This is a genomic window from Streptomyces chryseus, from assembly GCF_014650755.1.
Classification (GTDB): domain Bacteria; phylum Actinomycetota; class Actinomycetes; order Streptomycetales; family Streptomycetaceae; genus Streptomyces; species Streptomyces chryseus.
The window spans coordinates 570,416-625,263 of sequence record NZ_BMVO01000001.1 but is presented as its reverse complement, the minus strand read 5'-3'; the positions used below and the strand labels follow the sequence as shown (position 1 = coordinate 625,263).

At 73.3% G+C, this 54,848-nt stretch carries 53 protein-coding genes, 1 other RNA gene and 2 pseudogenes (2 of these 56 running past the window's edge); 29 read left to right on the top strand and 27 right to left on the bottom strand.

The window, feature by feature from the left end:
• A protein-coding gene (locus IE185_RS02895) for a DUF397 domain-containing protein (RefSeq protein WP_138897944.1) crosses the window boundary here: on the top strand, window positions 1-118 show its end. It extends 161 nt beyond the left edge of the window; only the last 118 of its 279 coding nucleotides appear in the window; the start codon falls outside the window, past its left edge; it ends in the stop codon at window positions 116-118.
• On the opposite strand, the gene IE185_RS02890 is transcribed toward IE185_RS02895, so the two are convergent.
• From IE185_RS02890 to IE185_RS02880, 3 genes are all read right to left on the bottom strand, one after another.
• Complete coding sequence (locus IE185_RS02890; RefSeq protein ID WP_308432709.1) at window positions 115-552, bottom strand: PIN domain-containing protein; 438 nt, start codon at window positions 550-552, stop codon at window positions 115-117. The two genes, IE185_RS02895 and IE185_RS02890, sit on opposite strands and share 4 nt — an antisense overlap.
• 13 nt (window positions 553-565) lie before the next feature.
• Entirely contained in the window at window positions 566-835 is a 270-nt protein-coding gene (locus tag IE185_RS02885) for a type II toxin-antitoxin system Phd/YefM family antitoxin (RefSeq protein WP_138897945.1), read from the bottom strand.
• 125 nt (window positions 836-960) lie between these two features.
• Window positions 961-1,290 carry a hypothetical protein gene (locus tag IE185_RS02880; protein ID WP_138897946.1) on the bottom strand — a complete coding sequence of 110 codons (330 nt, stop codon included), beginning with the start codon at window positions 1,288-1,290 and terminating at the stop codon, window positions 961-963.
• Window positions 1,291-1,461: 171 nt separating this feature from the next.
• Between IE185_RS02880 and IE185_RS02875 the strand changes: the two genes are divergently transcribed.
• The 3 genes from IE185_RS02875 to IE185_RS02865 all read left to right on the top strand — a co-directional run bounded on the left by IE185_RS02875 (window position 1,462) and on the right by IE185_RS02865 (window position 5,056).
• Window positions 1,462-3,621 carry an acyl-CoA dehydrogenase family protein gene (locus IE185_RS02875; RefSeq protein WP_138897947.1) on the top strand — a complete coding sequence of 720 codons (2,160 nt, stop codon included), beginning with the start codon at window positions 1,462-1,464 and terminating at the stop codon, window positions 3,619-3,621.
• 13 nt (window positions 3,622-3,634) lie between these two features.
• Window positions 3,635-4,828, top strand: coding sequence for a lipid-transfer protein (locus IE185_RS02870; RefSeq protein ID WP_229843317.1), 1,194 nt, complete (start codon window positions 3,635-3,637; stop codon window positions 4,826-4,828).
• 66 nt (window positions 4,829-4,894) lie between these two features.
• On the top strand, window positions 4,895-5,056 hold the full coding sequence (locus IE185_RS02865) for a carbohydrate-binding protein (protein ID WP_138897563.1): 162 nt from the start codon (window positions 4,895-4,897) through the stop codon (window positions 5,054-5,056).
• Here the strand turns inward: IE185_RS02865 and IE185_RS02860 are convergent.
• A complete protein-coding gene (locus tag IE185_RS02860; protein ID WP_138897562.1) occupies window positions 5,053-6,006 on the bottom strand; it encodes an IS481 family transposase in 954 nt (317 codons plus the stop codon). The genes IE185_RS02865 and IE185_RS02860 overlap by 4 nt on opposite strands.
• Before the next feature lie 236 nt (window positions 6,007-6,242).
• On the opposite strand from IE185_RS02860, the gene IE185_RS02855 reads away from it, so the two are divergent.
• The gene (locus IE185_RS02855) at window positions 6,243-7,694 is read left to right on the top strand and encodes a DHA2 family efflux MFS transporter permease subunit (protein ID WP_138909392.1); all 1,452 of its coding nucleotides are present in this window, start codon (window positions 6,243-6,245) and stop codon (window positions 7,692-7,694) included.
• Window positions 7,695-7,709: 15 nt separating this feature from the next.
• Here IE185_RS02855 and IE185_RS02850 read toward each other — a convergent pair.
• Window positions 7,710-8,144 (bottom strand): annotated as a pseudogene (locus IE185_RS02850) (response regulator); the annotation flags it as partial.
• 355 nt (window positions 8,145-8,499) lie between these two features.
• Between IE185_RS02850 and chsH3 the strand changes: the two are divergent.
• From chsH3 to IE185_RS02835, 3 genes are read left to right on the top strand one after another with little or no spacing between them, the layout of a single operon-like run.
• Window positions 8,500-9,354 (top strand): enoyl-CoA hydratase ChsH3, encoded by an 855-nt coding sequence (chsH3, locus tag IE185_RS02845; protein ID WP_138897559.1) that lies wholly within the window; start codon window positions 8,500-8,502, stop codon window positions 9,352-9,354.
• A gap of 27 nt (window positions 9,355-9,381) precedes the next feature.
• The gene (locus IE185_RS02840; RefSeq protein ID WP_138897558.1) at window positions 9,382-10,458 is read left to right on the top strand and encodes a Zn-dependent alcohol dehydrogenase; all 1,077 of its coding nucleotides are present in this window, start codon (window positions 9,382-9,384) and stop codon (window positions 10,456-10,458) included.
• Window positions 10,459-10,469: 11 nt separating this feature from the next.
• Entirely contained in the window at window positions 10,470-11,426 is a 957-nt protein-coding gene (locus IE185_RS02835; RefSeq protein WP_138897557.1) for a 3-oxoacyl-ACP reductase, read from the top strand.
• Between the two features lie 376 nt (window positions 11,427-11,802).
• Here the strand turns inward: IE185_RS02835 and IE185_RS02830 are convergent, their stop codons facing one another.
• Window positions 11,803-12,966 (bottom strand): hypothetical protein, encoded by a 1,164-nt coding sequence (locus IE185_RS02830; RefSeq protein ID WP_189714523.1) that lies wholly within the window; start codon window positions 12,964-12,966, stop codon window positions 11,803-11,805.
• Between the two features lie 237 nt (window positions 12,967-13,203).
• On the opposite strand from IE185_RS02830, the gene IE185_RS02825 reads away from it, so the two are divergent.
• The 3 genes from IE185_RS02825 to IE185_RS02815 are packed head-to-tail and all read left to right on the top strand — an operon-like array spanning window position 13,204 to window position 16,081.
• Complete coding sequence (locus IE185_RS02825; protein WP_189714521.1) at window positions 13,204-14,088, top strand: Nif3-like dinuclear metal center hexameric protein; 885 nt, start codon at window positions 13,204-13,206, stop codon at window positions 14,086-14,088.
• Window positions 14,085-14,828 (top strand): zinc ribbon domain-containing protein, encoded by a 744-nt coding sequence (locus tag IE185_RS33800; protein ID WP_138899236.1) that lies wholly within the window; start codon window positions 14,085-14,087, stop codon window positions 14,826-14,828. Before IE185_RS02825 ends, IE185_RS33800 begins: the two co-directional genes overlap by 4 nt.
• A 2-nt stretch (window positions 14,829-14,830) precedes the next feature.
• Entirely contained in the window at window positions 14,831-16,081 is a 1,251-nt protein-coding gene (locus IE185_RS02815; protein WP_138899235.1) for a bifunctional RNase H/acid phosphatase, read from the top strand.
• Between the two features lie 393 nt (window positions 16,082-16,474).
• Here IE185_RS02815 and eda read toward each other — a convergent pair whose 3' ends face one another.
• Window positions 16,475-17,092: a bifunctional 4-hydroxy-2-oxoglutarate aldolase/2-dehydro-3-deoxy-phosphogluconate aldolase gene (gene eda, locus IE185_RS02810; protein ID WP_138899512.1), complete on the bottom strand. Its 618-nt coding sequence runs from the start codon at window positions 17,090-17,092 to the stop codon at window positions 16,475-16,477.
• Between the two features lie 59 nt (window positions 17,093-17,151).
• Complete coding sequence (gene yaaA / locus IE185_RS02805) at window positions 17,152-17,955, bottom strand: peroxide stress protein YaaA (protein WP_138899513.1); 804 nt, start codon at window positions 17,953-17,955, stop codon at window positions 17,152-17,154.
• Window positions 17,956-18,047: 92 nt separating this feature from the next.
• Between yaaA and IE185_RS02800 the strand changes: the two genes are divergently transcribed.
• The 3 genes from IE185_RS02800 (at window position 18,048) to rnpB (ending at window position 20,658) form a co-directional block, all read left to right on the top strand.
• On the top strand, window positions 18,048-19,490 hold the full coding sequence (locus IE185_RS02800) for an RNB domain-containing ribonuclease (RefSeq protein ID WP_189714518.1): 1,443 nt from the start codon (window positions 18,048-18,050) through the stop codon (window positions 19,488-19,490).
• 157 nt (window positions 19,491-19,647) lie between these two features.
• Window positions 19,648-20,217: a Uma2 family endonuclease gene (locus IE185_RS02795; protein ID WP_138906576.1), complete on the top strand. Its 570-nt coding sequence runs from the start codon at window positions 19,648-19,650 to the stop codon at window positions 20,215-20,217.
• Between the two features lie 40 nt (window positions 20,218-20,257).
• Window positions 20,258-20,658: RNase P RNA component class A (gene rnpB, locus IE185_RS02790), an RNA gene on the top strand.
• A gap of 83 nt (window positions 20,659-20,741) precedes the next feature.
• On the opposite strand, the gene IE185_RS02785 is transcribed toward rnpB, so the two are convergent.
• The 3 genes from IE185_RS02785 to IE185_RS02775 form a co-directional block, all read right to left on the bottom strand.
• Complete coding sequence (locus tag IE185_RS02785; RefSeq protein WP_138896440.1) at window positions 20,742-21,194, bottom strand: lamin tail domain-containing protein; 453 nt, start codon at window positions 21,192-21,194, stop codon at window positions 20,742-20,744.
• 82 nt (window positions 21,195-21,276) lie between these two features.
• Window positions 21,277-22,167, bottom strand: a complete 891-nt coding sequence (locus tag IE185_RS02780) for a PhzF family phenazine biosynthesis protein (RefSeq protein ID WP_138896441.1) — start codon at window positions 22,165-22,167, stop codon at window positions 21,277-21,279.
• A 36-nt stretch (window positions 22,168-22,203) separates the two neighbouring features.
• The gene (locus IE185_RS02775) at window positions 22,204-22,956 is read right to left on the bottom strand and encodes an SDR family oxidoreductase (protein ID WP_138896442.1); all 753 of its coding nucleotides are present in this window, start codon (window positions 22,954-22,956) and stop codon (window positions 22,204-22,206) included.
• A 92-nt stretch (window positions 22,957-23,048) separates the two neighbouring features.
• Between IE185_RS02775 and IE185_RS02770 the strand changes: the two genes are divergently transcribed.
• Window positions 23,049-24,698, top strand: coding sequence for an alkaline phosphatase D family protein (locus IE185_RS02770; RefSeq protein WP_138896443.1), 1,650 nt, complete (start codon window positions 23,049-23,051; stop codon window positions 24,696-24,698).
• A gap of 14 nt (window positions 24,699-24,712) precedes the next feature.
• On the opposite strand, the gene IE185_RS02765 is transcribed toward IE185_RS02770, so the two are convergent.
• Complete coding sequence (locus tag IE185_RS02765; RefSeq protein WP_138896444.1) at window positions 24,713-25,720, bottom strand: Gfo/Idh/MocA family protein; 1,008 nt, start codon at window positions 25,718-25,720, stop codon at window positions 24,713-24,715.
• A gap of 80 nt (window positions 25,721-25,800) precedes the next feature.
• Between IE185_RS02765 and IE185_RS02760 the strand changes: the two genes are divergently transcribed.
• Window positions 25,801-27,081 carry a Bcr/CflA family multidrug efflux MFS transporter gene (locus IE185_RS02760; protein WP_138896445.1) on the top strand — a complete coding sequence of 427 codons (1,281 nt, stop codon included), beginning with the start codon at window positions 25,801-25,803 and terminating at the stop codon, window positions 27,079-27,081.
• A 46-nt stretch (window positions 27,082-27,127) separates the two neighbouring features.
• On the opposite strand, the gene IE185_RS02755 is transcribed toward IE185_RS02760, so the two are convergent.
• A complete protein-coding gene (locus tag IE185_RS02755) occupies window positions 27,128-28,441 on the bottom strand; it encodes a hypothetical protein (protein ID WP_138906567.1) in 1,314 nt (437 codons plus the stop codon).
• Window positions 28,442-28,584: 143 nt separating this feature from the next.
• On the opposite strand from IE185_RS02755, the gene IE185_RS02750 reads away from it, so the two are divergent.
• Window positions 28,585-29,604 (top strand): small ribosomal subunit Rsm22 family protein, encoded by a 1,020-nt coding sequence (locus IE185_RS02750; RefSeq protein WP_138896447.1) that lies wholly within the window; start codon window positions 28,585-28,587, stop codon window positions 29,602-29,604.
• On the opposite strand, the pseudogene ddaH reads toward IE185_RS02750, so the two are convergent.
• Window positions 29,601-30,443 (bottom strand): annotated as a pseudogene (gene ddaH / locus IE185_RS02745) (dimethylargininase); the annotation flags it as partial. The gene IE185_RS02750 and the pseudogene ddaH sit on opposite strands and share 4 nt — an antisense overlap.
• A 134-nt stretch (window positions 30,444-30,577) precedes the next feature.
• On the opposite strand from ddaH, the gene IE185_RS02740 reads away from it, so the two are divergent.
• Together IE185_RS02740 and IE185_RS02735 are read left to right on the top strand one after the other, a co-directional pair.
• Complete coding sequence (locus IE185_RS02740) at window positions 30,578-31,219, top strand: TetR/AcrR family transcriptional regulator (protein WP_189714516.1); 642 nt, start codon at window positions 30,578-30,580, stop codon at window positions 31,217-31,219.
• A 228-nt stretch (window positions 31,220-31,447) separates the two neighbouring features.
• Window positions 31,448-32,221, top strand: coding sequence for a bifunctional DNA primase/polymerase (locus IE185_RS02735; protein ID WP_138906569.1), 774 nt, complete (start codon window positions 31,448-31,450; stop codon window positions 32,219-32,221).
• 22 nt (window positions 32,222-32,243) lie between these two features.
• Here IE185_RS02735 and IE185_RS02730 read toward each other — a convergent pair whose 3' ends face one another.
• A complete protein-coding gene (locus tag IE185_RS02730) occupies window positions 32,244-33,266 on the bottom strand; it encodes an SCO2278 family lipoprotein (RefSeq protein ID WP_138898055.1) in 1,023 nt (340 codons plus the stop codon).
• Window positions 33,267-33,418: 152 nt separating this feature from the next.
• Between IE185_RS02730 and IE185_RS02725 the strand changes: the two genes are divergently transcribed.
• On the top strand, window positions 33,419-34,096 hold the full coding sequence (locus tag IE185_RS02725) for a PhzF family phenazine biosynthesis protein (protein ID WP_138898056.1): 678 nt from the start codon (window positions 33,419-33,421) through the stop codon (window positions 34,094-34,096).
• On the opposite strand, the gene IE185_RS02720 is transcribed toward IE185_RS02725, so the two are convergent.
• Window positions 34,086-34,772 carry a biliverdin-producing heme oxygenase gene (locus tag IE185_RS02720; protein ID WP_138898057.1) on the bottom strand — a complete coding sequence of 229 codons (687 nt, stop codon included), beginning with the start codon at window positions 34,770-34,772 and terminating at the stop codon, window positions 34,086-34,088. The genes IE185_RS02725 and IE185_RS02720 overlap by 11 nt on opposite strands.
• Window positions 34,773-34,920: 148 nt before the next feature.
• A complete protein-coding gene (gene map / locus IE185_RS02715; protein WP_138898058.1) occupies window positions 34,921-35,778 on the bottom strand; it encodes a type I methionyl aminopeptidase in 858 nt (285 codons plus the stop codon).
• Between the two features lie 58 nt (window positions 35,779-35,836).
• Here map and IE185_RS02710 point away from each other — a divergent pair, with 58 nt between their 5' ends.
• Entirely contained in the window at window positions 35,837-36,079 is a 243-nt protein-coding gene (locus IE185_RS02710; protein WP_138898059.1) for a hypothetical protein, read from the top strand.
• A gap of 12 nt (window positions 36,080-36,091) precedes the next feature.
• Here IE185_RS02710 and IE185_RS02705 read toward each other — a convergent pair whose 3' ends face one another.
• Window positions 36,092-37,381, bottom strand: coding sequence for an MFS transporter (locus IE185_RS02705; protein ID WP_138898060.1), 1,290 nt, complete (start codon window positions 37,379-37,381; stop codon window positions 36,092-36,094).
• A gap of 116 nt (window positions 37,382-37,497) precedes the next feature.
• Window positions 37,498-38,100 (bottom strand): hypothetical protein, encoded by a 603-nt coding sequence (locus IE185_RS02700; protein ID WP_138906570.1) that lies wholly within the window; start codon window positions 38,098-38,100, stop codon window positions 37,498-37,500.
• Between the two features lie 93 nt (window positions 38,101-38,193).
• On the opposite strand from IE185_RS02700, the gene npdG reads away from it, so the two are divergent.
• Together npdG and IE185_RS02690 are read left to right on the top strand one after the other, a co-directional pair.
• Window positions 38,194-38,916 carry an NADPH-dependent F420 reductase gene (npdG, locus tag IE185_RS02695; protein WP_138899594.1) on the top strand — a complete coding sequence of 241 codons (723 nt, stop codon included), beginning with the start codon at window positions 38,194-38,196 and terminating at the stop codon, window positions 38,914-38,916.
• 106 nt (window positions 38,917-39,022) lie between these two features.
• The gene (locus tag IE185_RS02690; protein WP_138895756.1) at window positions 39,023-39,211 is read left to right on the top strand and encodes a hypothetical protein; all 189 of its coding nucleotides are present in this window, start codon (window positions 39,023-39,025) and stop codon (window positions 39,209-39,211) included.
• Here the strand turns inward: IE185_RS02690 and IE185_RS02685 are convergent.
• Window positions 39,201-39,992 carry a site-2 protease family protein gene (locus IE185_RS02685; RefSeq protein ID WP_138895747.1) on the bottom strand — a complete coding sequence of 264 codons (792 nt, stop codon included), beginning with the start codon at window positions 39,990-39,992 and terminating at the stop codon, window positions 39,201-39,203. The two genes, IE185_RS02690 and IE185_RS02685, sit on opposite strands and share 11 nt — an antisense overlap.
• Before the next feature lie 107 nt (window positions 39,993-40,099).
• Here IE185_RS02685 and IE185_RS02680 point away from each other — a divergent pair, with 107 nt between their 5' ends.
• Window positions 40,100-40,579 (top strand): DUF6578 domain-containing protein, encoded by a 480-nt coding sequence (locus tag IE185_RS02680; RefSeq protein WP_138895748.1) that lies wholly within the window; start codon window positions 40,100-40,102, stop codon window positions 40,577-40,579.
• A 4-nt stretch (window positions 40,580-40,583) separates the two neighbouring features.
• Window positions 40,584-44,027: an AfsR/SARP family transcriptional regulator gene (locus tag IE185_RS02675; RefSeq protein WP_189714514.1), complete on the top strand. Its 3,444-nt coding sequence runs from the start codon at window positions 40,584-40,586 to the stop codon at window positions 44,025-44,027.
• Window positions 44,028-44,046: 19 nt separating this feature from the next.
• Here the strand turns inward: IE185_RS02675 and IE185_RS02670 are convergent, their stop codons facing one another.
• The 3 genes from IE185_RS02670 to panB form a co-directional block, all read right to left on the bottom strand.
• Window positions 44,047-44,889 (bottom strand): ABC transporter permease, encoded by an 843-nt coding sequence (locus tag IE185_RS02670; RefSeq protein ID WP_138895750.1) that lies wholly within the window; start codon window positions 44,887-44,889, stop codon window positions 44,047-44,049.
• A complete protein-coding gene (locus IE185_RS02665) occupies window positions 44,886-45,962 on the bottom strand; it encodes an ATP-binding cassette domain-containing protein (protein ID WP_138895751.1) in 1,077 nt (358 codons plus the stop codon). Before IE185_RS02665 ends, IE185_RS02670 begins: the two co-directional genes overlap by 4 nt.
• Window positions 45,963-46,119: 157 nt before the next feature.
• Window positions 46,120-46,983, bottom strand: a complete 864-nt coding sequence (panB, locus tag IE185_RS02660; RefSeq protein WP_138895752.1) for a 3-methyl-2-oxobutanoate hydroxymethyltransferase — start codon at window positions 46,981-46,983, stop codon at window positions 46,120-46,122.
• Window positions 46,984-47,289: 306 nt separating this feature from the next.
• On the opposite strand from panB, the gene IE185_RS02655 reads away from it, so the two are divergent.
• Window positions 47,290-48,312 carry an endonuclease/exonuclease/phosphatase family protein gene (locus IE185_RS02655; RefSeq protein ID WP_138895757.1) on the top strand — a complete coding sequence of 341 codons (1,023 nt, stop codon included), beginning with the start codon at window positions 47,290-47,292 and terminating at the stop codon, window positions 48,310-48,312.
• A 112-nt stretch (window positions 48,313-48,424) separates the two neighbouring features.
• Window positions 48,425-49,654 carry an MFS transporter gene (locus IE185_RS02650; protein WP_138895753.1) on the top strand — a complete coding sequence of 410 codons (1,230 nt, stop codon included), beginning with the start codon at window positions 48,425-48,427 and terminating at the stop codon, window positions 49,652-49,654.
• Between the two features lie 103 nt (window positions 49,655-49,757).
• On the opposite strand, the gene IE185_RS02645 is transcribed toward IE185_RS02650, so the two are convergent.
• Entirely contained in the window at window positions 49,758-51,518 is a 1,761-nt protein-coding gene (locus IE185_RS02645) for an NAD+ synthase (protein WP_138895754.1), read from the bottom strand.
• Window positions 51,519-51,718: 200 nt separating this feature from the next.
• Here IE185_RS02645 and IE185_RS02640 point away from each other — a divergent pair, with 200 nt between their 5' ends.
• Entirely contained in the window at window positions 51,719-52,405 is a 687-nt protein-coding gene (locus IE185_RS02640) for a DUF998 domain-containing protein (RefSeq protein ID WP_138895755.1), read from the top strand.
• A complete protein-coding gene (locus IE185_RS02635) occupies window positions 52,402-53,340 on the top strand; it encodes an alpha/beta fold hydrolase (RefSeq protein WP_229843315.1) in 939 nt (312 codons plus the stop codon). Before IE185_RS02640 ends, IE185_RS02635 begins: the two co-directional genes overlap by 4 nt.
• Here the strand turns inward: IE185_RS02635 and IE185_RS02630 are convergent.
• The 3 genes from IE185_RS02630 to IE185_RS02620 all read right to left on the bottom strand — a co-directional run.
• Complete coding sequence (locus IE185_RS02630) at window positions 53,309-54,007, bottom strand: DUF305 domain-containing protein (RefSeq protein WP_138897791.1); 699 nt, start codon at window positions 54,005-54,007, stop codon at window positions 53,309-53,311. The genes IE185_RS02635 and IE185_RS02630 overlap by 32 nt on opposite strands.
• Window positions 54,007-54,654, bottom strand: coding sequence for a thioredoxin-like domain-containing protein (locus IE185_RS02625; RefSeq protein WP_229843314.1), 648 nt, complete (start codon window positions 54,652-54,654; stop codon window positions 54,007-54,009). The genes IE185_RS02630 and IE185_RS02625 overlap by 1 nt, the downstream gene beginning before the upstream one ends.
• 66 nt (window positions 54,655-54,720) lie before the next feature.
• Window positions 54,721-54,848, bottom strand: partial view of a hypothetical protein gene (locus IE185_RS02620; protein WP_189714512.1) — the 3' portion only. It continues 220 nt past the right edge of the window; only the last 128 of its 348 coding nucleotides appear in the window; its start codon lies off the right edge, out of view — the gene reads right to left on this strand; the stop codon is at window positions 54,721-54,723.

Here is a 54,848-nt window from a genome sequence, read left to right as displayed (position 1 = left end):
TCAGCCCTGCCGTGTCGCCGTCCGCGACTCCAAGAACCCCGAAGGCCCCGCCTTCGCCGTCGCTCCCGCCGCCTTCGCGGCATTCGTCACGGCCGCCGCCGAGGGGCACATCGGCTAGAGATCGTCCGGAAGAAGCCGGAACGACTCGTGCGCGTCCAACGGGCGCACGATGCGGAAGTGGATGTCCGAGGTGAAGAGGGCCGCCGTCCGGTAGTGCGCCGCCAGGGCCACGTTCATCGCGTCCGCGAGTCCGATTCCGCTGCCGCCGTCAAGGTCCCGGTACCCGTTCATGATCGCGAGTGCCGTGTGCAGGTGAGGCTGCACGGCAGGCACTTCGAAGCGCTGCGCGTCGGCGCGCTTGGCGATGAACTCGAGCGCGGTCGCAGCCGTGGACGCGTTGATCTTCTGAGTCAGCAGGTAGTCGAGTTCGGCAAGCACCATCGGCGAGACGATGAGGTGGCCGATCCTGCTGAGCGCCTCGCGGTGCTCCTCATGCCGTTTGCTGGACGCGGTGAACAGTCGGAACAGGGCGTTGGTGTCGGCGATGGCCACGGGGATCACGTGATCAGTCAACGCTGCCGCCCATGCCCCTCAAAGAGTCCTCGATCTCGTCATCGCTGAGGTCCGGGCCCCGGAAAACGGGGAGGTCGTCGAGCTCGCCCATGGGGTCGGTGCGAAAGGGGTAGGCCGGACTGTCGGCCTCGGCCCCTTGGGGGGCCAGGGTGGCGATGGGCCGCCCATTGCGGGTGATTGTGATCGTCTCACCCGCTTCGACGCGAGCGATCACGCCGGCCGTGTCCTGATTGAGCTCTCTTATCGGTACGGAACGGGTCATGGTCTCAGTGTAGTACGCGTAGTACACCGGGTCGGGCTCGCTCCCGACTTTCGCTGAGGCTCCAGCTCCGCCCCGGTCCCCGCGCAGGCGCACGACGCGGGGACCGGGGACGGAAGTCGCCGTGCTCAGTGGAAGACGACCGAGCGCACCTTGAGGCGGTCCGAGCCGTGGCCGGTGTGGGCGCGGAGGTCGAACTGCGGGCCCGTGCACTCCGAGCCCGCGTAGACGGTGGCGACCGCGTCCGTGGCGTTGGCCGGCGTGTGGGCCGGCAGGACCTGCTCGTCGGCCACCTCCGGGAGCGTGATGCACTCGCCGCTCGGCGGGTCGGTCAGTACGCCGGACTGGTCGGCGTACCGGTACGTGAAGGTCCCCGTGGCCGCACCGGCCGAGGCGGGCAGCGTCAGTGCGAGGGCGAAGGCGCCGACCGTGGCGGCCAGGGTGCTGCGGAGTCGCATGAAGTTCCATCCGTAGACGTGGGCGTTGATGTTGAAGTTTTGGTGCCTTCTGTCCGTTGCCCACGTGGATGCCCCATGATGTCCCCGCCACTCGAACGGGTGTAGCCGTATCGATTCTTCCGCCTGTTTCTGACCTTCCGTCAGATTGGAACGTGTTCTAGTCTGCCGCGCATGGGTATCGGAATCACGCAAGAGCATCGCGACCTGGCGGACTCCGTGCGCCGCTGGCTCGCGCGGGCGGTGCCGCCCGAGGCCGTGCGGAAGGTGCTCGACGGGACGGTGACCGACGGGGCGGGGGAACGGCGGCCCGCGTACTGGGACGCGGCGGCCGAGCAGGGCCTGCTCGGGCTTCACCTGCCCGAGGAGTGCGGGGGCGGGGGAGGCGCGCTGCTCGACCTCGCCGTCGTACTGGAGGAAGCCGGACGCGCCGCGCTGCCGGGCCCGTACCTGCCGAGCGTGCTCGCCTCCGAGGTGCTGCGGCGCGGCGGCCAGGAGCCGCTCGTCGCCGCACTCGCGTCGGGCGCCCGCATCGGGGCGGTCGCGCTCGGCGCGGGCACGCTCACCGCCACCCCCGTCGACGGCGGCCACCGGCTCGACGGGACCGCCCCGCCCGTCCTCGGCGGCGGGCAGGCAGACGTCCTCGTGCTCGCCGCCGGGGACGCGTGGTTCGCCGTGGACGCCGGGGAACTGGTCGTCCGTACCCACGAGAGCGCCGACCCGACCCGGCCCACGGCCGAGGTCACCGCGCGGGGCGTCACCGTGCCCGCCGACCGCCTGCTCGTCTTCGCGGGCGGCGGCGATCCGGTACCCGGCCTCGCCGCCGTGCTGTACGCCGCCGAGGCGTGCGGCGTCGCGGGGTGGGCGTTGGACACCGCCACCGAACACGCCCGCACCCGCGTGCAGTTCGGGCGGCCCATCGGGCGGTTCCAGGCGGTCAAGCACCTGTGCGCCGACATGCTCGTGCGGCTCGAACAGGCCAGGGCCCTCGCCTGGGACGCGGCCCGCGCCGCCGGGACCGGCGCCGGGGACCTGGTCGCCGCGCTCGCCGCCTCGGCCGCGCTCGACGCCGCGTACACCTGCGCCAAGGACTGCGTGCAGATCCTCGGCGGCATCGGGTTCACCTGGGAACACGACGCCCACCTATACCTGCGCCGGGCGCTGGCCGCCCGGCAGCTGCTCGGTCCGGGCGACACGCACCGGCAGCGCGCCGCCCGGCTCGCGGCGGCCGGCGCGCGGCGCGAGCTGCGGCTTGAGCTGCCACCGGAAGCGGACGCGTACCGGGAGCGGGCACGGGAGGCGATCGCGGCCGCGCGGGGCCTCGACCCGGCCGCCGCCCGCCGCGCCCTCGCGCCGACGGGTTACGCCGCGCCGCACCTGCCGCCGCCGTACGGGCTGGGCGCGGGGCCGGTGCGTCAGCTCGCCGTGCAGCGGGAGCTGCGGGAGGCGGGCGTGCGGTTGAGCGAGCTGGGGATCGCGACCTGGGTGGTGCCCTCGCTGATCGCGTACGGGACGCCGGAGCAGCAGGAGCGCCACCTGGGGCCGACGCTGCGCGGCGAGGTGCTGTGGTGCCAGTTGTTCTCGGAGCCGGAGGCCGGGTCCGATCTGGCGTCGCTGAGGACGCGGGCGGAGAAGACGGCGGAAGGGTGGCGCGTCACCGGCCAGAAGGTGTGGACGAGCGCGGCGCAGTGGGCCGACTACGGGATCCTGCTGGCCCGTACGGACCCGGACGCGCCCAAGCACGAGGGACTGACGTACTTCCTCGTCGACATGAAGGGGGCCGAGGGCATCGACGTACGGCCGCTGAAGGAGATCACCGGCGACTCGCTCTTCAACGAGGTCTACTTCGACGACGTGACTCTCCCGGACGACGCGGTGGTCGGCGAGGTCGGCGGCGGCTGGCGGGTCGCCCGCAACACCCTGGGCAACGAGCGGGTCCACATGGCCGACCAGGTCGCCTTCGATACCGGTCTCGAAGCGCTGATCGCACGGTCCGCCGGACTCGACGACGCGTACCGGGTGCGCGTCGGTGCGCTCGTCGCCGAGGCGCACGCCCTGGCCTGCATCGGGCTGCGCACGACGACGCGGCAGGTGTCGGGCCTCGATCCGGGCGCGGGAGCGAGCGTACGCAAACTCGTCCAGACGGCGCACCAGCAGAAGGTCGCGGAACTGGCCCTCGAACTGCTCGGGCCCGAAGGCGCGGTGCGTGAAGGGGCCGGCGAGCGGGCCGTGCACGGGTTCCTGATGTCGCGCTGCCTGACGATCGCGGGCGGCACGACCCAGGTCCAGCTCAATGTCGTGGCCGAGCGCCTGCTCGGCCTGCCGCGTGACTGAGGGGAGCTCCGCCGTGAGCGCGAAGGCGTACGTCGTCGGTGTCGGGATGACGAAGTTCGAGAAGCCCGAGAGCCGTGACTGGCAGTACTGGGACATGGCGAAGGAGGCCGGTGCCCGCTCGCTGGCCGACGCCGGGACCACGTACGACGAGGTTCAGCAGGTCGTCGCCGGATACTGCTTCCAGGCGTCGACCGCCGGTCAGCGGGCGGCGTACGAACTCGGCCTGTCCGGCGTCCCGGTCTACAACGTCAACAACAACTGCGCCACCGGCTCCACGGCGCTCATGACGGCGCGGCAGTTCGTCGAGGGCGGCCTCAGCGACTGCGTGCTGGCGCTGGGCTTCGAGAAGATGAAGCGCGGGGCGCTGGGCGGCGGTTCGGACGGCGGCGACTTCGCCACGTCACCCGTCGCCCGTCACTACGGCGTCATGGCCGCCGCCCACGGCTTCGAGGCGACCCCGCCCACCGCGCAGATCTTCGGCAACGCGGCGCGCGAGCACATGGAGCGGTACGGCACGACGGAGGCGCAGCTCGCGGCGGTCGCGGCCAAGAACCACCGGCACTCGGCGGACAACCCCAACGCCCAGTTCCGGGACGTGTGGACGGTCGAGGAGATCCTCGCCGCCAGGACCGTCCACCGGCCGCTCACCAAGCTCCAGTGCTCTCCCACCTCCGACGGGGCAGCCGCCGCGCTCGTGGTGTCCGAGCGCTTCCTGGTCCGGCACGGTCTGCACGACCGGGCCGTCGAGATCGTCGCGCAGGCGATGACGACCGACACCGAGGAGTCCTTCGCGTCCGGTTCCTGCGTCGACGTCGTCGGCCGGCCGATGTCGCGGGCCGCCGCGCTCCAGGTGTACCGGGCGTCCGGCCTCGGTATCGAGGACGTCGACGTGGTCGAGCTGCACGACTGCTTCTCCGTCAACGAGCTGCTGACGTACGAGGCGCTGGGCATGTGCCGTGAGGGCGAGTCCGGCAAGCTCGTGGAGAGCGGCGCGACGACGTACGGGGGCCGCTGGGTCGTCAACCCCTCCGGCGGTCTGATCTCCAAGGGGCACCCCCTGGGGGCGACCGGCCTCGCGCAGGCGGCGGAGCTGACCTGGCAGCTGCGGGGCGAGGCGGGGGCGCGGCAGGTCGAGGGCGCGCGGGTGGGGCTGGCGCACAACATCGGACTGGGCGGAGCGGCGGTGGTGACGCTGCTGCGGGCGTGACGCGCGGGCCGTGGGAGGATACGGGCGGACCGGCATCGGGCCGGTCCGGTGAAAGGGCGTCGACTCATGGCAGCGGGATTCTCGGAGTGGAAAGTAAACCGGCGGTACTCGGTGAACGACCGGGTCGCCCACCTGGGTAAGCAGTACCGCTGCCTGGTGTCGCACACGTCGAACTCCGCGTCCAACCCGAAGACGACCGTCAAGACGTGGCAGCGGGACGCCGACTAGGTGTATTGCCCTGTGAGGTTGGGGACGCGGCTGGCGGGTGGTTTGCCTGCGAGCGCGGTGTGTCCGCGGTGGTGATTGTAGGTGTGGAGCCAGTGTGGGAAGGCGTCGCGTCGTTCTTGTTCTGATCGGTAGGGGCGGGCGTAGGCCCATTCGTCGAGCAGGGTGCGGTTGAGGCGTTCGACCTTGCCGTTGGTCTGCGGCCGGTAGGGCCGGGTTCGCTTGTGGGCGATCCCGGCCGCCGCCAGGGCATCGCGCCAGTCGCGTGAGCGGTAGCAGGAGCCGTTGTCGGTCAGGACGCGCTCGACGGTGATCCCGGCGGTGGTGAAGAACGCGTTCGCCCGGGTCCAGAAGGCGGTCGCGGTTTCCTTCTTCTCGTCGTCGTGGATCTCGCTGTAGGCGAGGCGGGAGTGGTCGTCGACGGCGGTGTGGATGTAGCTGTAGCCGGCGCCGGACCGTGTCTTGCGGCCGGCCTGGCGGCCGAGCGCCTTGTGGCCTCCGCCATCGGGGATGTTGCCGAGTTTCTTGATGTCCACGTGTACCAACTCGCCTGGTGTGGAGCGTTCGTAGCGGCGCACTGCCCGGCCGGTGGCCCGGTCCAGGTGGGTCAGGCGGGCCAGTTTGAAGCGGGTCAGGACACGGTGCACGGTCGAGGGGACCAGGCCGAGCAGGTGAGCGATCCGGGCCGGTCCCCAGCGACGCAGGAGGCGCACCTTGATGATCCGGCGTTCGGTGCGGGTCGGGGTTCGCCGGGGGCTGTGATGCGGGCGGGAGGAAAGGTCCGCCATCCCGGCCTCGCCCAGAACTCGGTAGCGGGTGGCCCACCGCTGGGCGGTGGTGGGCGAGACCTGGAAGCGTTCGGCGGCCCGGCGCAGCGGCCAGCCGTCCTCGACCACGCAGCGGGCCAGGCGCAGCCGTCCGGTCTCGGTCAGGGGTGCATTACGGTGGGGCACGAGGGCCTTTCGTCGTTCGGTGGAGATGTCGCAATCCACACCGAACCCGGAAGGCCCTTACCCGTTCAAGATCCCTCAGCCGAGACCTGCATCACCCGTACACAACCTCCCGGGGCAATACAACTAGGGCGACCGTCCGCGCGGGGCTCCCACCGGGCGACGGCGGGGGCCGGGCGTCCCGGCCGACGCCACGCGGCGCGGAACGCGGATGTACGGGGCACGTGGTTGCTGCGAGCATGACACCCATGGTCCACGCCTCCTCGTCGCCTTCCGGCCAGGTCTCCGCAACCCGCCTCCCCGCCGCCCGCAAGCCGTCCCGCACCTGGGCGGTCGTCCTCGCCGCCTGCGCGGGCCAGTTCCTCGTCGTCCTCGACGTGTCGGTGGTCAACGTCGCGCTGCCGTCGATGCGCGCCGATCTGGCGCTCAGCGCGATCGGCCTGCAGTGGGTGGTCAACGCCTACGCGATCGCCTTCGCCGGCTTCATGCTCCTCGGCGGCCGCGCGGCCGACCTCTTCGGCCGCAAGCGGACCTTCCTGACCGGCCTCGGCCTGTTCACCGCCGCCTCCCTCGCCGGCGGGCTCGCCCAGGAGGACTGGCACCTGCTGGCCGCCCGCGCGGCGCAGGGCCTCGGCGCGGCGGTGCTGGCCCCGGCGACGCTCACCATCCTCACCTCCGCCGTCCCCGAAGGCCCCGCCAGGAACCGCGCCATAGGGACGTGGTCGGCGGTCGGCGCGGGCGGCGGGGCCGCGGGCGGGCTTGTCGGCGGCGTACTGACGGACGCGCTGTCCTGGCGCTGGGTCCTGCTGATCAACGTGCCCGTCGGCGCGCTGGTCCTGGCCTGCGCCGCCCTGTGGCTCGTCGAGAGCCACGCCAGGGACGGGCGCCGGCTGGACCTGCCCGGCGCGCTGCTGGTCACCGCCGGGCTCGCGACCCTCGCGTACGGCATCGTGCAGACCGAGGCGCAGGGCTGGGCGGCAGCCGCGACCGTGGTGCCGCTGGTGACGGGACTCGCGCTGCTCGGTGTCTTCGTGGCGGTGGAGGCCCGGACGAAGGCGCCGCTGATGCCGCTGAAGTTCTTCCGCGTACGCGCGGTGTCGGCGGCGAACGCGGCCATGTTCGTGAACGGCTCCGCGCTGTTCTGCATGTGGTTCTTCATGACGCTGTACGCCCAGAACGTCCTGGGTTACACCCCGCTCGGCGCCGGGCTCGCCCTGGTGCCCAGCTCGCTGGCCATCGTGATCGGCTCGAAGCTCGCCCCGCGCCTCATGGCCAGGGCCGGTGCGGGCCGGGTCGCGATCACCGGGACGCTGGTCGCGGCCGGCGGCATGGCGTGGCAGTCCACGATGAGTGCCGGAGGGCCGTACCTCACCGCCGTCCTCGGCCCCGGCGTCGTGATGATGGTCGGCGCGGGTCTCGCGTCGACCCCGCTGGCCTCCCTCGCCACGTCGGGCGGCGGTGCGGGCGACGCCGGCCTGCTGTCCGGGCTCATCAACACCTCGCGCACGATGGGCGGCGCGCTGGGCCTCGCGGTGCTGTCGACGGTCGCGGCCTCCCGTACGGCGGGCGCCGCCACCCCGGAGGCCCTGACGGCCGGGTACGCCCTCGCGTTCCGGGTCGGGGCGGGCGCGCTGCTCGGGGGAGTCCTGCTGATGCTGGTGTGGCTGCCGCGCCGTACGCAGCGAACGTGACGCGAGCACGGCTCACTGGCGGGCGGTGAGCGGGTCGGGCCCCGGACCGGCGTCGGCGGCGGCGAGGGCCGGGTCGACGACGGTCTCGCCGGTCAGCACCCGGCGGATCGTCGCGGCCAGCTCCCGCACCGGGCCGTCCTTGACCAGCAGGCCCGCCGCGCCCGCCTCCAGCGCCCGCCGCAGGTAGCCGGGCCTGGCGAACGTGGTGAGGATGACGACCCGGCAGTCCGGCGCCTCGTCGCGCAGCAGCGCCGCGGCGTCGAGGCCGCTGAGGCCGGGGAGTTCGATGTCCAGGAGCGCCACGTCGGGGCGGGAGACCAGGGCGGCGTCCACGATCTCGTCGCCCGCCGCGACCTGGGCGACGACCTCGATGTCCGCCTCCAGGCCGAGCAGCCGGGCGAGAGCGCCGCGCGTCATGCCCGGGTCCTCGGCGAGGAGAACTCTGATCACGGGTGGCTCCAGTTCGAGTCGGTACCGGCGGGCCGGTCGGAGCCTATGCCCCGGCCCGTGTCCGTGAGCCGTACATCGACGAGACCATACGCGTACGGGTGAGCTGTCGAACCCGGTCCCGACCCGGCTGGGGACAGGCGTCCCGCGCCCGCCTCCCCGGCGCGCCGGCGCGTACCTGACGATGCGTCAGCACGGTGTCTTCCCAACCACCGCGGGGTGCGTTATACATAGGCCCCATCGGCCTAGAACGCGTTCTAGAACGGGCGGTCGGCGGCCGGTCCCGTACGACCTCGGTGCGGCCGACGGTGCGGACGGCCGCGCCGAGGTCTTCCATCCATCAAGGAGCAGCATCCCCATGCCCATCGATGCCGCAAAGGCCGTCGCGGCCCAACCCCGCAGCGCCGAGATCGCCTGGGACCACAAGGACGTCCAGCTCTACCACCTCGGCCTCGGCGCGGGCACCCCCGCCACCGACCCCGACGAGCTGCGCTACACCCTCGAATCGAGGCTGCACGTCCTGCCCAGCTTCGCCACCGTCGCCGGCGCCGGCATGGCGGTGGTCGGCGGCCTCTCGGCGCCGGGCATCGACGTGGACCTCGCCCACGTCCTGCACGGCGGCCAGAGCATCGAGCTGCACCGGCCGATCCCGGTGAAGGGCCGGGCGGTGCAGACGTCCACGGTCCAGGCGGTGTACGACAAGGGCAAGGCGGCGGTCATTGTCCTGCGCTCCGAGACCGCAGACGACGACGGGCCGCTGTGGACCAGCGACGCCCAGATCTTCGTACGCGGCGAAGGCGGCTTCGGCGGCGAGCGCGGCCCGTCCGCCCGCACCGAGCGGCCCACCCGCGCACCGGACGCCGAAGCGCTGCGGCAGGTACGGGAGGACCAGGCCCTCCTCTACCGCCTGTCCGGCGACTGGAACCCCCTGCACGCCGACCCCGAGTTCGCGAAGCTCGCCGGCTTCGACCGGCCGATCCTGCACGGCCTGTGCTCGTACGGCATGACGCTCAAGGCCGTCGTCGACACCGTGCTCGGCGGCGACGTCACGCGCGTCCTCGCGTACAGCACCCGCTTCGCCGGGGTCGCCTTCCCCGGCGAGACCCTGCGCCTGCGGATGTGGAAGTCGCCGGGGCGCGTCCAGGTGTCGGTCACCGCCGTGGAGCGGGACGACGCGCCGGTCCTGGCCGACACCACCGTCGTACACAGCTGACCCGAAGTCCGTGAAGGGAGCCGTACCGTGCGCGCAGCCGTACTGCACGAGACAGGGCAGGACAAGCTCGAAGTCCTCGACGACGTCGAGGCGGTGGGCTTCGGCCCCGGCAAGGTCAAGATCCGCGTACGGGCCACCGGCCTGTGCCACTCCGACCTCTCCGCGATGAGCGGCGTACTGCCGCAGCCCGCCCCCTTCGTCCCCGGGCACGAGGGCGCGGGCGAGGTGACCGACGTCGGCGACGGCGTCACCGGGATCAGCCGGGGCGACCGGGTCCTCGTCTGCTGGCTGCCCGCCTGCGGCGCCTGCCCGTCCTGCAAACGCGGCCAGACGCACCTGTGCCTCGCCGGGCTCATGAACGCCGGCACCCCCAACTTCAAGAGGCCCGGCGGTGACGTCTTCGGCTTCGCCGGGACCGGCACCTTCGCCGAGGAGGTCGTCGTCGACGCGGGCTGCGCCGTCCCGATCCCCGACGACCTGCCGTACGAGGTCGCCGCTCTGATCGGCTGCGGCGTGACGACGGGGCTCGGCGCCGCCATCAACACCGCCCGTGTCGAAGCCGGTTCTTCCGTCGCCGTCATCGGCTGCGGCGGCGTCGGCATCTCCGCGATCCAGGGCGCCCGGGTGCAGGGCGCGGCCCAGATCGTCGCCGTCGACCCGGTCGCCTCCCGGCGCGAGGCGGCGCTGAGGTTCGGCGCCACCGAAGCCGTCGCGCCGGACGAACTCGCCGACGCCAAGCAGCGCGTCACGGCGGGGGAGGGCTTCGACTACGTCTTCGAGGTCGTCGGCCGGGCGGCCACCGCCCGGACCGCGTACGAGACGACCCGGCGCGGCGGCACCTTGTGCGTCGTCGGCGCGGGTGCGATGGACGACCTCTTCCAGGTCAACATGTTCGAGCTGTTCTTCGACGAGAAGCGGATCCTGCCGTCCATGTACGGCGGCGGCGACGTGCTGCGTTCGTACGAGCGGGCCGTCGCGCTGTGGCGCGCCGGCCGCATCGACCTGGAGGGCCTGATCACCCACCGGGTGCGGCTGGACGGGATCAACGACGCCCTGGACCAGATGCGTACGGGCGAGGCCCTGCGCACCTGCATCGAGATCTGAGGGGGCGGCGGATGTCACTGTCACCGGGAGCGCCGCCGCTCGACGGCCTGTGCGCGATCGTCACCGGCGCGGGCCGCGGCCTCGGCCGCGCCGAGGCCCTGGAACTGGCCCGGCTCGGCGCGGACCTCGTCGTCAACGACTACGGGCAGCCCGGGCGCGACGGCTCGGGCGAGGCGTCGGCGGCGCCGGCCGAGGAGGTGGCCGCCGAGATCCGGGCGGCCGGCGGGCGGGCCGTGGCCCACCTCGGCGACGTGTCGGACCACGCGCAGGCCGGGGAACTGGTCGGGCTGGCCGTCGACACGTACGGAAAGCTGGACATCCTCGTCAACAACGCCGGGATCCTCCGCGACCGGATGATCTTCTCGATGACCGAGGACGAGTGGGACTCGGTCGTCCGCGTCCACCTGAAGGGCCACTTCAGCACCACCCACTTCGCGGCGGCGCACTGGCGGGCCCGCTCGAAGGCGGCGGGCGGCCCGGTCTACGGCCGGATCGTCAACACGTCCTCGGAGGCGTACCTGGCGGGCTCGGCGGGGCAGCCCAACTACGCGGCGGCCAAGGGCGGCATCGTCGGACTCACCACGTCGACGGCGCTGGCGCTGGGCAAGTACGGCGTGACGGCCAACGCGATCTGCCCGCGCGCGCGGACCCGCATGACGCAGGACGTGTTCGCCGGCTTCGCGGAGCCGGCCGGGGGCGAACTCGACGCGCTCGCCCCCGAGCACGTCTCCCCGCTGGTCGGCTACCTGGCGTCGCCCGCCGCCGCGAAGGTCAACGGCCAGTTGCTCGTCGTGCACGGCGGCATGGTCGCGGTCATGGAACGCCCGCGGGTCGCGGCCAAGTTCGACACCGCGAAGGAGGCGTTCTCGTACGAGGAGCTGACGGAGCGGCTGACGCCGTACTTCGAGGACCGCCCCCCGCACGAGACGTTCGCGGCGGCGGAGGTGCTGGGCCTCAAGCGGGGGTGAGGCCCCCGGTCGCCCGCCGGGCGGGCCGGACGCACCGCTGCGCGGCGCGGTCCGGCCCGCCCGGCGGGCGAGGGCTCGGCCCCGGGGCGGCGCCCCGGGGCGGGGCGGCGTACTACGCCCGGCGGTGGCGGCCGTGCGCCGGAGCGGCGGCGTCCTCCGTCGTGGCCGCACCCCCTCGGTGCTTTCCGGAGCGGCCGGCGTCGTCCCGTCCGGCGGCCGAAGGCTGCGGCCGCGTCTGGGTCGTGTCGGTTCGTGCGTCAGACATGTTGGGAGATCCCCTGGAATCGCTTCGATCGCTTTCACGTGGTGCAAGGCCCGCCCCGCCGTCACCACCGGCACCCGGCTGAAACGACCGCGCGGCCCGGCCGGACCGAGTCTAACCACGGGCCCCGCGCCCGGTGAGGGGTGCCTGCTGGAGCGGTACGGGCTTGCACACCACAGGAGTGTCCGGGGCCTCGAACGGTTCCCCACCTGCGCGTTCCGCTTGTGCGGGTTCGGTGATCACCACGTCCTGGGGGGCCTCGATCCGCGCCACCCCGCACGGCACCGCCCCCGTCGCGTACGGCAGTCGCAGCACCCCCCGCGGAGTCCAGAGCCCGGCCCCCGCCAACCACCCCTCGGGCCCCGCCAGGTGATGCAGCCTCCGCCCCGAAGGGCGCCACACCCCGACCCAGCTCCCCGCCGCCCCGTCGATCCGCAGCGCCACCGCGCAGCTCTCCGGCGTCAGCACCTGCCCCGGCTGCACCGCGAACGGCGCCACCGCGCAGTCGGCCGGCGCCAGGCACTCAGGGAAGCGCACCGGCAGCATGCTGCCCAGCACCCCCCAGCCCAGCCGGTCGCGCCCCGGCGCGTCCGACCGGATCAGCAGCAGCCCGCTGTCCGGATCGGCCAGCAGCAGCCGGTCGTTGCTGCCCTCCGCGATCTGCAGCAGCGGCGTGACCTCCCCGCCCCGCTCCAGGTCGACCGCCACCGCCTTCGTCACCCCGTCGGCCTCCCGGTCCAGGGCGAGCATCCGGCCCGTACGGTCGAGCCAGACGCCACCCGAGCAGCGCCCCGCGACCTCGGCGACGTACTCCGGGCCGAAGGCGCCGCCCGCCACCTGCCACACGGTCGTGGACCGTTCGCCGACGGACAGGGCGTACGCCCGCGAGCCGTCCGGCGCCGGCGGCAGCAGTTCCAGCCGCTCGCACTCGACCGTGCCCACCGGCAGCTCCCCGGTGCGCGGCCCCGTCGGATACAGCAGCGAGAAGGAGTGCCGCCCCGCGCCACCACCGAAGGCGTGCGAGGCGCCTCCCTGGCGGCGGTGGATCAGCACCCGCCCGTCCGCCAGCGGCAGCAGCCCGGTGTCCGGCTCCTCGGGCTGGTCGGCCGGCAGGGGCACGGCGTACGGCTCGGGGCCGTCCAGCGTCCACCGCTCGGGGAACCGCGCGTCGCCCTCACCGGCCAGCCGCGCGGCGTACGAACCGTCGGCGGCGATCGTGAACACCGCCTCACGCACCGCGTCACCGTCGGCCGCGGTCTCGATGGCACAGGCCGTCATCAGGCCATCACCTCCGGCGAACGAAGCTAGTTTTCGCACTTCCTGCCGAACAACACGAGACCGCGCACTTCACACATAAGGGTGGCCGCTGTCCGATTCCGCTGAGGTCGCGGGGGCTGGTGTGCTGGGAGAGTCCCCATGTCGACAAAGCTGGCGTTCCCGTCCCCTGCGGGCCCCGGCCGAGCGGGCCGCGTACGCCATGGTGGGCGGGGCACTCGTCGCAGGTAACCTGTCTGCGTGCCCCGTCTGTCTGAAGTCATCGCCGCGCTCGACGCCCTCTGGCCCCCCGAGCGGGCCGAGAGCTGGGACGCGGTCGGTACGGTCTGCGGCGACCCCGACGCCGAGGTGACCCGGGTGCTGTTCGCCGTCGACCCGGTCCAGGAGACCGTCGACGAGGCCGTACGGCTCGGCGCGAACCTCCTCGTCACCCACCACCCGCTCTATCTGCGCGGTACGACGACGGTCGCGGCGTCCACCTTCAAGGGCCGTGCCGTGCACACCCTGATCAAGAACGACATCGCGCTGCACGTCGCCCACACCAACGCCGACAGCGCCGACCCCGGGGTCTCCGACGCCCTCGCCGGCGCCCTGGACCTGCGGGTGACCGGGCCGCTGGTGCCCGACCCCACCGACGCACAGGGCCGGCGCGGCCTCGGCCGGGTCTGCGAGCTGGACCCTCCGGCCACCCTCGGCCACTTCGCCGCCCGCGTCGCGGCCCGGCTGCCCGCCACCGCGCAGGGCATCCGCGTGGCCGGCGACCCGGACGCGCTCATCAGCAAGGTGGCCGTCAGCGGCGGCTCCGGCGACAGCCTGTTCGCCGACGTACGAGCGGCCGGCGTCGACGCCTTCGTCACGGCCGACCTGCGCCACCACCCGGCCTCCGAGGCCCGGGAACAGACCCCCCTCGCGCTGATCGACGCCGCGCACTGGGCCACCGAATGGCCCTGGTGCGAGCAGGCCGCCGCCCAGCTGGACGAGATCTCCGACCGCCATGGGTGGGACCTGCGCGTCCACGTGTCGAAGACCGTCACCGACCCCTGGACCTCCCACCACGCCCCCACCACCACCCTTCCGACGAGCGCATCGCGCGCCCCCCTTGATTCTTCTGGAGCCCCCAACTGAACGCCGCGCCCGCCGACCAGATCCGTCTCCTCGACGTACAGGCCCTCGATCTGCGCCTGTCCCAGCTCGCCCACCGGCGCACCTCCCTGCCCGAGCACGCCGAGCTCGAATCGCTCACCAAGGACCTCGCGCAGCTTCGCGACCTGCTGGTCGCCGCGCAGACCGAGGAGAGCGACACCACCCGCGAGCAGACCAAGGCCGAGCAGGACGTCGACCAGGTCCGCCAGCGCGCCGCGCGCGACCAGCAGCGCCTCGACTCGGGCGCCGTCTCGTCGCCCAAGGACCTGGAGAACCTCCAGCGCGAACTCGTCTCCCTCGCCAAGCGCCAGGGCGACCTGGAGGATGTCGTCCTGGAGGTCATGGAGCGCCGCGAGTCCATCCAGGAGCGCGTCGCCGAGCTGACCGAGCGCGTGTCGTCCGTCCAGGCCAAGGCCGACGACGCGACCGCGCGCCGCGACGCCGCCACCCAGCAGATCGACGGCGAGGCCGCCACGGTCACCAAGGAGCGCGAGGTCGCCTCCGCGACGATCCCCGCCGACCTCCTCAAGCTGTACGAGAAGCTCCGCCTCCAGTCCGGCGGCGTCGGCGCGGCCCGCCTCTACCAGCGCCGCTGCGAGGGCTGCCAGCTGGAGCTCAACATCACCGAGGTCAACGAGGTGCGGGCCGCCGCCCCCGACACGGTGGTGCGCTGCGAGAACTGCCGCCGCATCCTGGTCCGTACCTCCGAGTCCGGCCTGTAGCCGTGGGACGCAGCTTCGTCGTCGAGGCCGACGGCGGCTCCCGGGGCAACCCGGGCCCCGCCGGCTACGGCGCGGTCGTCCTCGACCCGCAGACGGGGGAGACGCTCGCCGAGGCCGCCGAGTACATCGGCGTCGCCACGAACAACGTCGCGGAGTACAAGGGGCTGATCGCCGGCCTGCGCGCCGCGCACGCGCTGGCGCCGGACGCGACCGTCCATGTCCGCATGGACTCCAAGCTCGTCGTCGAGCAGATGTCCGGCCGCTGGAAGATCAAGCACCCGGACATGAAGCCGCTGGCCGCCGAGGCCGCGACGGTCTTCCCGCGCGTCCGGGTCACCTACGAGTGGATCCCGCGCGAGAAGAACAAGCACGCCGACCGGCTCGCCAACGAGGCGATGGACGCGGGCAAGAAGGGCAAGCAGTGGGAGCCGTCGGCCTCCACGGCCGACCTCGCACCCCGCGCCGCCGCCGCGCCGCGCGTGGTGGGCGACGCGGCGGCCGGCGCCGCCAAGGCCCGTGCGGCGCTGGGGCGCGCCGCGGCGGTGCCCGAGCCGCTGACCCTGCCGGAAGCGTCCGAGGCCGAGCCCGTCACCGCGCCCGCTGTGGGCTGGGGCGCCGCGGCCGACCTCGGCGCGCCCGCGACGTTCGTGCTCCTGCGGCACGGGGAGACGGCGCTCACCCCCGAGAAGCGGTTCTCCGGGAGCGGCGGATCCGACCCGGAGCTCTCGGCGGTCGGCCGCCGCCAGGCCGAGGCGGTCGCCACGACGCTGGCCGCGCGCGGCACCGTCCAGGAGATCGTCAGCTCGCCACTGCGGCGGTGCCGCCAGACGGCTGACGTGGTGGCGGCGCGGCTCGGACTCGACGTACGCGTCGAAGAGGGCCTGCGCGAGACTGACTTCGGGGCGTGGGAGGGCCTGACCTTCGCCGAGGTCCGCGAGCGGTACCCGGCGGACCTGGACGCGTGGCTGGCCTCCCCGAAGGCGGCGCCGACCGGGGGCGGCGAGAGCTTCGCGTCGGTGGCGCGGCGGGTGTCGACGGCCCGCGACAAGCTGATCGCCCGCTGCGCGGGCCGCACGGTCCTGGTCGTCACGCATGTGACACCGGTCAAGACCCTGGTACGCCTGGCGCTGGGCGCCCCGCCCGAGTCCCTGTTCCGCATGGAACTCTCGGCGGCGTCGCTGTCGGCGGTGGCGTACTACGCGGACGGCAACGCGTCGCTGCGCCTGCTGAACGACACGTCGCACCTGCGCTGAGCGGTTGGGTGGGGCCGCGTCTCACGTGCCGGGTGCCGGGCCCTACGGGAACGGCATTCGGGACTGCATGATTCGGGCGCGATGCCCGGGGGTGCCTGAAAGCCTTACCGGCGTCCAGCCCACACATCACGCTCTACGTCCCGAACACCGCTCCCTACGGTCCCGACACCCTCCCGCCGTCGTCCGGTCGCGGTCCTCGGCGCCACTCCCGGCCCCTCCGGCGCAGTCAGCCCGTCCGGCGTTTGCCGGCTGGGGTCCGGGGCGGAGCCCCAGTGGCTACCCCGGCCCGTTTCAGCCCGTCCGGCGTTTGAGGACACGCCCGGAGGGCGTCCGGGGTCCGGGGCTTGCCCCGGTTCGGGGAGGGGCGGGGTGGGGAAAGGCCCGCCGCAGGCGCTACCGGCGCAGCCCCGCCGCCTCCCGGGCCAGCGTCTGCACCCGGCCCCAGTCCTTCGCGGCCAGCGCGTCCGGCGGCAGCATCCACGTGCCGCCCACGCACCCGACGTTCGCCAGCGCCAGATACGCCGGCGCCGACGCCAGGGTGATGCCCCCCGTCGGGCAGAAGCGGGCCCGGGGCAGCGGGGCGCCGAGCGACTTCAGGTACGGCGTACCGCCCGCCGCCTCGGCCGGGAAGAACTTCATCTCCGTCACGCCGCGCTCCAGCAGCGCCACGACCTCCGACACCGTGGAGACCCCCGGCAGGAACGGGACCCCGGACGCCGCCATCGCGTCCAGCAGTGCGTCCGTCCACCCCGGGCTGACCAGGAACCGGGCCCCGGCCGCCACCGCGTCGGCCACCTGGGCCGGGGAGGTCACCGTGCCGGCGCCGACCACCGCGTCCGGCACCTCGGCCGCGACGGCCCGGATCGCGTCGAGCGCGGCGGGCGTCCGCAGCGTGACCTCGATCGCCGGCAGCCCGCCCGCGACCAGCGCGCGGGCGAGCGGCACCGCGTCGGCGGCGTCCTCCAGCACAACGACGGGGACGACGGGCGCGAGGTCGAGCACGGAAGTCATGCCGCCATCCTGCCGCCGCGAGGTGCACTCCGCAACGAGCGTTGCGCACCCTGCAACGCTCAGTGGATCTGGGTCACCACCACGTCCAGCGCCCACGCCTTGCCCGCCTTCGCCGGCGCCGACGCCTCCACGACGTACCCCAGGTCCCGCAGCACCGACACGAGCTCCGCCGGGCCGGCGGGGTCGGCCCCGGCGACCAGCAGGTCCCGTACGATCCGGCCCTTCGTCGCCTTGTTGAAGTGGCTGACGACGGACCGCTTCTCGACCCCGTCCGCGTCGACCCGCGCGTGCAGTACCCGCACCGTGGCCGTGCGCCCCGCCACGTCCCCCTTGGGCTTCCAGGCCGCCGTGTACGCCGACGAGCGCAGGTCGAGCACCAGCCCGTCGCCCGCGGCCACCGGCATCGCGGCGGCCATCGGCTCGCGCCAGTACGCCCCCAGCGCGCCCAGGCCCGGCAGCTTCACGCCCATGGCGCACCGGTAGGAGGGAATCCGGTCGCCGATCCCCACCGCGCCCCACAGCCCGGAGAACACCAGCAGCGACTGCCGGGCCCGCTCGCGCGCGGCCGCGTCCAGGCCGGCGAGGTCCAGCGCCTCGTACAGCACACCGGTGTAGATCTCTCCGGCGGGACGCGCCCCGGCGGTCCGCAGCCCGACGTTCTTGGCGACCTCGCCGCGCAGCCCTTCGCTGAGCCCGAGGACGACCCGCGCCTTCTCCTCGTCGGCGGCGCACAGGTCCACCAGCTCGTCCAGCACCGCCGCCCGCGCCCCGGCCAGCTCCGGCAGCGACAGGGACTCCGGCTTCAGGGGCGCGCCGGAGCCGCCGGCGGCCTTTCCTTCGGACGGCGGCAAGAGCACGAGCACGGCGGAACTCCTTCGACAACGCGACAGACCAAAACGCCAGGGTAAGCGGAGCCCGCCGTGCCGCCCGGCCCCGCCGGACCTACGCTCGGACCATGCCCCGCCGCCCCATCCATGTGACCGGCGCACCACAGGCCCCCCTCCGGGCGGCCCTGCGCTCCCTGCGCACCACGCTCGACGTGCCGGGGGAGTTCCCGGCCGAGGTCCTCGCGGAAGCGGAGGAAGCCGTGAGGGCGCCCCGGCTGCCCGCGTACGACGCGACCCATGTCCCCCTGTTCACCGTCGACCCGCCCGGTGCCGTCGACCTCGACCAGGCGATGCACCTGGCCCGTCGCGAGGGCGGCGGCTACCGCGTGCACTACGCGATCGCGGACGTGGCCGCCTTCGTGCGGCCGGGCGGGGCGATCGACGCCGAGGCGCACCGCAGGGTCATGACGCTGTACTTCCCGGACGGGAAGATCCCGCTGCACCCGCCGCGGCTCTCCGAAGGCGCCGCCAGCCTGCTGCCCGGCCAGACGTGCCCGGCCCTGCTGTGGCGCGTCGACCTCGACGCACTCGGCCGCACCGAGACGGTCGACGTGCGGCGCGCGCTGGTACGGAGCCGGGCGCGGCTCGACTACTCCGCTGTCCAGCAGCGGATCGACGCGGGCACGGCACAGGAGCCGGTCGCGCTGCTGCGCGACATCGGACGGCTGCGCGAGGCGCTGGAGCGCGAGCGCGGCGGGATCTCGCTGAACGTTCCGGAGCAGGAGATCGTCGAGCGCGGCGACACGTACTTCCTCGGCTTCCGTGCCCCGCTGCCGGCCGACGGGTGGAACGCCCAGATCTCCCTCCTCACCGGCATGGCCGCCGCCGACCTGATGACCGCCACCGGCACCGGCATCCTCCGCACCCTCCCCGCCGCCCCGCTCGGCGAGGTGGCCCGTCTGCGCCGGGTGGCGCGGGCGCTGCGGATCGAGTGGCCGCATCACACCTCGTACGCCGAGATCGTCCGCTCCCTGGACCCGACGAAGGCCGCGCACGCCGCGTTCCTGCAGGAGTGCACGACGCTGCTGCGCGGGGCGGGCTACACCGTCTTCACGAACGGCGAGGTCCCCGACCCCGCCGTGCACGCGGCGGTCGCCGCCCCGTACACCCACTGCACGGCCCCGCTGCGCCGCCTGGTCGACCGTTACGCCGGCGAGCTGTGCGTCGCCGCGGCGGCGGGCGAGGAGCCGCCGCAGTGGGTACGGGACGCGCTGCCCGGCCTGCCGCGGGAGATGGCGGAGGGGACGCGGCGGGCGGCGACCGTCGAGCGCGAGTGCGTGGACGTCGTCGAGGCCGCGCTGCTGCGGGACCGCGTGGGCGACCTCTTCCACGCGCGCGTGGTCGACGTGCGGGACCACGACCGGGCCGTCGGCACGGTGCACCTGGAGGACGTGGCGGTGGTCGGCCGCGTCGAGGGCGGCGGCGCCGACCTCCCCCTGGGCGAACGCATCACGGTCCGCCTCACCCAGGCGGACCCCGGCACGGCGAAGGTCCTGTTCACCCCCGCCTGACGGCTCCGCCGGAGCGCGGCGACCGGGGTGCGCGGTTCGCGCCACCGGCCTGCGGTCGTGTGCCACGATCGGAGGAAGAGCTCCCATCTCACGGACGGCTGATCACGCGATGCACCAGTCTGGCGAGCGACCGAGGAAGGGGCGTGACATGAGTGCCATGCCGCAAGAACCGCTCACGCAGGCGGACGTCCTGCTGGAGGGCTTCCTGGCGCTGGATACGCCGGAAGGCTTCCGAGCCGAGCTGATCGAGGGGGAAATCGTCGTGACGCCGCCGCCGGACGGGGACCACGAGGGCTACATCGGCCTGATCGTGAAGCAGGTGATGCGGCGCTCCCGCACCGACATGGACTTCTCCGGGAACAAGGGCCTCAGGCTCAAGAGCGGAGGCGCCTGTCCGAAGAACCACGCCATTCCCGACTGCACCTTCGCCCCGACCGAGCTGGGGCTGTACTGGGGTGCCGAACCGTGGATGCCGTGCGACGGCGTCGCCATGGTCGCCGAGGTCACCTCCACTCGGGCGAGGCGCGACCGGGAGGACAAGCGGCACTGTTATGCCCGCGGCGGCATCCCCCTGTACCTGCTCGTCGACCGCGAGACGTCCTCGCTGACGCTGTTCGGCGAGCCGGAGGGCGACGACTACCGCCAGTTGTGCACCGTCCCCTTCGGTAAGCCCCTCGCCCTCCCCGACCCCTTCGGCTTCGACCTGGAGACGGCGGACTTCGTCTAGGCCGGTTCCATCCGGCGGGTAGCATGGTCGGCACGGCAGACGAGCCGGGCGGACGGCCGCGTGGAGATCCCCGGATCTCCCCGAGGAACGTCCGGGCTCCACAGGGCAAGGTGGTGGCTAACGGCCACCCGGGGTGACCCGCGGGACAGTGCCACAGAAAACAGACCGCCGGGGACCTCGGTCCTCGGTAAGGGTGAAACGGTGGTGTAAGAGACCACCAGCGCCTGAGGTGACTCAGGCGGCTAGGTAAACCCCACCTGGAGCAAGGTCAAGAGGGGTCGTCGCGAGACGGCCCTGCGCGGACGTTCGAGGGCTGCCCGCCCGAGTCCGCGGGTAGACCGCACGAGGCCGGTGGCAACGCCGGTCCTAGATGGATGGCCGTCGCCCCGACGACCGCGAGGTCCCGGGGCACAGAACCCGGCGTACAGCCCGACTCGTCTGCCCCGCCCGCTCACCGGCCGCCCGGCTCGCGTACCGGTGCGGAACCGACAGGCCCGCGTGCGGGCCTGTCCGTCCCCGGTGTGTCAGTGGCAGTACTTCGTGCCGTTGTTGCTCGTCGTCCAGGAGCAGGAGTCGTGCTGGGCGCCGCTCGGCCTGATGAGGCGGGCCTTGTCACTGGTGTTGTTCCAGACGTACGAGCCGCGGCCCCAGTAGCGGTGGCCCGACACGTCGGTGCCCCTGCCCGTGTGGACGCGGACCGTCTTGCCGGCGCCGATCCGGTACGAGCCGAAGGTGTACGTGTAGCCCGTGTTGTCCTTCAGCTTGTAGTTCTGGAGCTGGATCGCCGAGCTGGTGTTGTTGTGGATCTCCACCCACTCGGCGTTCAGCGAGGTGTTGCTGCGGGTGTCACTGCCCGGGCTGTCGTACTGGATCTTCCCGAGGTGGAGTCCGCCCTGGTGCGGGGCCGCCTGGGCCGGGGCGGCGGCGACGAGCAGGGCGCCTGCCGCGAGGGCGAGGGCGGCGACATGTATGCGCAAGGTGCACTCCGTGTGTGTGATTTGTGAAGAGAAGTGGAGTATAGGGGCGTACCTCGCGCGATGGCCCGGTCAGGTCATCGGCTCATGTGTTCGGGTGGCCGGCCGCCTTCTCCGGGATGCGCGCGCCCGTGCCGCCGACCCTGATCCGGGCGTCGCCCGCGTGGAGTTCGACCGTCAGGACGCCGGGGCGGCCCATGTCGTCGCCCTGGTGGAGGGTGAGGACCGACTGGCCCGGGACGAGACCCAGTTCGCGCGCGTACGCCCCGAACGCCGCCGCGGCCGCGCCCGTTGCCGGGTCCTCGACGACACCGCCCACCGGGAACGGGTCGCGGACGTGGAACGTCGTCGCGTCCTCGCGCCACACCAGCTGCACCGTCGTCAGGTCCAGGCGGCGCATCAGCGCCGCGAGCCGCTCGAAGTCGTACGACAGCCGCGCCAGCCGCTCGCGGGTCGCGGCCGCCAGGACCAGGTGGCGGGCACCGGCGTACGCGATGCGCGGCGGGAACGCCGGGTCCAGGTCGGCGGCCGGCCAGTCCAGCGCCGCCAGCGCCTCCGCCACGTCCTCCCCGGTCGCGTCCTCGGTGTGCGGCTCGACGCTGGTGAGGGTGGCGCGGTACGCGCCGTCGTCGCCCCGCGTCACCCGCACCGGGACCGTGCCGGCCCGCGTCTCGAAGACGACGTCGCCGGGCCGGCCCCGGTGCTCCGCGAGCGCGAGGGCCGTCGCGACCGTCGCGTGGCCGCAGAACGAGACCTCGCCCTGCGGGCTGAAGTAGCGGACCGTGAAGGCCCGTCCGGGCTCCAGCTCCTCGGTGAGGAAAGCGGTCTCGCTGTAGCCCAGCTCCGCCGCCACGGCGAGCATCGCCGCGTCGTCGAGCCCGGCCGCGTCCAGGACGACGCCGGCCGGATTGCCGCCCTCCGGATCGGCCGAGAAGGCGGTGTAGCGCAGGACTTCGGTGTCGGTGAATGACGTCATACCGCCCCCAACCCCGGGCCCGGCGGCGATGTTCCCTCAGCCCCGTCCGACGTACGGCATCGTCGTCGCCATCACCGTCGCGAACTGCACGTTCGCGTCGAGCGGCAGCTCCGCCATGTGCAGCACCGTCCGCGCCACGTCCCGCACGTCCATCACCGGCTCCGCCATCAGCTCGCCGTGCGCCTGGAGGATCCCGGCCTGCATCCGCTCGGTCATGTCGGTCGCCGCGTTGCCGATGTCGATCTGGCCGCACGCGATCCGGTACGGCCGGCCGTCGAGCGAGAGGGACTTGGTCAGGCCCGTCATGGCGTGCTTGGTGGTCGTGTACGCGATCGAGTGCGGCCGGGGCGCGTGCGCCGAGATCGACCCGTTGTTGATGATCCGGCCGCCCTGCGGGTCCTGACCCCTCATCTGCCGGAACGCCGCCTGCGCGCACAGGAACGAGCCGGTGACGTTCACGTCCACGACCGCGCGCCACTCCTGGTACCCGATGTCCTCCACCGCCACCCCGCGCGGCCCGAACGTGCCCGCGTTGTTGAAGAGCAGGTCCAGGCGCCCGTACCGCTCGCGCACGGCGGCGAAGAGCCGGTCGACATCGGCCGGCAGCGACACGTCCGCCGCGACGCACAGTGTCTCGCCGCCCGCCTCCCGCGCCGTCTCCTCCAGCGGCCCGGCGCGCCGCCCGGCCAGCGCCACCGACCAGCCCGCGCCCGCCAGGGCGAGGGCGACGGCCCGGCCGATGCCCGAGCCCGCTCCGGTGACCACGGCGATCTTCGTCTCAGGGTTCATGGCCCAGCAGCGTACGTGACACGTACATGAAAGCGCGGCGACGCCCCGTGACACTCCAATGCCTCTGACAACAGCCGTCAGGGGAGGGGCAGATGACTATCACATCGGTCGCACCGGGTACGTCGGGCCGGGGCCACGGCCACGACCAGGAGCTCAGGGCCGCCGCCCGGCACATCCACCGCCGCGGATTCCTCACCGTCACCGGAGCCGCGGCCGCGCTCGCCTTCGCGACGAACCTCCCCGGGACCGCGCAGGCCGCCGACCTCGACGCGCGGCGCATCACCGACGACCCCTTCACGCTCGGCGTCGCGTCCGGCGACCCGCTTCCCGGGTCCGCCCTCCTGTGGACGAGGCTCGCCCCGAAGCCGTACGAGCCCGACGGCGGCCTCCCGCGCGCCCGCGTCCAGGTGCGCTGGGAACTCGCGCACGACGCCCGCTTCCGCCGCACCGTCCGGCGCGGCCACGTCACCGCGCACCCCGAGTTCGCCCACAGCGTGCGGGTGGAGGCCGGCGGGCTCGACCCGGACCGCGTCTACTACTACCGCTTCCGCGCGGGCGACTGGCTCAGCCCCGTCGGACGCACCCGCACCGCCCCCGCCCGGGGCGCCCGCATCGGCGGTCTGCGGCTCGCGGCCGTCTCCTGCCAGGCGTACCACGACGGCTACTTCACCCCGTACAAGCACCTCGCGGAGGAGGACCTCGACGTCGTCTTCCACCTGGGCGACTACCTGTACGAGTACGGCGTCAACGCGACCGGCGGCGCCCGCGCCTACACCGACCGCCGCCTGCCCGCGCACTTCAACCGCGAGACGGTCACGCTGGAGGACTACCGGCTGCGGTACGCCCTCTACAAGTCCGACCCGGACCTGATGGCCGCGCACGCCGCCCACCCCTTCGTCGTCACCTGGGACGACCACGAGACGGAGAACAACTACGCGGGCGGGACCCCGGAGAACGACGTACCGCCCGAGGAGTTCCTGCTGCGCAGGGCGGCGGCGTACCGCGCCTACTGGGAGAACCAGCCGCTGCGCGCCCCGCAGCGGCCCGACGGCCCCGACATGCGGCTCTACCGGCGGCTGCACTTCGGGCGGCTCGCCCAGTTCGACATCCTCGACACCCGCCAGTACCGCTCCAACCAGGCGTACGGCGACGGCTGGCAGCTGCCCGGCCCCGAGTCCGAGGACCCGTCGCGCACCATGACCGGCGCGGAGCAGGAGCGGTGGCTCGTCGACGGCTGGCACGCGTCCCGGGCGCTGTGGAACGTCGTACCCCAGCAGGTCACCTTCGCCCGGCGGCGCAGCGCCGGCGACCCCAAGGTCAGCATGGACGCCTGGGACGGCTACCCGGCCTCCCGCAGGCGTGTCCTCGACGGCGCCCGGGCGGCGGGCGTCGACAACCTCGTGGTGCTCACGGGCGACGTCCACGTCGCGTACGCCTTCGACCTCAAGGAGGACTTCGAGGACCCGGACTCGCGCACCGTCGGCACGGAGTTCGTCACCACCTCCGTGTCCAGCGGCAAGGACGGCGCGCAGCGGCCCGCCAACTACGACCGGCTGATGCAGGGCAACGCGCATCTGAAGTTCTACGACGGCAGGCGCGGCTACACGACGGTCACCCTCGGCGCGGACGTGGCGCGCGCGGACTTCAGGGCGGTGTCCGCCGTCACCACGCCCGGCGCGCCGGTCATGACGGCCGCGTCGCTGGTGACGGAGGCGGGCAACCCGGGCCTGAAACCCGCCTGACGCCCGCGCGCCCGCTACTCCTCCTCGTCGGCCGGATAGCGGACGCCGATACGGTCGCGCACCGCGTCGAGCGTCCGCATCACGGCGAGGCTGCCCTCCAGCGGGACGAGCGGGGACTCCTTCTCGCCCGCGCGCAGGCAGCGCATGACCTCGGCGGCCTCGTACTGGAGGCTGTGCCGGCTGTCGACCCCGGCGGTGAACTCCTCGGGCTCGGCCCCCTCCCGGTGCAGGACGAACCGGTCCGGGTGGAAGAAGCCGCGCCCGAGTTCGATCCGGCCCTTCGTGCCGGTGACAGCCGCCGTCATGGGGGTGTCGGCGGTGAGGGAGCAGCTCAGGAGCGCCGTCGCCCCCGCGTCCCACCCGAGCAGCATGCCGGTGTTCAGGTCGACGCCCTCCGGCGAAAGGAGCGCGTCGGCCTGTACGCGGTCGGGCTCGCCCAGCAGCAGATGCGCGAACGACACCGGGTACACGCCCAGGTCCAGCAGCGCCCCGCCGCCGAGCGCGGGGTCCAGCAGCCGGTGCTCGGGGACGAACGGGCCCGCGAGCCCGAAGTCGGCGTGCACGGTGCGCACCTCACCGATCGCGCCGTCCCGCACCAGCTCGGCGAGCCGGCGCACGACGGGGTTGCAGTACATCCACATCGCCTCCATCAGGAAGCGGTCGTGGCGCCGGGCCACAGCGACCAGTTCGCGCGCCTGGCGGGAGTTGAGCGTGAACGCCTTCTCGCACAGCACGTTCCGGCCCGCCTCCAGGCACAGGGCGGCGGCGGCCCGGTGCGAGGAGTGGGGGCCGGCGACGTACACGACGTCGACGTCCTCGTCGGCGGCGAGCTCCGCCCAGCTCCCGTAGGCGCGCGGTATCCCGAACCGCTCGGCGAACGCCTTGGCGCCGGCCGTCGTACGGGAAGCCACCGCGACCACCTCCGCGCCGTCGCTCTCGCGCATCGCCAGCAGATCGGTGGTGAACGACGACGCGATGCCGCCGGTGGCGAGCACGCCCCAGCGCACGGTTTCCTTGTGCATCCCAGCCCACAGGGAAAAGGTCTCGACCACTCTGGACGAGCTGAGAGCATAGGTGCAGATTCAACGACATGGAGATGCGAATGCCGGAGACAGGCCAGTCCACGCAAGGTCACATATCCGGCACTGAGGGGACAGAACAGCCCGAAGCGCTCCCCGCCGCCCGTCGCGCGAGCCTGTTGGTCACGCTGGTGCTGGGCGGCCTCACCGCGCTGCCGCCGCTCTCCATGGACATGTACCTCCCGGCCCTCCCGGAGGTCACGCGGGCCCTGCGCTCGCCCGCCGCCACCGTGCAGCTCACTCTGACCGCGTGCCTGGCCGGCATGGCGCTCGGGCAACTGGTCGTCGGGCCGATGAGCGACCGGTTCGGCCGCCGCAAGCCCCTGCTCCTCGGCATGACCGTGTACGTCGCGGCCACCGCGATCTGCGCCTTCGCGCCCTCCATCGAGCTCCTGATCGCGTTCCGGCTGCTCCAGGGGCTCGCGGGGGCGGCCGGCATCGTGATCGCCCGGGCGGTCGTCCGCGACCTGTACGACGGCGTGGAGATGGCCCGGTTCTTCTCCACCCTCATGCTGATCTCCGGTGTGGCGCCCGTCATCGCGCCGGTCATCGGCGGCCAGGTGCTGCGCCTCACCGACTGGCGGGGCGTCTTCGTGGTCCTCACCGGCGTGGGCGTCCTGCTCACCCTGGTGGTGTGGAAGTGGCTGCACGAGACGCTGCCCGCGCAGCGGCGGCACCGGGGAGGCGTCGGCGAAGCCCTCCGTACGATGCGCGGACTCCTCGCGGACCGGGTCTTCACCGGCTACATGCTGGCCGGGGGCATGGCGTTCGCCGCCCTCTTCGCGTACATCGCCGCGTCCCCGTTCGTGGTCCAGGAGATCTACGGCGCCTCGCCCCAGACCTTCAGCCTGCTCTTCGGCCTCAACTCGGTCGGCCTGATCGTGGTCGGCCAGGTCAACGGCAAGCTGCTGGTGGGCCGGATCAGCATGGACAAGGTGCTGGCCACGGGTCTGCTCCTGATCGCCCTGGCCTCCCTCGCGCTGCTCCTCATGACCGCCGGGGTATTCGGCGAGGTCGGCCTGGCGCCGGTCGCGGCGGGCCTCTTCGTCCTGATGTCGTCGATGGGCCTCGCCCTGCCCAACACCAACGCCCTGGCCCTGATGCGCACCCCGCACGCGGCGGGCTCGGCGTCCGCGCTGCTCGGCACGTCGTCGTTCCTGATCGGCGCGATCGCCTCCCCGCTGGTCGGCATCGCGGGCGAGGCGACGGCGGTCCCGATGTCGGTGGTCCAACTGACCTGCGCCCTGGCCTCGCTGACCCTCTTCGCGGCTCTGTGCCGGCCGTGGAGGCGCGAGGCGGCGTAACGACTGCCGCCCCCTCGGGCGCCGGCCCGCCGCGGCCGCCCTCCCGTCATCCCCGCCGGGCGTACGCGGTCAGGCGGGGGCGGTCCTTGCGGTCCGTCCAGGGGAACAGGCCGGTACCGGCGACCTCCACCGCCGGAACGTGCACGTTCGCCGCCAGCGCGGTCGGCCGCCGTGCCGTGAGGTCCGCCTCCACCGGTGTGCGCGTCGCCGTCGTGCCGTACGCCACGCCGGTGTCCGTCACCGCCGTCAAGGACAGCGGGCGCGTACCGTCCGGCTCCTCGAAGCAGTGGCCCGACCCCGTCTCCAGGTCGAAGCCGAGGCTCCCCGCTACCACGTACCTGCCCTCCGGCGACAGCGCCGCCCGTGGATACGTGCCCGGCTCTATGGCGGGCCTGCGGCACTGCGCCCTCGCGAGCACCTTCCCGCTCGTCGCGTCGTGCACCGCCCACACGTCGTAGTCGGCCGCCCCCTCGCTGCCCCGCTTCTTCCGCCACTTGGCGAGCACCCGCCCGTCCGCCACGGACGTGGGCACCCCCGACGCCGCGTCCGTGCCGCCCGGCGCCCGCGTGCGGCTGTGCCAGCCGCCCCGCACCCAGAACTCCCGGCGCCCGCTGACCAGCAGCCCCTTCTCCGTCGCCGCCCGCACCTGCGTCTGTGTCCGGCACCCCCCGCACCCCTTCGGGTACCGCAGGTCCTTCGCGGCGACCCGGGTCACCAGGCCGGTGACCGGATCGACGACCGCGCTGTCCGCGCCGCCGTCGCTGACGAGGACGCCGGGACCGTCCCCGGTCACGCTCGGCACGTCGGCCCAGGGCAGCTCGATCCGCCGCTGCGCGCCGTTGCGCACGTCGTACACGTCGAGCGCCACGATCATGTCGGCCGAGGACAGCGCGTCCTCGCCGACCTTCCCGTACGACCAGGTGACGAAGAACTCCCGGCCGTCCTTGGCCACCGCCAGCAGCCGGGGGAAGTGCGCGGGATCGGACAGCGGCTGCCACGCGTCACCCGTCCACCGCGTCCTCCCGCCGGCCGCGTCGACGGTCCGCAGCCGGAAGCGGGCGGCGGACACCCGCTCCAGGAGCCCCACCCGCCCGGCGCTCGCGGCGACCGCGTACTCGGGCGAGGCGCCGGTGATCTCCCAGCCGCGCCCGTTGGCGTACGCCGAGGGGACGGCCAGCCGCGTCGCGGTCCCGGCCGCCGCGCTCTTCCTCGTGGACGCGGACGCGGAGGGCCCGGGCGGCGGCCGCTTCCCGTCCGTCGCGTCGCCGCCACCGCCGCCACCGCACGTGGCCAGCAGGAGCAGCAGCGCCAGGACGATCACACCGGCCACCAGAGCCACGCGTACGACCCGCTGTCCCATGGTCCCCCCGAGGGTCACGACAAGGGCGTCAGCGTAGCAACTTCCCCATGCCCGGGATCAGTTCGGCCGCATCCCGCCACCGGCCGCCACCGCCCGCCACGGGCGGCCTCCGGCGTACTGCGGGAAGCGCCTAAAATTCGAAGGTGAACTTCACCCTCCCCACCGCGGAAGCCCTGCGCGGCGCGCTCGCCGGACTTCTCGACGGGCTGCCGCCCAAGCAGGCCGCACAGGCCGTCGAGCGGCTGATCGCCAGCTACCGGGGCACCACCCCCACCGGCGCCCCCGTGCTCCGCGACCGCTCCGACGTGGCCGCGTACGCCGCCTACCGGATGCCCGCGACCTTCGAGGCGGTACGTTCCGCGCTGGCCGCACTGCGCGACGCGGCCCCGGAGTGGACCCCGGCGACCCACGTGGATCTCGGCGGCGGGACGGGCGCCGCCACCTGGGCCGTGGCGGAGGCGTGGGAGGAGAGGGCGGCCAGCACGGTCCTGGACTGGGCGGAGCCGGCCCTGGCCCTGGGCCGGGAACTGGCCGAGGCGTCCGGTTCGCCCGCCCTGCGCGCCGCGACCTGGCAGCGCTCTCGCATCGGACCGGCGCTCCGGATCGAGAGCACCGATCTCGTGACGATCTCGTACGTCCTGAAGGAACTCACCCCCGCCGACCGTGTGGCCCTCGTCGCCGAAGCCGCCCGCGCGGCGCAGGCCGTCGTGATCGTCGAGCCCGGCACCCCCGACGGCTACCTGCGCGTCATCGAGGCCAGGCAGCAGTTGATCGACGCCGGCCTGAGCGTCGCCGCCCCCTGCCCGCACAGCGGAGCCTGCCCCATCGTGCCCGGCACCGACTGGTGCCACTTCTCGGCGCGGGTCAGCCGCTCCTCGCTCCACCGCCAGGTCAAGGGCGGCTCGCTGCCGTACGAGGACGAGAAGTTCAGCTACGTCGCCGCCGTGCGTGACGGCGCGGACGGTCCTGCCGCAGTCCCGGCGGCCAACCGCGTGATCCGCAGGCCGCAGATCCGCAAGGGCATGGTCCTGCTGGAACTGTGCGCGAAGCCGCGGGAACTCACCCGCGAGACGGTCACCAAGAAGCACGGCGACCTCTACCGGGCGGCCCGCGACACCGACTGGGGCGACGCCTGGCCGCCGCCCCGGCCCGAAACCGCCTAGCCGCGCAGCTCCTGCGTACAGCACTTCACACTGCCGCCGCCCTTGAGCAGCTCCCCGAGGTCCATCCCGACCGGCTCGAACCCGCGCGCCCGCAGCGGCGCGAAGAGCCCCAGCGCGGTCTGCGGCAGCAGCACGTGCCGCCCGTCGCTCACCGCGTTGAGCCCCAGCGCCGCCGCGTCCGCCTCCTCGGCGATGATCGCGTCGGGGAAGAGCCGGGCGAGGACGGCCCGGCTGCCGGGGGAGAAGGCGCCGGGGTAGTACATGACCTCGTCGTCACGGTCGTCGAGGACGGCCAGCGCGGTGTCCAGGTGGTAGTAGCGCGGATCGACGAGGTCCAGGCCGATGACCGGGCGGCCGAAGAACTCCTGCGCCTCGTCGTGCGACAGCGGGCTTGAGCGGAAGCCGCGCCCGGCGAGGACCCACGACGAGGTGACCGCGAAGTCGCCCTCGCCCTCGTTGATGTGCGCCGGCTCCAGGATCTCGGTGAAGCCGTGGGACCGGAACCACTCCAGATGCGCCTGGGCCTCCGCGGCCCGCTCCGGGTACGCGAACCGCGCGCCGAGCACCCGCCCGTCGATCACGGTGGCGCCGTTGGCGGCGTACACCATGTCGGGCAGGCCCGGCCTGGGGGTGAGGAGGTCGACGGTGTGGCCGAGACTCCGGTAGCGGTCGCGCAGGTCCTCCCACTGGGTCAGGGCCAGCGGCAGGTCGACCGGCTTCGCGGGGTCCATCCAGGGATTGATGGAGTACGTCACCCTGAAGTGCTCCGGGGGGCACATCAGGTAGCGGCGGGGCGAGGCGTCACGAGGCAATGAGGGCTCCTCACGAGCGGCTGGGGCACGGAGTGTGCGTGAGAGCCATGGTCCGCCGAACCGGCCCGTCGCGCAGTGAACCGATCGGGTGGTTCCCGACTGGTCAGCTCCCGTCCATCAAGCGAGACGTGCCGTCTCGCTTGGCTGGTAGATTGGGCGCCATGGCCGAGATTCGCACCCCCAAGCCCGCCGCCAGGACCCCCGACACCACGCGCCGCAGCGAACGCTCCCGCCGCGCGATCTACGACGCGGCGCTCTCCCTCGTCGGCGAGGTGGGCTACCCGAAGACGACGATCGAGGGCATCGCCGCCCGCGCCGGCGTGGGCAAGCAGACGATCTACCGCTGGTGGCCCTCCAAGGCCGCCGTCCTCCTCGAAGCCTTCCTCGACCTCGGGAAGCGGGCCGCCGAGGCCGCGGGCGCCGACAGCGGCTCGTACGAGATCCCGGACACCGGCGACCTGGCGGCCGACCTGAAGGCGGTCCTGCGCGCCACCGTCGACGAACTCGTCGATCCCCAGTACGAAGCCCCCTCCCGGGCCCTCACCGCCGCTGGCATCGTCGACCCGGTGCTGGGCGCCGAGTTCGTCGAGAAGCTGCTCGAACCGTCGCTCCAGCTGTACGTGAAGCGGCTGCGCGCGGCGCAGGAAGCCGGCGACGTACGCCCGGACATCGACCCGCGCGTCGCGCTCGAACTGCTCGTCGCCCCGCTCGCCCACCGGTGGCTGCTGCGCACCCTCCCGCTCACGCACGCGTACGCCGACGCCGTCGTCGACTGCGCGCTGGGCGGCCTCACTCCGCGCTGAGGCCCCCGCCAGTCCGCGCCGAGGCCGCCGCCGGGCCCGGCGGCCGCGCCGGGGTGAGTTCGCTCACGGAGTTCGCCGGATGTTCACCGTGAGGCCACTTATCGGGGCAAAGGCGCCAATCGCGCCACCGCTGTGGTATCCACCCGCGTACCCCGGATGGGGACTGCGGCCACCCGAAGCGCAGGATGGTGGCAGCATGGACAGCACAACGCTGAGGTGAGGGGTTGAATGGGCGCCGATTTCGGCCGCTATCGCGGCACAGAGAGCAGGCAGACAGTGGAAAGCAGACTTCCCCAGTGGCTGCGCCGCCGCCCGAAGGCCACCGACGCCGACGACCTGGCCGAGGACCGCGAGGCCCTGCTCCTGGCCGCCGCCGCCGCGGGGCTGCCGCTCGCCCCCGCCGCGCATCCCGCCGGATACCGATGTTCGTGCGAACGCGTCGGATGCCCCACCCCCGCCCGGCACCCCGTGTCCTTCGCCTGGCAGACCCAGTCGACCACCGACGCCGCGCAGATCAAACGCTGGGCCGAGGGCCAGCCGCAGGCGAACTTCATCACCGCCACCGGCATGGTCCACGACGTACTCGACGTACCGCTCGAAGCAGGCCGCAACGCGCTGGAGCGGCTGCTCGAAGCCGGGGTCGACGTCGGCCCGGTGGCCGAGTTCGGCGCCAGCAACGGCGACGACGCGCGCCTGCTCTTCTTCACCGCCACCCGCGGCACCCCGGACGACGAGGACGAGTGGTGGCCGTGCGAGCTGGACTGCCACCCCGAGACCATGGACGAGCATCCGGGGCTGCGCTGGCACTGCCGGGGCAGCTACGTCCTCGTACCGCCGGCCCGGCTTCCCGGCGACCACGGGGTCGGCTGGGTGCGCGGCCTCGAACACCCGCTGCCCGACCCGCTGACCCTCCTGGAGACGCTGACCGACGCCTGCGCGCGGTACGTCGGCGAGGACGACCCGGACGACCACCACGCGGTGGCCTGGCCGCTGGGCCGCTGACCCGCCGGGGCGGGGGAGCGGCTCACGACCCCTGGGCGGCCGTGAGCCCCTGAATGCGGGCGAGCACGGTCACCTGCGGAGCGCCCTTGCCCGCGCCGGCCGACCCGCCCGCCGCGTCCTTCGCCGGCACCTGCGCGACCTGGCTGGAGACCCGCTCCTTGGTGAGCTTGGTCCTCGCGGTGCCGGTCATCAGCGCCCGTACGTCGGCGTTGAGATCCAGCCGCACCCCCTGGGCCACGGTCTGCTGCTCGAACTGGCGGGTCGCGAAGAACACCGTCGCCCCGCCGTCCGCCGTGACCAGCCCCAGCGGCGCGAACGTCCCGGTGTCCAGCTGCTGGTCGCGGTACTGGACCGTGCGCCCGAGCTGCCGCGCCGACTTCTCGCGCGCCTGACGCACGGCGGAGGTGTGCGGCCCCGGCGCGAAGTTCTCCGGCTTGCCGTCCTGCAGGTACGACGCGTACCGCACGCTCAGATCCTTCGGCGGCACCACGAGCGAAGGCGCGTCCGGCGCCACCGGCTCGGCCCAGCCGTCCGCGTCCTTCTTGAACGTGGGCACCTCGTTCGGCGTGAGTACCGACAGGTGCGAGACCTCCCACAGCTGGTCGGCCCCGCCGCGTACGAACACCAGCATCCAGCGGGTGTCGAGCCGCCCGGTGTCCTTGTCGCGGTTGCTGTCGGTGTCCGCGACGAACCACCGCGGCCAGCCCGCCTTCTTGGGGATGGCGAACTTGGCGTCGGTCAGCTCCAGCGGATCGTGCCGCGGATTGCCGTCCGGGCTCTGCGTCTGGCGCGCCTTCAGGCCCGCCTGGTTGATCGCGCCGAGCGCGCCGGTGACCCGGCCCGCGTCGAGGGCCGGGTCGTACGCCTTGTCCGCCTTGTTGTACGCCGCGGTGAAGTCCTTCAGGGCCCGCGCGGCCTCGGACTCGGTCGCCGCCGGCACGACTTCCAGCTCGCCGTGCACCGTCACGCACCCGCTCGCCGTCAACGACAGCGCCGTCGCCGTCGCGAGACCCGTTACCAGCCGCCTCAGCGTGCTCCTGCTCATGCGCTGCCTTCTGTGTCTTCGTCCCCACCGACTTCCGGAACCCTACCGGGGACGGGAAAAGCACGGGCGTGGGGATCGGGTACAGCGGCCACACCGTGACCTGGCGAGGCCGGGCCCGCCGGGGGCCCGGATCCGGGTGCTTCAATGCCGGGGTGAACGAACTCGACGTACTGCACGTCTTCTGCGGCCCGGACGGACGCCACGGCAACGCCCTCGGCGTCGTGCGCGACGGGCGGGCGTACCCCGACGAGGCGTCACGCCAGGCCCTCGTCGCCGAACTGGGCTTCAGCGAGACCGTGTTCGTCGACGACCCCGAGCGCGGCGTCGTCGACATCCACGCGCCCGGCCGGCTCCTCCCCTTCGCCGGGCACCCGCTGGTCGGCGCCGCCTGGCTGCTCGACCTGGAAGTGGTCAACCCGCCCGTCGGCGAGGTGTGGGCGCGCCACGACGGCGAGTTCACGTGGATCACCGCGCACGCCGAGTGGGCCCCGCCGCGCCGCCTGCGGCGGTACGCGTCCGCGGCCGAGGTCGACGCGCTGCCCGCGCCCCCGCCCGGAGAGGGCCCGCTGTACGCGTGGGCCTGGGAGGACGAGGCGGCGGGCCGGGTGCGCGCCCGCGCGTTCCCGCGCCGCGACGACGGCACGGAGGACGAGGCGACCGGGGGCGCCGCGCTCCTGCTCACCGCGGAACTGGGCCGGGCCCTGAACATCACGCAGGGCTCCGGTTCCCAGCTCCTGACGGCTCCGGGACCCGACGCCACGATCGAGATCGGCGGCCGCGTCCGCTTCGCGTCGCACGCCCGCGGACCGGCCGCGGGGCTCAGGCGCTGAGCGGGAACTCCGCGCCCAGCTCGCGGAAGAGGGCCCCGTTGAAGTCGAACGCGCGCTTGCACTCGTCGACGATGCGCTGCTTCTCCAGGTCGTCGGCGTTCACCCGGTCCAGCAGCTCCCGGTAACCGCGCTTGAAGGCGGCCGGGTTGGCGATGTCCTCGAAGACGTAGAAGCGCACTCCGTCGCCCTTGCGCGCGAAGCCCCAGGTCCGCTCCGCCTTGTCGCGGATGATCTGGCCGCCCGACAGGTCGCCGAGGTAGCGCGTGTAGTGGTGCGCCACGTAACCGGCCGGCCAGTCGCGCGCGCACGCGGTGATGCGTGCGGCGTACGCCTCCGTCGCCGGCAGCGGCCGGGCCGCCGCGCGCCAGTCGGCGCCGCGCAGATGCGCGAGGTCGCGCTCCAGTTCGGCGGTCCGCATCAGCTCCGGGCGGATGAACGGGCCCGCGACCGGATCGTCCGCCAGCGCACCGGCGGCTTCCTCCAGCGCCCGGTACACGAACCACAGCTGCTCCGTGTAGCGCGCGTACGCGTCGACGGAGAGTTTCCCGCCGAGCAGGTCGCTCATGAAGGTGGAGGTCTCCGCCTCGGTGTGCTGCTCGTGCGAGGCGACCCGGATCAGCGTCGAGAAGGGAGTCGCGGCGTCAGTGGAGCCGGCGGCTGTGGCGGTTGCGTCCAAGGCGGACCTCCGGGGACCGAGGGGGACGGGAAGGAAGGCCGTGCGATGGCAGCACGCGCAGCCGCCACCGCCGATCCTCCTGCTTAGGGTTGCCTAAGTCAATGTGTTCCCGACGACCTGTCGGTAAAACGCTACTCCCTCGTCCTGTTCACGGCAGCGTGAGGATGTCCGCGCCGGTCTCCGTCACCACGAGCGTGTGCTCGAACTGCGCGGTCCGCCTGCGGTCCTTGGTCACCACCGTCCACCCGTCCTCCCACATGTCGTACTCGTGGGTGCCGAGCGTCAGCATCGGCTCGATGGTGAAGGTCATGCCGGGCTGCATCACCGTCGTGGCGTGCGGGCTGTCGTAGTGCGGAATGATCAGACCGGAGTGGAACGACGAGTTGATGCCGTGCCCCGTGAAGTCCCGGACCACGCCGTAACCGAAGCGCTTGGCGTACGACTCGATCACCCGCCCGATGACGTTGATCTGGCGCCCCGGCTTGACCGCCTTGACGGCGCGGACCAGCGACTCGCGGGTGCGCTCCACGAGCAGCCGCGACTCCTCGTCGACGTCGCCGCACAGGTACGTCGCGTTGTTGTCGCCGTGCACGCCGTTGATGTACGCCGTGACGTCGAGGTTCACGATGTCGCCGTCCCGCAGCACCGTGGAGTCCGGAATGCCGTGACAGATGACCTCGTTGACGGAGCTGCACAGCGACTTCGGGTAACCGCGGTATCCGAGGGTAGAGGGATAGGCGCCGTGGTCGATCATGAAGTCGTGGGCGACGCGGTCCAGCTCGTCCGTGGTGACACCGGGCGCGATGTGCTTGGCGGCCTCCTCCATCGCCTGCGCGGCGATGCGGCCCGCGACGCGCATCCGCTCGATGGTGTCGGAATCCTGGACCTCCGGGCCGGTGTACGGCGTCGGCGCCGGCTTCCCGACGTACTCGGGACGCCGGATGTTGCCGGGAACGGAACGGGCGGGAGAGAGCTCCCCTGGTACGAGCAGCGACTGGCCAGACATGCAAGCGAGTGTATCCAGCCGCCATCGGGCAGCATGGCGACAGAGGAAGGAGCCGACGATGGCCCTGTTCAAGAAGCGCACCGCCGGAAAGCCGGGCGAATGGTTCTACTGCCTGGAACACAAGAAGGTCGAAGAGGGACCGGAGTGCCCCGCCAAGGACCGGTTCGGCCCCTACACGACCCGCCAGCAGGCGCAGCACGCGATGGAGACCGCGGCCGAGCGCAACCTCGAATGGGAGACGGACCCGAAGTGGCACGACAAGGGCAAGGACGACGCGCGGCCCGGTGAGGAAGGCGCCTGAGCGGGCCCCGGCTCACCCCACCGGTTCAGCCGCCGCCGCGCCCTGCCGGGCCCGGCGGCGCTGGGCGTCCGCGTCCGTGTCGGCGTCGTACGTCATGAGCTTCGGCAGCGCTGCGGCCAGCAGGCCGACCGAGACGACGCACGCCAGGCCGCCGCTCCAGATCGCCGGCCGGGTCCCGGACCAGCCCGCCAGAGCCCCGGCCCGCACCTGACCGAGCTGCGGACCGACGCTGTACGACAGCACCTCGATGCCCGCGAGCCGGCCGCGCAGCTCCTCGGGGATCGTCTGGTTCCAGATGGTCGACCGCCCGAGCCCGCTGAGCATGTCGCCGGCGCCCGCGAACGCCAGGCACACCAGCACGGCCCACACACTGCCGAACCACCCGGCGGCGGCGATCGCGAGCCCCCAGCCGGCCGCGCCGTACACGACGAGCTGCCCGTGCCGCCGCACGCGCGAGGCCCAGCCGCTGGTCAGGCCGACGACGACCGACCCGACGGACCCGGCGGCGTACATCAGCCCGAGGGCCCATTCGGCGTCGAGGTCGTCCGCGAGGAACGGGAAGACCGCGTTGGGGAAAGCGAAGAACATCGCGGCCATGTCGACGGCGTACGTGCCCAGCAGCACGGGCCGGCTCCACGCGTAGCGCGCGCCTTCCGCGATGCCCCGCAGGGACGGCTTCGGGGCGTTCTCGGACGCCGGTGCGGCGTTGAGGCGCGTGCACAGCGCCACGGACACCGCGAACCCGACGGCGGTGACGCCGTACGCCGTCGCGTGCCCGGCGTAGGCCACGACCACGCCCGCGACCGCGGGGCCGGCGATGGCGCCGGTCTGCCAGCGCAGCGAGTTGAGCGCGGCGGCGGCGGTGAGCTGGTCGTGCGGCACGATGCGCGCCATCAGAGAGTCCAGTGCGGGGCGCTGGAGGCCGGCGAGCGCGGAGACGCCGGCGGCGACGACGTACAGCGGCCACAGCAGCGGCTGGGGCAGCAGCGCGTTGACGAGCAGCAGCACGGCCAGCACCCCGAGGCCGGCCTCGGTCAGCGCGATGACCTTGCGCCGGTCGGCGGAGTCGGCCAGCGCGCCGCCGTACAGCCCGAACACGACCAGCGGCACCAGCTCGACGGCGCCCATCGCGCCGACGGCGAGCGGGGAGCCGGTGAGGTGCTTGATCTGCAGCGGCAGCGCGATCATGGCCATGAAGCTGCCGAAGTAGGTGACGAGCCCCTGCACGAACAGCAGGCGGAAGTCGCGCGAGCCGCGCCACGGAGCGAGGTCCGGCAGTATCGCCGCGAGCTTGGAAGTCACGACCGACCATGGTCCGCGACGCCGGCCGCCCGGACAACCGATTTACGGGCCGTGGGCCGGCTGCCCGGCCCGCGTGGCGCCCCCGCCGCCCGGCAGCCGTGGGCAGCCCGCCCCGCCTACCACCGGCCCGGCGGCGGGGCCGTCAGCTGGGCAGCCAGGTGGGCGAGGCGGTCGCGCAGCCGACGCCGCCCCCGCGGCGCCGGGACGCTGTTCTCGCCCGCCGCCGCGCTCACCAGGTGCTGCACCGTGTCGAGATCCACCTCCCCGCCGGCCGGCACGGACAGCGCCTCGTGCGCCAGCCCCCGGACCTCCCGGTCACCACCGTCCAGCGACAGCACGGTCGCCCCGGCCCGCCGCGCGTCGTGCACCCGCTCCAGGAGCCCCGCCCCCGGCCGCTGGGGCGCCACGACGAGCAGCGTCTCGCCCCGGCCGGCCGCCTCGATCCGGCCGAGGCCCACCGACAGGTGCGCCGGCTCCCCGGGCGCCACCCGGTGGCGTACGAGCGTGGGGTTCAGCTCCGGGAGCCCGGACCACGCCGCCTCGTCGACGAGGTGCGCCGCCAGGTGCCACGGCTCGTACACCTCGGTCCCCACCAGCAGCAGCCCCCCGCCCTGCGGCACGACGGAGGACCGCAGCGCCCCGGCGAACCGGCGGGCGGCCGGCAGCCACTGCGTCCCGTCGAGGACCTCACGCAGCAGGGCGACACGCACGGCATCCATGCGGCGGCATCCTTCCGCACCCGGGCGCCCGGGTGCGGACGAATGCCTCCGCCTCACCCGTACGAGCGTGCTACCTGCAAGTAGGGTCGGTTCATGACTTCGACCGACAGCAGCGGCGCCGGCACCGGCGCACAGAAGCCCGCAGCCAAGGACCCCTGGGACCTCCCCGACATCTCCGGCCTCGTCGTCGGCGTGCTCGGCGGGACGGGCGACCAGGGGCGCGGGCTCGCTTACCGGCTGGCCAGGGCCGGCCAGAAGGTGATCATCGGCTCCCGCGCCGCCGAGCGCGCGCGGAGCGCCGCCGACGAGCTGGGCCACGGCGTGGAGGGCGCGGACAACGCGGAGTGCGCGCGCCGCAGCGACATCGTGATCGTCGCTGTGCCGTGGGACGGCCACGCCAAGACCCTCGAAGCGCTGCGCGAGGAGCTGCGCGGCAAGCTCGTCGTCGACTGCGTGAACCCGCTCGGCTTCGACAAGAAGGGCGCGTACGCCCTGAAGCCGGAGGAGGGCAGCGCCGCCGAGCAGGCCGCCGCCCTGCTGCCGGACTCGCGGGTCACCGCCGCGTTCCACCACCTGTCGGCCGTGCTCCTGCAGGACGAGACGGTCGAGGAGATCGACACCGATGTGATGGTGCTGGGCGAGACCCGCGCCGACACCGACCTCGTGCAGGCCCTCGCCGCCCGCATCCCCGGCATGCGCGGCGTGTTCGCGGGACGGCTGCGCAACGCCCACCAGGTGGAGTCCCTGGTCGCCAACCTGATCTCGGCGAACCGCCGCTACAAGGCGCACGCGGGCCTGCGCCTCACCGACGTGTAGCGGCGGCCCCCGGTACGGCGGCGTACAGGAGCCGCGTACAGCTGAAGTCGGGGCATGGTGGACACTGGACGGGAAGCTTTCCGCCCCCGGACAGGAGCCGCCCCCCATGCCCCGCCTCGCTCTGTACGCCCTCCTCGTCTGCCTCCTCGCCGTGGCCGCCGCGGTGGTGTCCTTCGTCCAGGGCAGCTGGCTCGGCATCGTCTGGATCCTGCTGGCGGGCGTCGCGTCGAACATGGCCTGGTACTACGTGTGCAGGGCCAGGACCGGCCGGCGGACCTCCTCCGTCACGGGCTGACCCGCGCGGGGTCCGGGTCGCCGTCCCAGAACCGGTAGTACTCCAGGCCCGTCCGCCAGTCGTCGACCCCGAGCCCCCGCAGCACGGCGTCGACCGCGTCGAAGAAGACGTCCCCGACCTCGGGAATCCACAGCAGGGCGAAGACCAGCAGCAGCCCGAACGGCGCGAGCGGCTCGACCTGGCGGCGGACCTTGTACGAGAGCCAGGGCTCGATCACGCCGTATCCGTCCAGACCGGGCACCGGCAGGAAGTTCAAGATCGCGGCCGTGACCTGGAGCAGCGCGAGGAAGCCGAGCGCGTACAGGAACGGGTCCGGAACGCCGTCCGTCGCGTTCAGCCAGAACGGCGCGGTGCACACGACCGCGAACAGCACGTTCGTCAGCGGCCCCGCCGCCGAGATGAGGCTGTGCCTCCAGCGGCCCCGGACGCGGCCCCGCTCGATGTAGACCGCGCCGCCCGGCAGACCGATGCCGCCCATGACCACGAAGAGCACCGGCAGCACGATGCTGAGCAAGGGGTGGGTGTACTTGAGGGGGTTGAGGGTCAGATAGCCCCGCGCGCCGACGGAGATGTCGCCGCCGTGCAGTGCGGTGCGGGCGTGCGCGTACTCGTGCAGACACAGCGAGACGACCCACGCGGACGTCACGAAGAGGAAGACGGCGAAACCCGTGCTCGCCGAGAACTCCGTCCACACCGCCCAGCCGGAGACCGCCATGACGGCGGCGATCCCGAGGAAGACGGGACTGATCCGCCGGTCGCGACGGGTGGGGGCGGTGGTCATGAACGGTCTCCAGAGGGGTGGGAGCAGGCCGGACAACTGGACTACCTACCCGGCGGGACTGTGAAAACGTCTCGCGCGGCCCCGGTGGTTCCGGCGAAGCTGCACGCATGGCGCTCTGGCGAATCATGTACGACGGCTGGCAGATGGAATGCTGCGGCGAACCGTTCTCGGTGGGTGACGAGGTGCGGTGGCAACTGTCGCTGCACCGGCCGGAGGACTTGACCTCCCCGGCGACCTGGCAGGACAGCTTCAGCGAGCTGGCGCCGGTGGCGGGCGGCGCGCCGGTCGCCGGACTCCTCTGCGTCGAGACGCACGGGCCGGGACCGCACGACGTGCCCGCGACCGTCGGCACGGTCCGGTCCATCCAGGTCGTCGTCGAGGGGTACGCCGAGACGCACGCCGGGTCGCGCGCGTACGAGCCGGTGGCGGGGGAGCGGTGGCTGCGGCCGGTCGTGACGTGCCCCAAGGGGTTCAGGGACGAGACGCGGCCGGACCGGGACGGCCGCGGCCACCTGCACCAGGAGACGGGCGTCCTGGTCGAGCTGGAGACGCCCGGCGAGCCGGCGTCCGTACGTCCCGGACAATAGATCCGTGCGCTATCGCATCCTCGGCCCCACCCAAGCACTCCGCGACGACGGAACGCCCGTCGCCGTCGGCGGAGCGCGCCTGCGCGCCCTGCTGACGGCGCTCGCGCTGCGGCCGGGGCGCACGGTCACCACCGGCGTCCTCACCGACGAGGTCTGGGACGGGGAGCCGCCCGCCGACGCGAGCGGCGCGCTCCAGGCCCTGGTCGGCCGCCTGCGCCGGGCCCTCGGGCACGGCGCGATCGCTTCGGCCGACGGGGGCTACCGGCTCCGCGCCGACCCGGAGGCGGTGGACCTGTACCGCTTCGAGCGCCTGGCACGGGAAGGCACGCGCGCCCTGGACACGGGCCATCCGGGCAAGGCGGCGGAGCTGCTCGGCGAGGCGCTGGAGCTGTGGCACGGCCCGGCCCTGGCGGGCCTCCCCGACCGTACGGCGCGGGCCGCCCACTGGCAGACCCGCCGCCTCGCGGCCCGCCGCACCCGCCTGGGGGCCCTGCTCGCCCTGGGCCGGCCGGAGGAGGCGCTGCCGGAGCTCGCCGCGCTGTGCGACGACCACCCGATCGACGAACAACTGCAGAGCCTGCGGTTGCGCGCCCTGCGCGACACGGGCCGTACGGCGCAGGCGCTGGCGGAGTACGACGGACTCCGCCGCGACCTGGCGGCCCGCCTGGGCACGGACCCGTCCCCGGAACTGCGCGCCCTGCACGCGGAACTACTGGCTCCGTCCGCCGCCTCGCCCCCCGGGGGGCCGGCACGGGAGGGGCCGGGGCGCTCCCCGCAGGGCGCCGAACGCGGCGACCGCGAACCGGCCGACCTGGCCGGAGGCCCGACGCCCGAGGAGAGGCCCCGGCGCGCCACCGACCCCGACGCGGACCGCCGCACCGACCGGCACACGGCCGACGACGCCGCCCCCTGCACGCCCGTGCCCGTGCCCGAACGACCTCTGCCGCACGGGAATCTGCGCGCCCGCCTGACGTCGTTCGTGGGCCGCGAGAGCGACATCGCGGCCATCACCGCCGACCTCTCCCGCGCCCGCCTCGTCACCCTGCTGGGGCCCGGCGGCGCCGGCAAGACGCGGCTGTCGCAGGAGGCGGCGGAAGCGGCCGACGGGGCCTGGCGGGACGGCACGTGGCTCGCGGAACTCGCCCCTGTCGACGACCCCGGCACCGTGCCCGAGGCCGTCCTGGTCGCGCTCGGCGCGCGCGAGACCGTGCTGCGCGGTGCGGGGGCCGAGGAGCTGCGGGCCGCCGACCGGCACGGCGGCGATCCGCTCGTACGCCTCGTGGAGCACTGCGCACGCCGCCGGATGCTGATCCTGCTCGACAACTGCGAGCACGTGATCGACGCCGCCGCCCGCCTCACCGAGGAACTGCTGGCCCGCTGCCCCGGTGTGACCGTACTGGCCACCAGCCGGGAACCGCTCGGCGTGCCCGGCGAGGTCGTCCGGCCCGTGGAACCCCTGCCCGACCCCATGGCCCTGCGCCTCCTCGCCGAACGCGGCGCGGCCGCGAGGCCCGGCTTCCGTCCCGACGACGACCCGGAAGCCGCCACCGAGATCTGCCGCCGCCTGGACGGGCTGCCGCTCGCCATCGAACTGGCCGCCGCCCGCCTGCGGATGCTCACCCCGCGCCAGATCGCCGACCGCCTCGACGACCGGTTCCGGCTGCTGACCGGCGGAAGCCGCACCGTGCTGCCGAGGCAGCAGACGCTGCGGGCGGTCGTCGACTGGTCGTGGGACCTGCTGGACGAGGGGGAGCGGGCGGCCCTGCGCGCCCTGTCGGTGTTCGCCGGCGGCTGCGACCTGGCCGCCGCCGAAGCGGTGACCGGCCCCGACGCGCTGGACCTGCTCGGCTCGCTGGTCGACAAGTCGCTGGTGGTGGCGGCCCCGTCGGGCGACGGCACCATGCGCTACCGCCTCCTGGAGACCGTGGCCGAGTACGCCGCCGAACGCCTCGACGAGGCGGGCGACCGGGCCGCCGCCGAGCGCCGCCACCTCGTCCACTTCCGCGAGCTCGCCCGCCGCGCCGAACCCCTGCTGCGCGGCCGCGAACAGCTCGCCTGCTTCAGCCGCCTTGAGGTCGAGTACGAGAACCTGCGCACCGCGCTGCGCCGTGCCGTCGCCGCCCGCGACGAGCACGAGGCGCTCTGCCTCGTCCACTCGCTCGCCTGGTTCTGGACGATCCGCGGCCTGCGGGCCGACGCCCGCCACTGGTCCCGCGCCGCGGCCGAGCTCGGCCCCGATCCGTTCGCCCCACCGGCGACCCCCGCTCCCGCCCTGCACGAGCGGTGCACGGACGCGCCGCCGCCCATGGCCCCCGAACAGCTGCTGGAGGCCAGGCGGGGCGCCTGGCTCATCCACCTGGCCAGCATGAACCACGAGCTCGACCAGTGGACCACCGACGAGGCGACGGCATGGCTGCGCAGTGTCGTCGAGGTCTACCGCCCCGGCCTGCCGCAGACGTGCCGCGTGCCGGGGACGCTCTGGTTCTTCGCGGTCATGCTGACCGGCAGCCCGGGGCAGCTCTACGAGGTGGTCAACAAGACGGTCGAAGCCTGCCGGGAGTTCGGCTACGTCTGGGAGCTCGCCATGGCCCTCCAGCTGCGGGCCAACCTGCTGGCCAACCGCAGCGAGTGGGCGGGCGACGCGAGCCGCGACGCCGACGAGAGCCTGGAGATCTTCACCCGGCTCGGCGACGTGTGGGGCGAGGCCGAGGCCCTCGCCGCGCGTGCCGAGTCGCGCGAGCGCAAGGGCGAGTTCGCCCTCGCGGCCGACGACTACCGCGCGGCGATCGGCCACGCGGACCTGCTCGGCGCGCAGACCCAGGTGTCGCTGCTGCGGGCCCGGCTCGCGGGCGTACTGGTGGAGACGGGCGACGGCGACGAGGCCGAGGCGATGCTGCGCGACATCCTCGCCAAGGTCGAGCAGGGCCATGAGTCGGAGCCTCCCGCCCGCATGTTCCTCGCGATGTGGCTGGCCCGCACCGGGCGTACCGACGAGGGGCGGGAGCACCTGGACGCGATGCGCCGCTCCTTCAACCGGTCCAACCTCGCCATCTTCGAGGGCTTCGTCATCGGCCTCCTCGCCTGGATGGACAACCTCGACGGCCGGTACGACGAGGCGCTCAGCCGGGCCCGCCGCGCCCTGGAGTGCGCCCGCGAGCCGCTGGCGCGGATGGTCGCCCCGCAGATGCCCGCCGTCCACCTGATGACGGCGGCCCGCGCTCTGGCGGGCCTGGGCGGCCCCGACCTGGCCCGGGACGCCGCCCGGCTGCTCGGCGGCTACGGGGCGCTGCTGCCGCGCGGCCACTTCGCCACCACGCAGGAGCGGGAGTCGGCGGCGGACGCCGAGGCGGCGGCCCGCGCCGAGCTGGGCGACGCCGCGTACGAGGCGGCGTACGCCGAGGGCGGCGGCCTCACGCTGGAGCAGGCCGCCGCCCTCGTCGACCGCTGACGCGGCCGGTGCGCGAACGTCAGGTCTTCTTGCGGAACTTCGAGATGGCGAGCGGCGCCGTCACCACCGTGATGGCCACGGCCCACGCCACGACCATCCACACGTCGCGGGCGACCGGACCGCCGATGAACAGCCCGCGCGCCGCGTCCGCGAGGCTCGACAGCGGGTTGTAGTCGGTGAAGGTCCGCAGCCAGCCCGGCATCGTCGACGGCGGGGTGAAGATCGAGGACCCGAACTGGAGCGGCATCAGCACGAGCATCGCCATCCCCTGCACGGCCTGCGCCGTCTTCACGGACAGGCCGATCAGGATGAAGATCCACATCAGGGAGGCGCCGAACAGGAGCGAGAGGCCGACGGCCCCCAGCACGTGCAGCGGCGACGTCTCGACGGACATGCCCAGCATGAAGCCCACGGCCAGCAGGATCGCGAAGGCGACCATCATCCGGCCGACCTCGACGACGATCTTCGCTATGAGGACGGAGGACCGGGCGATCGGCATCGTGCGGAACCGGTCCATCACCCCCTTCTGGAAGTCCTCGTTGATGCCGGTGCCGACGGCCATGGAGACGTTCAGCCCCATCATCGCCATCAGACCGGGGACCAGGTAGCTGACGTACTCGTCCTGGTTGCCGTTGCCCGCGACCGCGCCGCCGAAGACGAAGACGAAGAGCAGGGTGAAGACGATCGGCATCAGCAGTACGTCGAACATCGACTGCGGATCCTGCTTGATCTGCAGGGTGTTGCGGCGGGCGAGCGCGCCGATGTGCCGCAGATTGGCGCGCAGGCCGATCCGCCCCTCGCCGTCGCGCGCCTTCACGGCGGTGGGCGCCGGCGCCGGTGGGGTCACTGTCGCCGCGCTCATGCCGCGACCTCCTCGTGCTTGTCGTCCGCGACGGACGCGGTGGGCCCGGTGGGCGCCGTGGATTCGCCGGACGCGGTGGACTCGGCCGCCGCGTCGCTCGTCTTCTCGCCCGTGATGGCCAGGAACACCTCGTCCAGGCTGGGCAGATGGGTTCCGATGTGCGCGATGCCGAAGCCGCGCGCGCCCAGCAGACCGACCACCGCGGTCAGTTGCTCGTCGCTGAGGATCGGTACGTACAGCAGGCCCTCGCCCGCGTCGACCTTCGAGCCGGCGATGCCGTCGAGCCCCGCCTCGTCCAGCGCCCGCGCCATGTCGGGCAGGAGCGCCGGGTCGGTCGGGCGGACCTCCAGGGTGCGGCCGCCGACCTTCGCCTTGAGCTCGTCGACCTTGCCGCCCGCGATGACGCGGCCGCGGTCGATGACCGTCAGCTCGCTCGCGAGCTGCTCGGCCTCCTCCATGTACTGGGTGGTGAGCAGGACGGTGACCCCCTCGCCCACCATCCGCTTCACCTCGTCCCACACCTCGTTGCGGGTACGGGGGTCGAGTCCGGTCGTCGGCTCGTCCAGGTAGAGCACGGCGGGCTGCCCGATCATGGACGCCGCCAGGTCGAGGCGCCGCCGCATGCCGCCGGAGTACTGCGTCACCGGCTTCTTCGCGGCCTCGGTGAGCGAGAACCGCTCCAGCAGCTCGTCGGCGCGCCGGCGCGCGTCCTTGCGGGACAGATCGAGCAGCCGCCCGATCATGTAGAGGTTCTCCCAGCCGGCGAGCTTCTCGTCGACCGAGGCGTACTGCCCGGTCAGGCCTATGGTGCGGCGGAGCTGCCGGGGCTGCTTCACCACGTCGTACCCGGCCACCACGGCCGTGCCGGCGTCCGGCTGGACCAGGGTGGACAGGCAGCGTACGAGGGTGGTCTTGCCGGCGCCGTTGGGTCCGAGGACACCGAGCACGGTGCCTTCCCGGACGTCCAGGTCCACGCCGTCCAGTGCCTTGGTCTCGCCGTAGTGCTTGACCAGTCCCCTTACCTCGACGGCGTTGGCCGCGCCGCCGGTGGGGCTCTTGTCGAATCGCGTCATGCCGCTATGAGAGCAGCCGCCACTGACAACCCGCTGACAGCCTGCCGACAGCCCGCCGACAGACACCGGCGAGGCAGGCGGACGCCGCACACGCCGACAGCCCGCCGATGGGGGATGTCGGCGGGCTGTCTGTGGTGCGGCAGTGGCTCGATGAGTCCTAGTGGAAGGTGTGCTCCTCCTGCGGGAACGTTCCGCCGACGACATCGCCGGCGAACGCCTTCGCCGCGTCCCCGAGGGTCTGCCGCAGGTTCGCGTACTGCTTGGTGAAGCGCGGCACCTTGCCGCCCGTCAGACCCGCCATGTCGGTCCAGACGAGGACCTGCGCGTCCGTGTCCGGCCCGGCGCCGATGCCGATGGTCGGGATGTGCAGCGAGCGCGTCACCTCGGCGGCCAGCTCGGCCGGTACGAGTTCCAGCACGACCGCGAAGGCGCCCGCGTCCTGCGCCGCCTTCGCGTCCCGCAGCAGCTGGTGCGCGGCCTCGTCACTGCGGCCCTGGACCCGGTACCCCATGGTGTTCACGGACTGCGGGGTCAGGCCGAGGTGCGACATGACCGGGATGCCGGCCTTCACCAGCAGTTCCGTCTGGGCGTGCGAGCGCTCGCCGCCCTCCAGCTTCACCGCGCCCACCCCGGCGTCCTTGATCAGCCGGGTCGCGTTGCGCAGGGCCTGTACCGGGCCCTCCTGGTACGAGCCGAAGGGCAGGTCCCCGACGACCAGGGCCCGCCTGGTGCCCCGTACGACAGCGGCGGACAGCAGGGTCATCTCGTCCATCGTGACGGGCACGGTGGTCTCGTAGCCGAGATGGCAGTTGCCCATGGAGTCGCCGACGAGGATGACCGGGATGCCGGCCTCGTCGAAGACGGAGGCGGTCATCGCGTCGTACGCGGTGAGCATGGGCCACTTCTCACCGCGCTCCTTGGCGGCGGCGATGTCGTGGACGGTGATGCGGCGAGTGCCCTTGCCGCCGTACAGCGCCTTGCTGCTGTCGGCGGATGTCGTGTGGGCAGCCTGAAGCGTCATGACCAACGGCTCCTTCGAAATCTCGAGGCGCCCTGACGGCGTCCCCGGACCACGTCCATGGTGGCATCCCGGTGGCGCTCACGGGAAGTGGGGGCGTGTGGCGGTCCGCACGCACTGGCTGGTTTGTGCGCGTTTCGTCACAGCGTTCCTCCGACGCGCCCGAACCGGAACCCCTCGCGCCGCCGTGTCGTCCTGGTGGCAGTACGGCCGTCGTGTCACGGCGGCCCGGAAAGACAGCGCCCATCCCCTAGGGTCGGACGGGGAGTGGGCGGTGTGCAGGGCAAGGCAGTCAGTGAGGGCAGCGGAATGGCGCAGGCGTACATGACGGACACAGGAAACGGCAGCTCAGGACCCGAGCGTCCCGGATCCCGCCTCCTGCGCCGCCTCGGCGACCTCCGTCACGACCGGGGCATCTGGCGGCGCGGCATCCTCCTCGCGCTGTGCGCGGTGCTGCTCACCCTCCTGATGATCTTCCACGCGCAGATCCCCAACGCGATCGGCAACCTCGGCAGCCTCACGGAGACCTTCCTCCCCTGGCTGGGCCTCGGCGTCCCGCTGCTGCTGGCCGCCGCTCTCCTGCGCCGCTCGGCGACCGCGCTCCTCGCCCTGGTGCTGCCGGCCGTGGTCTGGCTGAATCTCTTCGGCGGCCTGCTCACCGACAAGGCGGGCCCCGGCGGCAATCTCACGGTCGCCACCCACAACGTGAAGGCCGACAACGCCGACCCGCGGGGGACGGCCCGCGAACTCGCCGATTCCGGCGCGGACGTGGTGGCGCTCCAGGAGCTGAAGGCCAGCGAGGTCCCGTCGTACGAGAACGCCCTGTCCGGGACCTACAAGTACCACTCGGTGCAGGGCACGGTGGGCCTGTGGAGCAAGTACCCCATGACCGGCACCGGGCCCGTCGACATCAAGATGGGCTGGACCCGCGCGATGCGCTCCACGGTCGCGACCCCGGTCGGCGACGTGGCCGTGTACGTCGCCCACCTGCCGTCGGTACGGGTCAAGGTCGACGCCGGCTTCACGGCCGGGCAGCGTGACGACAGCGCGGACGCGCTGGGTGAGGCGATCGCCCGCGAGCCCGTCGGCAAGGTCGTCCTCCTCGGCGACCTCAACGGCACCATGAACGACCGCGCCCTGAACGCCGTGACCTCGCAGATGCGGTCCACGCAGGGCGCGGCGGGCGACGGCTTCGGCTTCAGCTGGCCGGCGTCGTTCCCCATGGCGCGGATCGACCAGATCATGGTGAAGGGGATCACACCGGTGTCGTCGTGGGCCCTGCCGGAGACGGGCAGCGACCATCTGCCGATCGCGGCCCGGGTCGAGATCTGACACCGCGCCCGCCCGCAACCCCGCGTTCACACCGCGGAGCATTTCACCTGAGAGACTTTGTTCAGTACGGGAACGTACTCGCCCGCGCCCCCGCTCTGAAAAGGTCTCCTCCATGCCCAGGCCGCCCCGGCCCGTAGCCCTGCTCGCCCTCGCCGTCAGCGCCTTCGGTATCGGCACCACCGAGTTCGTGATGATGGGCCTGCTGCCCAATGTCGCGGACGACCTGGGCACCTCGGTGCCCACCGCCGGCCACCTCGTGTCGGCGTACGCGATCGGCGTGGTCGTCGGCGCCCCGCTGCTCACCGCGCTCGGCTCCCGCATCCCGCGCAAGCGCATGCTCCTGCTGCTGATGGCCCTCTTCACGGTCGGCAACCTGGCCTCCGCCCTGGCCCCCGGATTCGGCTGGCTGGTGGCGGGGCGGGTGCTCGCCGGGCTGCCGCACGGGGCCTTCTTCGGCGTCGGCGCGGTGGTCGCGGCGCGGCTGGTCGCGGACGGGCGGCAGGCGCGGGCCGTCGCGACGATGTTCCTCGGCCTCACGGTCGCCAACATCGTCGGCGTTCCGGCGGCCACGCTGCTCGGCCAGCACCTCGGCTGGCGGGCGACGTTCCTGGTGGTGGCGGCGATCGGACTGGTCGCGATGGCGGCCCTGGCCCGCCTGGTGCCGGACGTCGCGCTGGACGGGCGCCAGAGCGTACGCCGCGAACTGCGCACCCTCGGCAACCGTCAGGTCCTGCTCGGCCTGCTCACCGCCGTCTTCGGCTTCGCCGGCGTCTTCGCGGTGTACTCCTACCTGGCCTCGATGACGACCGAGGTCATGGGCTTCGGCGAGTCCTCGGTGACGGTCGTCCTCGCTCTCTTCGGCATCGGCATGACCCTGGGCGCGCTGGCGGCGGGTCCCCTGACCGACCGCGCCCTGCGCCCTACGCTCTACGGCTCACTGGGCGCGCTCGCGCTGGTGCTGCTGGCCTTCGACTACACGGCGCACGTGCGGTGGGCGGCGCTGGTCACCGTGGTGGTGCTGGGCGCGGTCGGCTTCATGACCACGACACCGCTCCAGATGCTGGTCATGAACAAGGCCAAGGACGCGCCGACCCTGGCGTCCGCCTCCAACCACTCCGCGTTCAACCTCGCGAACGCGGGCGGTGCCTGGCTCGGCGGCATGGCGATCGCGGCGGGCTGGGGCTGGATGAGCCCCACGCTGGTCGGGGCGGTGCTGGCCGTGGCGGGCCTCGCCATCGCGGTCACGGCGGGCCTGCTCGACCGCACCCCGCCGGAGTCCCGCTCCCGGGTGGTCGCCTCCGCCGCGACGGCCCGCGAACCGGCCCGCGACCCGGTGGCCTGACGGGTCCGGCGGCCGCCTCACCACGCCCGCCGGATCGCCCGCAGGAGGCCGGATCACCCGCCGGCCGTCGGACCCGGTCCGGGCGACCCGGTCCCCACCCGCCTCAGACGATCTCGCGCCACCGGTTCGTGACCGGCAGCCGGCGGTCCTTGCCGAAGCCCTTCGCGGAGATCTTCGTGCCCGGCGGGTACTGCCGGCGCTTGTACTCCGCCGCGTCCACCATCCGCAGCGTCCTGGCGACCAGCGCCCGGTCGAAACCGGCGGCCACGATCGCCTCCATGCCCTGGTCCCTGTCGACGTACAGCTCCAGGATCCGGTCCAGGACCTCGTAGTCCGGCAGCGAGTCGGTGTCCACCTGCCCCGGCCGCAGCTCCGCGCTCGGCGGCTTGGAGATCGAGTTCTCCGGGATCGGCGGGGTCTGGCCGCGCTCCTGAGCCGCCTTGTTCCGCCACCGCGCGAGCGCGAAGACCCACGTCTTGTACACGTCCTTGATCGGCCCGTACGCGCCCACCGAGTCGCCGTACAGCGTCGAATAGCCCACCGCCAGCTCGGACTTGTTGCCCGGCGCCAGTACGATCTGGCCCTCCTGGTTGGAGATGGCCATCAGCGTCGTGCCGCGCAGCCGCGACTGGAGGTTCTCCTCGGCCAGGCCGGTGAGTCCGAGCGCGTCCATGTACGCGTCGAACATCGGCTCGATCGCGACCGTCCGGTAGTTCAGCCCGGTACGCCGGGCCAGCTCCGCCGCGTCGCCCCTGGAATGGTCCGAGGAGTACTTCGACGGCATGGACACGCCGTACACGTTGCGCGCCCCCAGCGCGTCGCACGCGATCGCCGCCACGAGCGCCGAGTCGATGCCCCCGGAGAGACCGACCAGGACCGTGCTGAAACCGTTCTTGGCGGCGTACGCGCGCAGGCCCACGACCAGCGCCGAGTACACCTCCTCCTCGTCCTCCAAACGCTCGGCGTAACCGCCCGTCAGTTCCGGCTCGTACGCCGCCGGCGGCTCCTCGGAGAGGATCACCCGGTCGATGTGCAGCCCGTCGTCGACGACTCCGGTCGGCGCTTCCCCGGCCGGCAGCGCCGCCGGCAGGTCCAGGTCGAGCAGCATGCTGCCCTCCGCGAACTGGGGAGCCCGGGCCAGGACTTCGCCGTTCTTGTCGCAGACGATCGAGTCGCCGTCGTAGACGAGTTCGTCCTGGCCGCCGATCATCGCGACGTACGCCGTCGTGCAGCCCGCCTCCTGGGCGCGCTTGCGCACCAGTTCGAGCCTGCTGTCGTCCTTGTGGACCTCGTACGGCGACGCGTTGACGGACACCAGCAGCCCCGCCCCGGCGGACCGGGTGGCCGGCACGCGGCCGCCGTCCTGCCACAGGTCCTCGCAGATGGCCAGGGCGATGTCGACGCCGTGCACCCGGACGACGGGCAGCGAGTCGCCCGGCACGAAGTACCGGAACTCGTCGAAGACGCCGTAGTTCGGCAGGTGGTGCTTGGCGAAGGACAGCACGACCTCGCCCCGGTGCAGTACGGCGGCGGCGTTCTGCGGGGACCCGGCGGGCTGGCCGTAGCGCGGCTGGGCCTTCTCGCAGCGGTCGAGGTAGCCGACGACGACCGGGACCTCTCCGAGGCCCTCCTCGGCGAGGCGCGCCGCGAGCGCGCGCACGGCGTCGCGCGAGGCCTCCACGAACGACGACCGCAGCGCGAGGTCCTCGACGGGATAACCGGTGAGCGCCATCTCGGGGAACGCCACCAGGTGGGCGCCCTGGCCGACGGCGTGCCGGGTCCAGTGGACGATGGACGCGGCGTTGCCGGCCAGATCGCCGACGGTCGAGTCGATCTGATTGAGGGCGAGGCGTAGTTGAGGCACGCGCCCAGTCTAATCGTCTGTCTGACGCTATGTCCTGGGAGGCAGCGAAGTTCCGCCCGGACCGGCGCCGGACGGTACGGCTCACGGCCGGTCCGGAGGGTGTCCTCGCACTCCATCGCGTGCGGGCCGGGCTCCACCCGTATCCGGCCGGCCGTCGTCGTGCCGTCCGTACGACATTCCGAAGTAGCGTTCATCCCACTATGCCGATTGCGTTCCTCCGCCGTACGCGGCCCGCCGCCGTCCTCCTCGTGCTCGGCGCCGCCGCGTACAGCGCCTGGGTGCTCGAAGCCGTCCTCGCGACCGGCCTCGACCCGCTGCGCACGTACGTCAGCGAACTGGCCGCGTCCGACCAGCCGTTCGGCGGCCTCTTCCGGTCCACCGACCTCGTCGCGGGCCTCCTGATCCTCGCCGGCGCGCTCCTGGCCCTCGCCGGGTACCGGCCGCGCACCCGGTGGGACGTCACCGGCTGGGCGGCCCTCGCCCTCTTCGGCGCCGCCACCGCGGCCGACTCCCGGCTGCCGATGAGCTGCGCGACGACCGCGGACGCGGCGTGCGCGGCCCGCGAGGCGGCCGGTCTCGTCCCGCTCACCCACGCGGCCCACACCTGGAGCAGCAGCGTCGCCTCGACGGCGGCGGTCGTCGGCGTCGTCGCGCTCACCGTCGCGGCCCGCCGCCGCGGCCGCCCCTCGCCCCTCGCCCGTTTCGGACCGGTTCTCGCGGCGGCCGAAGTGGCGGCCACCGTCTGGACCCTGTCCTCGATCGCCGCCTTCGAGGCCGGCCACGGCACCTGGCTGCTGGGGGCCGGGCAGCGGCTCCAGGTGCTGATCGCGGTCCTGTGGCTCGTCGTACTCGCGTGGTCGGTGGCACGCGAGAAGGTGTACGCGTGACCTCGACCGGACGTTTCCTCGACATCGGCGGCGCGGCGCACCACGTGGTCGTGGAGGGCGCCGGCCCGGTGTGCGTGCTGAGCGCCGGACTCGGCATGAGCTGGTTCGACTGGGACCCCGTCGTACCGCTGCTCGCGCCCTTTCGCACCGTCGTACGGTTCGACCGCCCCGGTCACGGCCTGAGCGCCCCCGCCCCCGCCGCCGCGCCGCCCACCGCCGAGGGCGAGGCGCACCGCGTCGCCGCGCTCCTCGACGCGCTGCCGCCGCCGCTGCGCGGCACACCCGTCACCGTGGTGGGGCATTCCCTCGCCGGGTTCCACGCCGAGGCGTTCGCCCGCCTGTATCCGGCCCGGACGGCCTGTGTCGTGCTCGTCGACTCCAGCGTCGAGGAGCACGCGCGCGTGCCCGCGGCCCCCGCCCTGCGCACCGCCGCGACACGGGCGCTCGCCGCGGCGCTCTGCGCCGCCGGCCTACCGGCGGCGTTCGGGCCGCTCGCCCGCCGCGCGGGCGTGCGGGCGGGCCGGGCGGACGCGAGCGGCGGCGGCCGGGGCGGTCACGGCAGGGCCGACCCGGCCCCCGTCCCGCTCGTACGCCGCTGCTACCGCACCTCCCGCGTCCTGCGCGGAGCGCTCCGGGAGAACACGCACTACCGCGCCGTCGCCGCCGGGCTCCTCGCCCTGCGCGAGCGCCACCCCCTGCCAGCCGGCCTCCCGGTCACGGTCCTGGCGGCGTACGACGGGAGAGGCAGCCGCGCCGGGCTGCGCTGGCTCGCACGTCAGCGCGGCCTCGCGAGCACCCTCGGCGCCCGCTTCGAAGTCGCCGAACCCTCCGGCCACCTGGTCATGCTGGACCGCCCGGACGCGGTGGCCCAGGTGGTCCTGGCGGCCGGACGGCCGGGCGAGGTCACGGGCGGAGGGACGCGCCCCGCTCCTTGAGCAGGTCGGCCATCAGCGCGATCTCCGACGCCTGGGCGTCGACCATGCCCCGCGCCAGGGACCGCTGCGCGCCGACTTCGCACTGCTCGGCGCAGCCCCGGGCCATCGTGACGCCGCCCTTGTGGTGGGCGGTCATCAGCCGCAGGTACAGGATCTCCGCCTGCTCGCCGTCCGCCGCGCGCAGCTTCGCCAGGTCGGCCCTGGTCGCCATGCCGGGCATCAGCGCCCCGTCGCGCACCTCGGGGGCCCCGCCGGAACCGTGCGTACCGTGCCCGCCGTGTCCGCTCCCGTCCGTGCCGGCGCCGGCCATCCAGGCCATCGGCGCGTCCGGCGAGGTCTTCGGCAGCTCCCACAGGTCCAGCCAGCCGAGCATCATGCCCCGCTGGTTCGCCTGCGTGTTCGCGATGTCGTACGCGAGCCTGCGCACGTCCTCGTCCTTCGTACGGTCGCGCACGATGAACGACATCTCCACCGCCTGCTGGTGGTGCACCGACATGTCCCGCGCGAAGCCCGCGTCCGCGGAGTCCTCACCCGGCGTACGGGAAGCCGTGGAGCCCGCCCCGTCGTGACGCTCGTTGTTGTTGCCCGCGGCGACCGTGACGGCCCCCGCGGCGAACAGCAGCGCGAGTACGACGGCGCAGACGGCGGCCCAGTACGTACGCGTCATCACTGAGCCATTCCGCCCGTGCACGCCGCGCCGGGCTCGGGCGTCTGCGGCCCCTGCACGTACTTCGTGAAGAACTGGTCGACCCGCGGGTCCGTGGCGCTGTCCACGGTCACCTGCTTGCCCCACGCGCTGAGCATGAGAGCGCCCGCCTGGTCCTTGACCGGGCTCATCAGCGAGTAGGGGGTCTTGCCGACCTTCTCGGCGAGCTTCTCGACGTCACCGGCGGACGCCTTGTCGTTGTACGTCACCCACACGGCGCCGTGCTCCAGCGAGTGCACCGCGTTGACCTCGGGGATCGCCTTCTTGTAGACGTCTCCCTCGCAGTTCATCCAGACCTGCGAGTGGTCACCGCCCACCGGCGGCTTCATCGGGTAGGAGACGGCCTTGGTGACGTGGTCGCGCCCCAGCTTCTTCGCGTCCCAGGACTTCTCCTCCTTCACCGGCTCCTTGGCCTGGGCGACCTTCTGCTCCTTCTCCTCCGACTCCTTGAGGAGGACGTACGAACCGAATCCGACCAGTCCGGCCACGACGGCCGTGCTGAGACCGATCACGAGGAAGCGGGTTCTGCGCTCGCGGGCCTGCTCGGCGCGGCGCATCTCTTCTATTCGGGCCTTGCGCGACGCGTTGGCGGTCTTGTTGGAAGCCATGGTTCTCGTCCTTCGCCTGCTGAAAGTGAGTGTGGATACGGAAGGCCCCGGGCACGGGCGGCCCGGCTACGTCCGCATCACCTGCAGGACATGGCGTCCCGGCGCCCGCGCCGGCGCCCCACAGCCGCACGCCGGACCGGCGGTGGCCGGCGGCGCGAAGTACAGCGGCTCGGCGGCCACCGGCGCGGCCGGCG

Coding starts and splice junctions, on each gene's coding strand:
- IE185_RS02885 (WP_138897945.1), bottom strand. CDS start 835: ATGACCCGTTCCGTACCGATAAGAGAGCTCAATCAGGACACGGCCGGC.
- IE185_RS02880 (WP_138897946.1), bottom strand. CDS start 1,290: ATGCGACTCCGCAGCACCCTGGCCGCCACGGTCGGCGCCTTCGCCCTC.
- IE185_RS02875 (WP_138897947.1), top strand. CDS start 1,462: ATGGGTATCGGAATCACGCAAGAGCATCGCGACCTGGCGGACTCCGTG.
- IE185_RS02865 (WP_138897563.1), top strand. CDS start 4,895: ATGGCAGCGGGATTCTCGGAGTGGAAAGTAAACCGGCGGTACTCGGTG.
- IE185_RS02855 (WP_138909392.1), top strand. CDS start 6,243: ATGACACCCATGGTCCACGCCTCCTCGTCGCCTTCCGGCCAGGTCTCC.
- chsH3 (WP_138897559.1), top strand. CDS start 8,500: ATGCCCATCGATGCCGCAAAGGCCGTCGCGGCCCAACCCCGCAGCGCC.
- IE185_RS02835 (WP_138897557.1), top strand. CDS start 10,470: ATGTCACTGTCACCGGGAGCGCCGCCGCTCGACGGCCTGTGCGCGATC.
- IE185_RS02830 (WP_189714523.1), bottom strand. CDS start 12,966: ATGACGGCCTGTGCCATCGAGACCGCGGCCGACGGTGACGCGGTGCGT.
- eda (WP_138899512.1), bottom strand. CDS start 17,092: ATGACTTCCGTGCTCGACCTCGCGCCCGTCGTCCCCGTCGTTGTGCTG.
- IE185_RS02800 (WP_189714518.1), top strand. CDS start 18,048: ATGCCCCGCCGCCCCATCCATGTGACCGGCGCACCACAGGCCCCCCTC.
- IE185_RS02795 (WP_138906576.1), top strand. CDS start 19,648: ATGCCGCAAGAACCGCTCACGCAGGCGGACGTCCTGCTGGAGGGCTTC.
- IE185_RS02780 (WP_138896441.1), bottom strand. CDS start 22,167: ATGACGTCATTCACCGACACCGAAGTCCTGCGCTACACCGCCTTCTCG.
- IE185_RS02775 (WP_138896442.1), bottom strand. CDS start 22,956: ATGAACCCTGAGACGAAGATCGCCGTGGTCACCGGAGCGGGCTCGGGC.
- IE185_RS02770 (WP_138896443.1), top strand. CDS start 23,049: ATGACTATCACATCGGTCGCACCGGGTACGTCGGGCCGGGGCCACGGC.
- IE185_RS02765 (WP_138896444.1), bottom strand. CDS start 25,720: ATGCACAAGGAAACCGTGCGCTGGGGCGTGCTCGCCACCGGCGGCATC.
- IE185_RS02760 (WP_138896445.1), top strand. CDS start 25,801: ATGCCGGAGACAGGCCAGTCCACGCAAGGTCACATATCCGGCACTGAG.
- IE185_RS02755 (WP_138906567.1), bottom strand. CDS start 28,441: ATGGGACAGCGGGTCGTACGCGTGGCTCTGGTGGCCGGTGTGATCGTC.
- IE185_RS02740 (WP_189714516.1), top strand. CDS start 30,578: ATGGCCGAGATTCGCACCCCCAAGCCCGCCGCCAGGACCCCCGACACC.
- IE185_RS02735 (WP_138906569.1), top strand. CDS start 31,448: ATGGGCGCCGATTTCGGCCGCTATCGCGGCACAGAGAGCAGGCAGACA.
- IE185_RS02730 (WP_138898055.1), bottom strand. CDS start 33,266: ATGAGCAGGAGCACGCTGAGGCGGCTGGTAACGGGTCTCGCGACGGCG.
- map (WP_138898058.1), bottom strand. CDS start 35,778: ATGTCTGGCCAGTCGCTGCTCGTACCAGGGGAGCTCTCTCCCGCCCGT.
- IE185_RS02710 (WP_138898059.1), top strand. CDS start 35,837: ATGGCCCTGTTCAAGAAGCGCACCGCCGGAAAGCCGGGCGAATGGTTC.
- IE185_RS02700 (WP_138906570.1), bottom strand. CDS start 38,100: ATGGATGCCGTGCGTGTCGCCCTGCTGCGTGAGGTCCTCGACGGGACG.
- npdG (WP_138899594.1), top strand. CDS start 38,194: ATGACTTCGACCGACAGCAGCGGCGCCGGCACCGGCGCACAGAAGCCC.
- IE185_RS02690 (WP_138895756.1), top strand. CDS start 39,023: ATGCCCCGCCTCGCTCTGTACGCCCTCCTCGTCTGCCTCCTCGCCGTG.
- IE185_RS02685 (WP_138895747.1), bottom strand. CDS start 39,992: ATGACCACCGCCCCCACCCGTCGCGACCGGCGGATCAGTCCCGTCTTC.
- IE185_RS02680 (WP_138895748.1), top strand. CDS start 40,100: ATGGCGCTCTGGCGAATCATGTACGACGGCTGGCAGATGGAATGCTGC.
- IE185_RS02670 (WP_138895750.1), bottom strand. CDS start 44,889: ATGAGCGCGGCGACAGTGACCCCACCGGCGCCGGCGCCCACCGCCGTG.
- IE185_RS02665 (WP_138895751.1), bottom strand. CDS start 45,962: ATGACGCGATTCGACAAGAGCCCCACCGGCGGCGCGGCCAACGCCGTC.
- panB (WP_138895752.1), bottom strand. CDS start 46,983: ATGACGCTTCAGGCTGCCCACACGACATCCGCCGACAGCAGCAAGGCG.
- IE185_RS02655 (WP_138895757.1), top strand. CDS start 47,290: ATGGCGCAGGCGTACATGACGGACACAGGAAACGGCAGCTCAGGACCC.
- IE185_RS02650 (WP_138895753.1), top strand. CDS start 48,425: ATGCCCAGGCCGCCCCGGCCCGTAGCCCTGCTCGCCCTCGCCGTCAGC.
- IE185_RS02640 (WP_138895755.1), top strand. CDS start 51,719: ATGCCGATTGCGTTCCTCCGCCGTACGCGGCCCGCCGCCGTCCTCCTC.
- IE185_RS02630 (WP_138897791.1), bottom strand. CDS start 54,007: ATGACGCGTACGTACTGGGCCGCCGTCTGCGCCGTCGTACTCGCGCTG.
- IE185_RS02625 (WP_229843314.1), bottom strand. CDS start 54,654: ATGGCTTCCAACAAGACCGCCAACGCGTCGCGCAAGGCCCGAATAGAA.